This is a genomic window from Cognaticolwellia aestuarii (genome assembly GCF_002000025.1).
GTDB lineage: Bacteria > Pseudomonadota > Gammaproteobacteria > Enterobacterales > Alteromonadaceae > Cognaticolwellia > Cognaticolwellia aestuarii.
This window is the reverse complement of record NZ_MUZV01000006.1, coordinates 173,015-230,685: the sequence shown is the minus strand read 5'-3', so window position 1 is coordinate 230,685 and position 57,671 is coordinate 173,015. Positions and strand designations below refer to the sequence as shown.

Below are 57,671 nucleotides of genomic sequence, written 5' to 3'. Positions count from 1 at the left end.
TTAACAGGTTGGGCAGCACATGTGATGGAACAACGACAAAATAATCGTATTATCCGTCCTTCAGCTGACTATACAGGTGCGGAGCCGCGTAAGGTTGTTGCTATCTCAGAAAGATAAAAAGACGAGCAGTTACCGCTATTTTCATACTTGTAAATAACGGTAAATATTGTCGTCTAGAATCAATGATGTTTATAAAGGCGAATTTAATTATTGAAATTCGCCTTTATCGTATAACAGAGAAAGTGGAATAAATTATGAATTATGATTACCGCAAACCTTTACCAGGTTATAAAATAAATGGTGTAGGAATTGATTTTTTTGATACTCGCGAAGCGGTAGAGGCGATTAAGCCCGGTGCTTATAAAACCTTACCTTATACGTCTCGTGTACTTGCTGAACAATTAGTTCGTCGTTGTGAGCCAGCTACATTGACAGACTCTCTCAAACAAATCATTGAAGCAAAGCAAGACCTAGATTTTCCTTGGTATCCTGCCCGGGTGGTTTGTCATGACATTCTTGGCCAAACGGCTTTGGTAGATTTAGCGGGTCTTCGTGATGCGATTGCCGAGCAAGGTGGTGATCCGGCTAAGGTGAATCCAGTTGTACCGACTCAACTAATTGTTGACCATTCATTAGCGGTTGAAGCGCCTGGTTTTGATCCAGAAGCATTCGATAAAAACCGTTCGATTGAAGATCGTCGTAATGAACAGCGTTTTCATTTTATCGAATGGACTAAGACAGCTTTTAAAAATGTTGATGTTATTCCTGCTGGTAACGGCATTATGCATCAAATTAACCTTGAGAAAATGTCGCCGGTTATACAAGCACGTGATGGTGTAGCATTTCCTGATACTTGTGTTGGTACTGATAGCCATACTCCACATATTGATGCCTTAGGTGTTATTGCGATTGGTGTGGGTGGTTTAGAAGCTGAAACCGTTATGCTAGGCCGTCCATCAATGATGCGTTTGCCTAACATTATTGGCGTTAAGTTAACGGGTAAACGTAAACCAGGTATCACAGCCACTGATATGGTTTTAGCGATCACTGAATTTTTGCGTAATGAAAAAGTTGTTTCAAGTTATTTGGAGTTCTTTGGCGAAGGCACTGAGAGTTTAACTATTGGTGACCGCGCAACTATTTCAAATATGACACCAGAATATGGTGCTTCGGCAGGCATGTTTTATATCGACCAACAAACTATCGACTACTTGAAAATCACCGGACGTGAACCCGAACAGGTCGCTTTAGTTGAAGCTTATGCTAAGCAAACGGGTTTATGGGCGGACGATTTAGTTGACGCACAGTATCAGCGTGTACTTGAGTTCGATTTATCAACTGTTGAGCGCAACTTAGCCGGTCCATCTAATCCACATCGCCGTTTAGCGACAGCTGATCTGGCATCAAAAGATATTGCGAAAAATCTAACGGCCTGTAAGACACAAGAAGCGAATGGTGAAATGCCTGATGGCGCTGTTATTATTGCGGCTATTACTTCATGTACCAACACCTCTAATCCACGTAATGTTGTTGCGGCAGGACTCATTGCCAAACGTGCAAATGAGTTAGGTTTAGTACGCAAACCTTGGGTTAAATCATCATTTGCACCAGGCTCAAAAGTCGCCAAGCTTTATTTAGAAGAAGCAGGGCTGTTACCTGAAATGGAAAAATTAGGTTTTGGTATCGTCGGGTACGCTTGTACGACGTGTAATGGTATGTCTGGTGCCTTGGATCCTAAAATTCAGCAAGAAATCATTGATCGTGATTTATACTCAACAGCCGTGTTATCAGGTAACCGAAATTTTGATGGACGTATTCATCCGCACGCTAAGCAGGCATTTTTAGCTTCACCGCCACTCGTGGTCGCTTATGCTATTGCCGGTACAATACGTTTTGATATTGAAAAAGACATTTTAGGGCAAGATCAAAATGGTAATGACATTACTTTAAAAGATATTTGGCCAAGTGATGAAGAAATTGATCGTATTGTTGCCACTTGTGTTAAGCCTGAGCAATTCAAAAAAATCTATACGCCAATGTTTGATTTAGGTGCTTTTGAGCCAGCTGAAAGTCCGTTATATGCTTGGGATGAAACCAGTACTTATATCCGTCGCCCACCTTATTGGGAAGGTGCATTGGCCGGTGTTCGAACCATGAAAGGCATGCGTCCTCTAGCGGTATTAGGTGATAACATTACAACCGATCATTTATCGCCTTCTAATGCGATTCAACTTAATAGTGCTGCCGGTGCATACTTGCATAAAATGGGCTTACCTGAAGCTGATTTTAACTCTTATGCAACGCATCGAGGTGATCACTTAACCGCGCAACGCGCAACCTTTGCTAACCCGAAATTGTTCAATGAAATGTGTCGCGATGAAAATGGTGAAGTTAAACAAGGTTCGCTTGCACGTATAGAGCCAGAAGGCACACAATCACGCATGTGGGAAGCCATAGAAACCTATATGGAACGTAAGCAACCCCTTATTATTATTGCGGGTGCTGATTATGGCCAGGGATCTTCACGTGACTGGGCTGCTAAAGGTGTTCGTTTAGCGGGTGTCGAAGTGATTGTTTCTGAAGGGTTTGAACGTATCCATCGGACAAACTTAGTCGGCATGGGCGTTTTACCGCTAGAGTTTATTAAAGGTGAAACTCGCCATACTTACACTATTGACGGTACTGAAACTTTTGATGTTGAAGGTACAACATCACCAGGGGCAGCAATGTCTGTCGTCATGACGCGTAAGTCCGGTGAAGTTGTTACTATTCCAGTTAAGTGTCGTTTAGATACCGCCGAAGAGGTCTCTGTTTACAGCGCCGGAGGGGTATTACAGAAGTTTGCTAATGATTTCTTGGAGTCTAATTTATAATTGCTAGTTAGCGTTTTATCGACGTTGGAACTGTTTACCTAGATGCTAATATCAGTAACTAGATTTGTACTTTCGCCTTGAACAAACGCTAACGCTCTACTTATGAAAAACACTCAGATTTTATGTCTATAAAGTAACGGCAGCAGAGCGCTATATTTTGCTGCCTTCTAAATCAAGGATGATTTACTCCCAACTGGCCACGGCAGGCTTTATTGCTGTTTATTCAGCTAACTAATTTAAGGAGTGAATGATGTCTATTGTTCCTCAAGCACACTTACCTCAAGTGAAAATTCCTGCAACATATATGCGCGGTGGTACATCTAAAGGCGTTTTTTTTAATTTAACTGAATTGCCAGCACAATGTCAGATTGCTGGTGATGCTCGTGACAATATGCTACTTCGGGTTATTGGTAGCCCAGATCCTTACGGTAAACAAACCGATGGAATGGGAGGAGCAACCTCAAGCACAAGCAAAACGGTTATTCTTGCTAAATCCACACAAGTAGATCACGATGTTGATTATTTATTTGGCCAAGTTGCAATTGATAAAGCTTTTGTCGATTGGAGTGGCAATTGCGGTAACCTGACCGCTGCAGTTGGCTCTTTTGCAATTAGCTCTGGATTGGTGAGTGCTGACAGAATTCCGGAAAATGGTATTTGCGAAGTACGTATTTGGCAAAAAAATATTAGTAAAACTATTATTGCTCATGTGCCTATTAGCCAACGGCAAGTTCAAGAAACCGGTGACTTTGAGCTTGATGGTGTCACTTTTCCCGCCGCTGAGGTGCAAGTCGACTTTATTGCGCCCGTTGACCCAAGTGAAGCGATGTTTCCGACGGGAAACTTGATTGATGAGCTGATTGTGCCAGAAGTAGGCACTTTTAGCGTTACAATGATCAGCGCAGGTATTCCTACAATTTTCTTAAATGCCGATGACATCGGCTACAAGGGCACTGAGCTACAAGAAGCGATTAATGGTGATGAACAAGCCTTGGCGAGGTTTGAAAAAATACGCGCCTATGGTGCTGTCAAAATGGGCTTAATTAATGATATTTCAGAAGCGGTATCACGCCAGCATACACCTAAAGTCGCATTTGTTGCACCAGCACAGGCATATACAACTTCTAGCGGAAAAGATATTGCTGAAAGTGATATTGATTTACACGTTCGTGCGCTTTCTATGGGCAAGTTACACCATGCAATGATGGGGACTGCTGCTGTAGCGATCGGTACGGCAGCAGCAATACCCGGTACTTTGGTCAATATAGCCGCGGGCTCGGGTGAAAGCAGTACAGTAACTTTTGGTCACCCTTCTGGTACATTAAAGGTTGGCGCAGAGGCTGAGTGCATTGATGGTAACTGGACGGTAAGAAAAGTTAGCATGAGTCGCAGCGCACGTGTTTTAATGGAAGGCTGGGTTAGGATACCTGGGAATTCATTTTAACAAGTTATAAAATGCTAGGAAAATATCAGCCCAAACTATAATACTCTGTAAAAACGCGGTTGGAGATCTCTATCTCCAACCGCGTTTTAATCAGTGTAATAGCTACTGTTTAGCGTTATTTATAAAGACCAAAAGATCCCGCAGGCCCAGGGAAAACTACTGGACTTTCAAAGCCATCTTTAGCAACACTGCTAACGCCGAAGAAATAGTTGTCGATGACAATGTTTTTTAGTTCAAACTCGGTAACGTCACCGACATATTGACTATGTGTCCATGTTGGCTCAGTGGTTAATCGCCAATGAATACGGTAACCCGCTAAGTTCTCGGCCATTTTACCTTGTGGGCGTTGCCACTTTAAGGTGGTTGATGGTTTTACTGCACCAGAAATTTCTGTCTTTGCTGGTGGTGGTGGCGCCCATGCCATAGCTGCCATGGTGACAGCATTTAATGAAGTTAATTTCGCGGTAAAATCAAAGTCGACTCCAGATAGTACATCACCAAATACTCGGCCATTCTCAGTGCGTAAGTCTTGGTGCTGACGATCGTAATGCTCGTTAGTTTCCATAATACGTACAGCAGGATAACCAACAGCATTAAAGGGTCGATGATGTCCGCCTCTGCCAAATCTATCTAACCTATAAACCATCATTACGTCGAGATTAGGAATATATTGATCAGCAATTTTATCGATATATCGAGCAACGTTTCGTGAAGCAGAATCGACTTCACCGCCGGTAAAACGACGCTTTTGTGCCTCTTCTGCTGTTTCAACAAATCTTATACCTTCAGAAAATACCCTTGCAGTCGTATTATTGATCACGCCATTAATGCCAGAAATGTTGCCGATCATGTCATTATTAATCACAGCCTCAACGCGCCATCCTTCTTTTTTAGCAATACCGGCCATGATTTTTCCGCCAAATAGACCTTGTTCTTCTCCCGATAATGCTGCATAAACAATCGTGCCAGCAAACTGGTGCTGTGACAGTACTCTAGCAGTCTCAATAACGCCTGCAACACCCGATGCATTATCATTTGCCCCTGGAGATGTGCTGGTATAATCAAGTGGGTCCGAAACGCGTGAGTCGATATCACCCGACATAACAATATAGCGATTTGGGTCAAGTTGACCACGTTGTATAGCAATAACATTAACGACTTCTGTTGGCTCAGGAATGCGCTTTTGTCCGGAAAATGTTTGTTGTTGATAGATGACTTCTAAACAGCCACCACATTGTGCAGAAATTTTATCAAATTCTGCTTTGATCCAGCGTCGAGCCGCGCCTATTCCTTGAGTATCAGATTTAGTATCTGACAGGGTGTGTCGTGTGCCGAATCCAACTAAGGTTGTAATATCTTTTTCGAGTCTTGTCGCGCTAACTTGCTGTTGAACCTCACGTAATACTAATTGTTCATTAGGGGGCACAATAACGTTAGCAGCGTATGCTGGTATCAATGTACTTAATGCCCATAGTAAGGTGAGACTCTTACCAGTGGTAGGGTTAAATGACGGAGTAAGCGAAAGTCGCTTTAAGGGAGCAAATGGAATAAACATGAACATAGGCCTGCTGTCAGTTGTTCTTATAATAGTTTAAAAGATTATCACAATTGTTAAGATTAACGAGTACATCCATCTTATTAATGTTTCAGTTCAACTCACCTTGGGATGTTTAAGGCAGCAAAGGTGAGTTGCACTAAAAGGTTAGCTTAATTGCAAATTTAAGGGAAAATAAAAGTGTTAAAGGTGCTTTAAGGTTAATATTTACCATTAAAGCGCAATAAATTTGCAGATAATTGCCAATTGCGACTGATAGCGCTTTAATTTAATCTGCTATCAGGGTATGTTATGCGTTTTATTGTAGGCACGTGTATTAATGACTAAAAATACCTTTTATCGAGACTTATATATTCAAGTTGAAGCATTGATTAATGAGGAAGCTGATGTTATTGCTAATATGGCAAACGTTAGTGCTTTATTGTTTGAGCAATTAACTGAGGTTAATTGGGTTGGATTTTACCGTAGGGTGAACGACGAACTTGTACTGGGTCCATTTCAAGGTAAAGTTGCTTGTATTCGTATTCCTTTAGGTCGTGGTGTTTGTGGTACTGCTGCTATTGAGAATAGCGTGCAACGTGTTGCAGATGTACATGAGTTTGACGGTCATATTGCCTGCGATGCTAGTACTAATTCTGAAATAGTACTACCGTTAACATTAAACGGTAAGGTCATAGCAGTATTAGATATTGATAGTATGGCCTTTAACCGCTTTGATAGTGATGATCAAACAGGGTTAGAAAAAATAATTAGTTTATTTGAAAATGTCATGATCAAGCATGGCGTGGTAAACTAATGAAAGAATTTATTGTTATTCATGATTATTTAGTCTCAGAGGCCGTAGTAGGTGACTGGGATGGTCAGGAAGAGATAATTGCTGAGCGTATTAATGAGATTTATCATACCGTTTATGACTTAGCAGAAGAAGATATTGCACCAGAGGTATTAGAGCACTTGCTTTCTTTGGTGTGGGATACGTGGATAGGGCAAGATGCCTTAGCTGAAATTGAAAGTGAAGATATTTACGATTGGTGCCGACACCTGTTGGAAAATCGTGAACAATATCTTGCAGAGCAAAATTAGAATTTTTAAAAGTTGTATTTATGGAAAATAAAACAGAAAGTGAAGTAAAAGTGGTAGCAGAGACTGCAGTAGAAACAACATCGAATGTTGAAGCTGAAGTTAAGCGTGTCAGCACCAAAGAAATTATTGCCTATTTGGCCGAAAAATTTCCTGCATGCTTTTCTATTGAAGGCCATGCTAAGCCACTAAAGATTGGTATTTTCCAAGATTTAGCTGAAAAATTAGCGGGTGATGAAACGGTAAGCAAAACACGTTTACGTCAAGCGCTTAGACACTACACGAGTAGTTGGCGCTATTTGAAAGCGATTAAAGTGGGCAGCTTTCGTATAGATATTGACGGTAATGACTCTGCAGAAATTGATCAAGAGCAAGCTGATTATGCTAGTAAAACGTTAAAAGAAAGCCAAGAAAAATTTGGTAACAAAAACGTTAAAGACAAAGCAGCAAAAAAACCTTATAAAGGTAATGCTAATAAATCAGCTAAGCCAGCTAATAAAGATGCTGTTGATACTAGCCGAAAAGAAAAATTCAATTCGGTTAAATCAAGCAAGCGTGCACCAGCTAAAGTTGCCGCAAAACTTAAACCCGTTGAAACAAGTAATGTTGTTGTTGGCAAAAATATCAAGGTACAGTTAGGGCAATCGTCTATGGATGCTGTTATCACTGAAGTTTCTGGTAAAGATGTTAGTGTTCAGTTGAATTCAGGTATGGTTGTTAAAACACAAGTTAAAAATATTTTTACAGAATAAATTTGGAGTATGTGCATGCATAAATTTTGTCGTATAGCTGTTGCAGTAGCATTATCAATTGCCAGTATCTCGGTATTAGCTCAAGAGAAAGAGGTTGATAAAGATTTACCAGTATTAGCTCCTGAAAGCCAACATGCTACTTCCACGAAGCGAATTACGGCGCAGTTTACACGTGCACATTACAAAAAAATAAAAATTGACGACTCGCTTTCTGAACAAATTTTTGATCGTTATATTAAGCAATTAGATTATGCTCGAAATGTTTTTCTTGCCTCTGATGTTGAAAGTTTTGCTCAATATCGTGATGATTTCGATACAGTTATAGCTCGTGGTAAACTTGATATTGCTTATCAGATTTATAATTTAAATTTGCAACGTCGATTAGAGCGCTACGAATATGCTATTAGCTTGTTAGAAAATGAGCAGCCGTTTAACTTCGAACTTGATGAATCCTATAATTTTGATCGTGAAGACGCACAAAGGCCAACTTCTGTTGCTGAGCTAAATGAATTATGGCGCAAAAAGGTTAAATACGATGCGCTTAATTTAACACTGGCTGGTAAAGAGTGGGGAAAAATTCAAGAAGTTTTAGGTAAACGGTATCGTTATGCAATTAAACGCTTAAAGCAGAGTGAAAGTGAAGATGTTTTTCAAATTGTAATGAACAGCTTTGCCCGTGTTGTAGAGCCACATACGTCTTACTTATCACCACGTAACGCCGAACGTTTTCAAATGGAGATGAATTTATCACTTGAAGGCATTGGGGCGGTACTGCGTGCGGAAGAAGATTACACCGTTATTCAAAGTGTGGTTTCTGGTGGTCCAGCAGATAAGTCGAAAGAATTAAAACCTAAAGACCGAATTGTTGGTGTCTCACAAGATGACAAAGACTTTGTCGATGTTATTGGTTGGCGCTTAGATGATGTAGTTGAGTTAATCAAAGGCCCGAAGGGCAGCAAAGTAAGACTACAAATTTTAGGTGCAGAATCAGAAGACGATAGTAGTATTAAAGTTGTTTCAATTGTACGAGATACTATCAAACTTGAAGACCGTGCAGCAAAGTCAGAAGTTTATTATGAAAAAGAAGGTGATGAAAATACCACTAAGCTTGGTGTTATCACTATTCCAAGCTTCTATAACCACCTTTCTCGTGATGTTAAGCTTGAAATTGCAAAATTAAAAGAACAAAACGTTGCGGGTATTATTGTTGATTTGCGTGGTAATGGTGGTGGTTCATTAACTGAAGCAACCTTGTTGACCGGCTTATTTATTGACAAAGGTCCGGTAGTACAAGTCCGTGACGGCGCTAATCGGGTTAATGTGAACAGTGATAAAGATGGCATTAGTTTTTATGATGGACCATTAACGGTTATGGTTGATCGTTATAGTGCTTCAGCGTCAGAAATATTCTCGGCGGCAATTCAAGATTATGGTCGTGGCGTTATTGTTGGTGAACATACCTTTGGTAAAGGCACTGTTCAACAGCACAGGGGCTTAGGGCGAGTATATGACTTGTATGAAAAACCGTTTGGTAGCATTCAATTTACCATCGCTAAATTTTACCGCATCAATGGCGGAAGTACTCAACATCGTGGCGTGTTGCCTGATATCGAGTTCCCTTCAGCGATAGACCCTGCAGATTGGGGTGAAAGTAAAGAAGAGAACGCACTACCTTGGGATCAAATCCCTAAAGCTCGCTACAATAAACTTAATGACATTAGCCAAGACGTTGCTTATTTAAGTTCACTGCATAACTCTCGAATTTTGGAAAACAAAGAGTTTAATTACTTGTTATCAGATATTGAAGAGTACAAAGCAGAAAAAGACGATAAAACCATCTCGCTAAATTTAGCTAAACGTAAAGCAAAAAGAGAAGCTCGAAAAGCTAAACAGTTAGAACGTGCTAATGAACGCCTTGCTCTTATGGGTAAAGCGAAAGTAACAAGCTTAGATGATTTGCCAGAAGATTTAGATGAACTTGACCCGTTTTTGGATGAAACTGCTAAAATCACCTTTGATTTAGTTTCGTTGGGAAAAATCGCGAAAAAGTAAATATTTCTATGGTCGCATATTAACAGCCACCTTAGGGTGGCTTTTTAATGTCTAATTACCCTGTTAATGTCACCGGGAACGATACCGCGCCATTAAATAGTGACTAGCAGAGCACAGTTTGTATGAATTACTATAGCTGCATAGTTATTCTGCAAAACCGTATAAACAAAGGGCTTGTTAGTTGAGATTTGTCAAAAAAAACTTGCACAATCTGTTAACAGTCGGCATGTTAGCTATCACAAATAATTAATCACTATAATAACTAAGATAATAAGGTGTAAATTTATCTATGTCTGATCCTCAATCGCTTCGACAACCTTCAATGCTGGACGCAATAATCCCAATTATTGTCCTGATTTGTTTATTAATTGCTGCCGTTACTTTTTTTGGTGATGGTTCATCATCAGGACCTAATCAAATAGCATTGCTTTTGGCTACCGGGGTTGCTGCTGTTATAGGGCTTAAAAATGGTCACACTTGGCACGCGATGGAAAAAGCAATTATTCACGGTATATCTATCTCGCTAGGTGCGGTTTTAATTCTGTTAGCAGTAGGATCTCTGATTGGCACTTGGTTGTTATCCGGTACCGTGCCCACGATGGTTTATTATGGCCTTCAAATTATTGATCCTAGTTGGTTTTATGCCGCAACTTGTTTAGTTTGTGGGGTGGTTGCCATGAGTATTGGTAGTTCATGGACAACAGCAGCAACAGTGGGGGTAGCATTTATCGGTATTGCCGGAGGTTTTGAACTATCAACTTCTGTTACCGCTGGTGCAGTAATATCAGGGGCTTATTTTGGTGATAAACTATCACCGCTTTCAGAAACAACTAATTTGGCCCCAGCCGTAGCAGGCAGTGAGCTATTTGAACATATCCGCTATATGTTATGGACAACAATCCCTTCAATCACTATTGCGCTGATTCTATTCCTTATAATTGGCTTTAATCATTCTTCATCTGAGATAGGTAATACAGACAGTATTGTGTCTTTGACCAATACCTTAGAAAACACTTACAACATCTCAGCATTGAATTTAATACCATTATTTATTTTATTAGCATTAGCTTGTAAAAAAATGCCAGCATTTCCAGCTGTTGCTATTGGCGCGATTATCGGTGCTATTTGGGCGTTAATTTTTCAACAAGAATTAATTTTAGCAATGGCAGAAGAAGGAGTGGAATCAACAAGAGCGATTATCATGGTGGTATGGACTGCTTTCTTTGATGGTGTGGTGGTTGAAACTGGCAATATAGAGATTGACGAACTGTTGAGCCGTGGTGGTATGGCCGGGATGTTAAATACAATTTGGTTAGTAGTTACAGCCTTAAGCTTTGGTGCTATTCTCGAGCATTTAGGTATGCTGAAAAAGTTTGTTGAATCAATTTTAGCAACGGCAAAATCAACCGGTAGTTTAATTGCCAGCACTGTTGCTACCTGTATAGGTACTAATTTGATCACTGCTGATCAATATATGGCAATTGTGATGCCAGGTAGAATGTATAAAGAAGAGTACGAAAAAAGAGGCTTACATCCGGTATTATTGAGTCGAACTTTGGAAGATTCAGGTACCATAACTTCGCCATTAATACCATGGAATACATGTGGTGCCTTTATGTTTGGTGCATTAGCTCTGACATCTTACGATTATATATTCTATTGTTTTTTCAATTTGATTAATCCTATTTTAGCGATTGCCTATGGTTACTTAGGTTTTAAAATAAAAAAAATAGTGACAAATCCCTAAATTATTTTAACAATTAATAAATATGCATAAAGCCTGTCTCGTACAGGCTTTTTTTATTTCACAGACAAACGTTATAATGGGCACATAAGTGCCAACCAAATAAAGTTTTTTATTAAGGATTTACATGAGTGATTTTACCCCACGTTATTTAGCTGATTATTGTGAAGCAAATTTTTCTATTGCGACTGTCGAGCTAACTTTTGCACTCGATGAATATAAAACTCGGGTAACTAACCGAATGAAATTAACTCGAGTCAAAGACGACAATCAACCCTTAGTGTTAGATGGTGAACACTTAACTTTAGTTGCTGTTTTAATTGATGACCAAGCGCTTAATGTTGATGATTATCAAGTCAGTGATAGCTGTTTAACTATTTCGACTGATCGCAAAGAATTCATGCTAGAAATTATTACTGAAATCAACCCTGTTGAAAATACGGCACTTGAAGGTTTATTTAAGTCAGGTGATGCTTATTGTACTCAGTGTGAGGCTGAAGGCTTTAGACGCATTAGTTATTATCTTGACCGCCCAGATGTAATGGCAACTTTTACCACTAAAGTTATAGCTGATAAAGTAAAGTTTCCTTACTTGTTATCTAATGGTAATAAGGTTGCGGAAGGTGATTTAGCTGATGGTCAACATTTTGTGCAATGGCATGACCCTTTTCCGAAACCTTGTTATTTATTTGCGTTGGTCGCTGGAGATTTTGATGTTCTATCAGATAATTATCGTACGGGATCTGGCCGTGACGTTGCATTAGAAATATTTGTAGATAAAGGTAACCTTCATAAGGCCGATCATGCAATGGCATCGTTAAAGCACTCAATGAAGTGGGATGAAGAAACCTTTGGACTTGAATATGATCTCGATATTTATATGATAGTCGCGGTCGATTTTTTCAATATGGGGGCGATGGAAAATAAAGGCCTAAATGTTTTTAACAGTAAATTTGTTTTAGCGGACGAAACAAGCGCTACTGATGTTGATTACTTTAACGTTGAAGCTGTTATTGCACACGAATATTTTCACAACTGGACCGGTAATCGCGTGACTTGTCGCGATTGGTTTCAATTAAGTTTAAAAGAAGGCTTAACGGTCTTTCGCGATCAACAATTTAGTGCTGATATGCACTCAGCAGCAGTAACCCGTATTCAAAACGTGAGAGTGTTACGCTCAATGCAGTTTGCTGAAGACGCTGGTCCAATGGCTCACCCAATTCGCCCAGAAAAAGTTATTGAAATGAATAACTTCTATACTCTAACGGTTTATGAGAAGGGCGCTGAAGTTATTCGCATGATCCATACTCTGTTAGGGGCTGAAAAATTTAGGCAAGGTATCGATTTATATTTTGCACGATTCGATGGTATGGCAGTGACTTGTGATGACTTTATTGATGCGATGGCGGATGCTTCAAGTGTTGATTTAAACCAGTTTAAGCGCTGGTATCAGCAAGCGGGCACTCCACAATTACAGGTGAGTGAACATTATGATGCTGTCAATAGTCAGTATCAATTAACACTTGAGCAAAGTAATGGTAAAAATCTACCTTTACATATTCCTGTTGGTATAGAGTTAATTTCAGGTGCTGAGCAGACTAATCATTCTCAATTATTACAACTTACAAAGCAAAAGCAAACCTGGACTTTTAGTGATTACCAACAAAAACCGGTATTAGCATTATTAACAGGTTTTTCTGCACCAGTGAGAACACAATTCTCACAACCTGATCAGGATTTACAATTAATCATGACCCGTGCTGCAGACACATTCTGTCGTTGGGATGCTGGGCAAAAACTACTAACTACTTATATTGTGCAGGCGATGGAACAACCAGCACTAAATTTGCCTGATAACCTATTTCAAGTATTTGAAGAAATATTAACGTCAGATATGTCAGCTGCTTTTAAAGCTGAACAATTAACATTACCTAATTTTAGTGAATTAGCCGACACTATTGAAGAAGTTGATCCGATTGCTTTACTTAATGCTATTGATAGTGTGAAACAGCGTATAGCAGAAGTGCTAGCACCATTATTTTTGGAGCAATATCAAAAAAACAGCGCAACGGTGTATGCTAATGATGGTGATGCCATTGGTAAACGAGCATTGAAAAATATTTGTTTGTCTTATTTAGCAACGTTAAGCGAACATCAGCATGTGTTGGCTGAACAATATCAACATGCAAATAATATGACTGATACATTAGCTACGTTGAACTTGGCTGCTAGTCAACATCATAAAGGCTTTGCCGACATGATGAATGATTTTGAGCATAAGTGGACTGATACACCGCTAGTAATGGATAAATGGTTTGCAATTCAGGCGAGCGTAAATAGTGACTCCATTTACGATAGGTTGTCAGCTTTAACTTCTCATCCGCTATTTAGTTTAAAAAATCCTAACCGTGCGCGTGCGCTCATTGGCGCCTTTAGCCAAAATAACCCTCGCTACTTCCATTGTGCTAGTGGTCGTGGTTATGAGTTTCTTATTGAGCAATTACGCTTACTCAATGATATTAACCCGCAAGTTGCTTCTCGATTAATTACTCCCCTCATTCAATTTAAATCGCTTGATAAGGGAAGACAAACATTGATCAAAACTAAACTTGAACTGTTCATGCAGCAAGTAGATTTGTCGAAAGATTTGCAAGAAAAGCTTGATGCCGCGCTAGCGTCCTAAGATAAACTTTATGACTTATTATTTTAGTTTAAACTTAAGTAGCCAAGACTACTTACTCTATTATCAAGGAGTAATTCATACGATTGTGGTGACAACAGATGAAGGTCTTCGGCTTGAATTTCCGGCCATGCATTTGCGAAAATTTACTACAGCAACGGGTATAAAAGGGCGATTTTGTCTACAAACACAGGACAATAAATTTTTGTCTTTGAATAAAGTATCTTAATTAGAGCCTTTGCTTTAAACAGTGGTCAGACCATCAAAAGCAAAATGTGACTAAATGTTGACAGGATTAAGGAGGTTATTACTGTTCACTCTTTGCAGATAAATGCCTGTGAAAAACACAAGTTTAAAACAGATGTTTAAAACGGGGTTTTGCTCTTGATATGCAACTTGTTTTAAGTCTTTAATATAAAGGGCTTTAACTAAAGTTTTAGCGCTTGCCACTTGGTCAAAATGATGTAATTATTGATTCATACCATGTAAGTGGACTTATAAAAATAAAATGCAAAATCGCATCAGGGGAGAGAAGCAATGAAACAAAACCTTCGCAACGGTTTTCACAAGAAGCCACTGGCTCTAAGTATCGCTGCCGCTATGATGACATTAGCAACTGCTAATGTGCAGGCAAAGAACTTTGAGTTAGGGGATTTTGAGATCAGTTTTGATTCTACCTTTTCAGCTGGCACTAGCTGGCGAGTAGAAGATCGTAACTGGAATGATAATGTTGGTAAGTCAAATAATATTAATAATGGCTTTAACTTTAACCAATATCACCCCATTTTAAACGTTAACCCAGACGCTGGCACAGTATGGAATGGTGCGGGGAGTTACTCTACTAATGGTGATAATGGCAACCTAAATTATGATGCCGGTGATAGCTTTTCGAAACTTATTAAAGGCTCACATGAATTAGATGTTCGCTACGAAAACTTAGGTTTTTTCGCGCGTGGCATGTACTTTTATGACTTTGAAATGATGGATGGCGATCGTGCTTGGACTAATCCAAGCTCTGGCGAGGTAAATGACCCTTGTCGTGATGATGACGCGCGTGATCAAGTATGCCGTGACATCCGTCTGCTAGATGCTTTTATTTATGGTGATTTTGATATTGGTGAAATGCCATTCTCTGTACGCGTTGGTCAACAAGTGATTAGCTGGGGAGAAAGTACCTTAATATCGCATGGTATTAGTGAACTTAACCCAATTGACGTTGCACGTTTAAAAGCGCCTGGTTCAGAGTTGAAAGAAGCCTTTATTCCTTTTGGTGCTGTATGGGCATCATTAGGTGTTTCAGAAAATTTTAATATTGAAATGTTTTACCAATACAGTTGGGAAAAATCAATATTGCCAGCACCAGGCAGTTACTTTTCAACCAATGACTTTGCTGGTGATGGTGGCCAGTTTAATAACGTACAGTTAAACTTTGCCAGCAACCCAGATATGGACTTAGATTCGTTAATTAGCAATTTAAATGTCCTAAGAGCTAAGATTTTAGATGGCACTGTGGCTATGGCTGATGCTGGTGGTGCATATGTTGGTGGTTTTCCAACTAAGTTAACGTTACGCCAAGCTGATGCAGAAAATGATCCTGAAAATGGTGGCCAATACGGTTTAAAATTATCATGGTTTTTACCTGAGTTGAATGATACCGAAATTGGCTTTTATCACATGAATTATCACAGTCGTCGTCCGGTTTTTTCAGGCGTAACGGCTAATTTTACTGGTGAAGCTTTAGCGCATGATGTTGGCATGTTAGCCACTACTGAAATCACATACGACAACTACACAAATTTAAAAGCTTTCTCGCGAGTTGAGCTTGACTACATTGAAGATATTAAGCTTTATGCCTTAAGTTTTAACACGGCTATTGGTACAACATCGGTTGCCGGTGAAATGACCTATCGCCAAGACGAACCACTACAAATAGATGATGTAGAGCTTTTATTTGCGGCTATGCCACAGCAATTAGCCAACGATTTAAATCGACCTGAACTAGACGGTATTTCACAAATGCCAGTTTTTCAAGGCGGAGAGCGTGCTAATGGCTACATTTTATCTGATACTTTACAAGCGCAAGTGACGTTTACTCATTTATGGGGACCTTCACTAGGTGCTAGCCAATTTACAACGTTACTTGAAGTCGGTGGTATTGATATTCGTGATATGCCTGATCAAGATGTATTGCGTTTAAATGGCCCTGGAACTGGACGTAATGGTGGTGTTGCGGGTAAAGAAGGTTTAGAGCTTGCTTTACAAGATGGTGTTGAAACTAACCCATTTCCAAGTGCTTTTGCTTGGGGTTACCGTTTTGTTGGTAAGTTAGATTATAACGATGTTTTTGCCGGTATTAATGTATCACCAAAAATTGTCTTTTCACATGATGTTAACGGTATTACACCTGACCCATTATTCTTGTTCGTTGAAGACCGAAAGTCAGTGGCATTCGGTTTAAACTTCGATTATCAGAGCCGTTGGTCTGCCGATATAAACTACAATACTTTTTTTGGCGGTGTAGGTACAACTAACCAAATGGAAGATCGCGATTACGTGTCTTTTAACATCAAGTATTCAATTTAAGACCGTATGAGGACTATTTTAATGAGAAATATTTTAAAAAATACATTTAAAAAATCAACGCTAGTATCAATAGCGGTGACGGTAGCGCTAGCTTCAACAACGGCAAGTGCTAAAATTAGTGAGCAAGAAGCGGCTAAATTACAAAAAGAATTAACGCCTTTTGGTGCTGTTCGTGCAGCCAATGCCGATGGCTCTATTCCCGAATGGACGGGTGGTATTACTTCTGCACCAGCGGGATATAAAGTTGGCGATCATCACATTGATCCCTTTGCTGAAGACAAAGCACTTTATACAATTACTAGCAAAAATCTTGCGCAATACAAAGACTTGCTAACACCAGGTCAAGTCAAGTTATTTGAAACTTATCCTGACACTTATAAAATGAGCGTTTACCAATCACGTCGTTCTGCGTCATACCCTGAGCATGTTTATCAGGCAACATTTGACAATGCAACCAAAGCAGAACTTGTTGAAGGTGGTAATGGTATTGTACAAGCTGCGATTGGTATTCCATTTCCAGTACCTAAAGATGGTTTAGAAGCTATTTGGAATCATATATTACGTTATCGTGGTGAAAAAATCATTCGTGAAGGTGGCCAAGCGGCACCAACCGCATCAGGTGACTATACCTATATGGGTTTTGATGATCAGTTATTGATCCCATACGGTGTGAAAGGTGTTAAAGCAGAAGAACTTCAGCAGACCAACATTTTATTTAAGTTTAAACAAAAAGTGACTGAGCCAGCGCGCCTAGCGGGAACTGCTTTATTAGTTCATGAAACTATGGACCAAATAAAAACACCACGCCAAGCTTGGACTTATAACACCGGCCAACGACGTGTTCGTCGTGCGCCAAATGTTGCTTATGATGCACCTGGTACAGCGTCAGACGGTTTAAGAACGACTGATGATTTTGATATGTTTAATGGCGCACCTAATCGCTATAACTGGACGCTGAAAGGGAAACAAGAATTACTGATCCCTTATAACGATTACCGTTTACATAGTGATAATTTAAAGTATGACCAAATTTTACAACCCGGTCATATTAACCCTGAACTGGTACGTTATGAAAAGCATCGTGTATGGGTCGTTGAAGCTAACTTAAAGTCTGATACTCGCCATACTTATAAAAAACGTGTTTTCTATATCGATGAAGATAGCTGGCAAGTAGCGGTGACTGATATATATGACAACCGTGATGAGTTGTATCGTGTTGGTGTTGCTCATGGTATTAACTATTATGAAGTACCGACACAATGGTCAACACTTGAAGTGTTTCATGATTTACAATCTCGTCGCTACATTGCAATGGGCTTAGATAATGAAGCCAACATGTATGATTTTTCTGCCGAATTGAAGGATGTTGACTTTACTTCGTCAGCACTTCGTCGAGAAGGTCGAAGATAAACAAATTCTTTGATAAAACGGCTGGCCGATGCTAGCCGTTTTTGTTTCAAAGTTTTGAACGGTTATTTTTAGCCACTGTATTTATGTTAATTCCTCTGCTTTTTAGCTAAGCTCAAAGTGGAGGGTAGTATGGTATCGATGTGCATTTCATGCTCAAGCTCTCTTCAACATCGTTATCTAATATGAGGTTTCAGCCTCTATTGTTTAAATAAATGGAGTTAATATAGTAATTATGCGTCTTCTCGTTATTTTACTCAGTTTTCTTACTATCCCTATTATCAACGCGCAACCGCTAGACGCGAGACTTGCTCCACTAGCGAGTAAATCACTTTTACTCGATATTATTGAAGTTAATCAATCAAAGCTCGTTGCCGTTGGTGAGCGCGGTCATATTCTTCTTTCAAGTGATGGTGCTGATTGGCAACAAGCACAAGTACCGGTACAAGTAACATTAACCGCGGTTTATTTCATTGATGAAATGCATGGTTGGGCAGTAGGTCATGATGCAACTATTTTATCATCAAGTGATGGGGGAGTGTCTTGGCAAATACAACAACACTTACCTGAAATGGAAAAACCATTATTAGACGTGTTATTTTTTGATAAAAATACCGGTGTAGCCGTTGGAGCTTACGGCTTATTTTACCGTACTAATGACGGTGGGCAACATTGGAGTATTGAATATCATAACGAATTTCTTTATCCCGAAGACCAAGCATACTTAGCCGAGTTAAAGCGAGAAGATGAAGTCGCTTATCTGGACGAGCAAAGTAGTATTTTACCTCACTTTAACCGTGTAGTTGCTGATGAAGGAACTTTATACCTAGCCGGAGAATTAGGCTTAATTGCAAAAAGTAATGATTTGGGTGTCAGTTGGCAAAGACTTGATGAGATATATCCAGGCTCATTTTATGATATCAAGCGAACACAAGCAGACAATTTAGTTGTTATTGGTTTACGTGGCCATGTATTTCGTAGTTTAGAGAATGGCTCATCATGGCAAGCAAGTGATAGCCATGTTACTGCTTTGTTAAGCAGTATTGTGCTAAGTGATGATCAACGTGTTTTTATCTTAGGTAATAATGGCGTGTTATTAGAAAGCCGAGATGATGGTGTAAGTTTTACTAAACATCTACAAAAGGATGGTAAAGCACTCATTGCAGGGGTTTGGTATAAAAATAAAATAATCGCTGTCTCTGATGTTGGCATCAAAACTATTAACATAACGAAGTAACTGTCATGAAATTTAATTTTATTATCAATGTTGTAGAAGCAACACTATTCCGCCGTCGCTTAGCTGTATTGGTGTTTTTTATCCTGACGAGTATTTTTTTGTTGTTTCAAGCAACACAAATTAAACTCGATGCCGCCTTTACTAAGCATATTCCGTTAAATCACAGTTACATGAAAACGTATCTTAAACATCAAGAAAACTTTGGTGGTGCCAATAATGTATTAATTTCAGTGTGTGACAGTAGTGGCGACATTTTTAATCCTGAATTTTTTACTGCGCTAAAAGGCGTACATGATAAGTTGTTTTTTATCCCTGGAGTTGATCGAATTCAAGTTAAATCACTATTTTCACCTAGCACACGCTTTGTTGAAATAGTCGAAGATGGCTTTGCCGGTGGCCCCGTTATTCCTGCAAACTTTCAACCCAATGAGGCGGGTTTAGCTATTGTTAAAGGCAATATCGAAAAAGCGGGTATTGTAGGCAGTATCGTCGCTGACGATTATAGCTGTTCAATGGTAAAAACTTCGTTGATGGAAATTGACCCAAATACCGGTGAAAAACTCGACAGTATTGTTCTTGCTGAACAATTAGAGAATGAAATTCGCGGTGAGTTTGAGCATAACAATATCTCAGTGCACATTATCGGTTTTACTAAAATGGTTGGTGATGTTGCTAAAGGGGCAAAAGGGGTTGTTACTTTCTTTGCAATCGCCATCGCTATTACAACATTAATGGTATTTTGGTTTTGCCGTTCACTTGCCTTAACAATCCTTCCTATCTCTTGTTCTCTCATTGCGGTTGTTTGGCAATTAGGCATGTTATCTACGCTCGGTTTTGGTTTAGATCCGATGTCAATATTGGTACCATTTTTAGTCTTTGCTATTGGTGTCAGTCATGGTGTGCAGATGATTAACTCTGTCTCTAAAATGGTCAATAACGGTAAAACCAGTAAACAAGCTGCTCAATTAAGTTTCCGTGTGTTGTTAGTACCAGGCGGCATAGCGCTTCTTTCAGATACTGTTGGTTTCATGACGTTGTTGTCAATAGATATTGGTATTATCCGTGAACTTGCTATTACAGCTTCATTGGGTGTTGCCATGATCATCTTAACTAACTTAGTGCTATTGCCATTGTTAGTTTCCTATATTCATGTGCCTAGAAATAAAGCTCAAAACAACGACAAAAAAACATCTTCATCAGATGGTGTGTGGCACTTTATGTCAGCTTTTGCTACACGTAAAGTAGCTATTTTTATTTTGGCTATTACCGCAGTGCTTTATATTATTGGTTACCAAAATGCCCAAAATATGAAAATAGGTGAGTTACATGCAGGTGCACCTTCATTACATGAAGCATCACGCTATAACCAAGATACATTTTTAATCACCGATAAGTATGCTATTAGTGTTGATTATATGTCTGTAATTGTAGAAACCACGGCAGATGCTTGTACCTATTATGAACATATGGATGTGATTGATAGATTCCAATGGCGCATGGAGAATGTTGCAGGTGTGCAGTCTGCTGTTAGTTTAGCCTCTATCGCTAAAATTGTTAACTCAGGTTATAACGAAGGTAATCCTAAATGGCGTTCACTATCACGCAATCAACAAACTCTAGTTCAATCAATTGCCCGTGTGCCGTCATCGAGTGGTTTACTGAACAGTGATTGTAGCGTTATGCCTGTGATTTTGTTTTTAGAAGATCATAAAGCAGAAACCATTAATCGCGTTGTTGATGAAGCAAAATTAGTTGCAAGTGAATTAGCTACTGATGATATAGCGTTTAAACTTGCATCTGGGCCTGTCGGTGTTATGGCTGCAACCAATGAAGCAGTAGAAGCGGCTCAAATACCTATGATGCTATACGTCTATGGCGCAGTTATCATCTTATGTTTATTAAGTTTTAGAAGCTTAAGAGCGACCATAGCTGTTGTTGTGCCACTTTATGTCGTCTCAACATTAGCGCAGTGGCTAATGACTGAACTTAACATTGGCTTAACGGTTTCTACCTTACCTGTTATTGCTTTGGGTGTTGGCATTGGTGTTGATTATGGTATTTATATTTTATCAACCATGAGTGTTAAGCTTCGAAACGGTGCGACAGTGCAAAGGGCTTATTTTGATGCCTTGAAAGAACGCGGAAGTGCAGTATTAATTACAGGTGTCACTTTAGCTATTGGTGTTTCTACTTGGTTTTTCTCTGATTTAAAATTCCAAGTCGATATGGGCATATTATTAACCTTTATGTTTTTAGTTAATATGATTGCCGCTATACTGGTACTACCAGCAATAGCAGCATTTTTATGGCCGCAACGAAAATAAATGCTAATTAAATCAAAAAATAATAGTGCATAAATAAACAAGAAAATGACCGAAAGGTCATTTTCTATTTATAACTAATGAATAAATAAAAAATGTCCTCTCGTAAGTTACATAAATGCACAATTTTTAAAGTAATATATCTAAAATAGTGCTCGCAATCCCTTAAGATAGTTAATATGATCGCCCCCATAGTCTATTCTTAACAAAAAGAAGCAAAAGACTAAAAAAGATAATAATCATTTCAAGCGTTTTATCCAAAAAGGAAAAAGGCATGGCGTTAGTAGACGGTTTACCCTCTGTGATACTTTCGAACGTAGCACAGTTAATACAACAAAAAGTTCCTGCGGCAACAGCTCCTCTTGTGAAACAATTTGCCGAGCTGCTTTATAAGAATATTTCAACCTTAGATTTAGATCATAGAAATGACAGTGACATGTACGGTGCCACACTAAGTCTTTGGAACACATTAAACGATCATCAAGATGATAAACCTGTGATCAAAGTATTTAATCCACAGGTATCTAAAAATGGTTGGAAATCAAGCCATACTATTATTGAAATAATAGTAAGAGACATGCCATTTTTAGTTGATTCTGTGCGCATTGCGTTAAGTCGACTAAATCTTACGCCACACTTAATGCTGAATTCTCCAATAAAAATTATTCGTGATCGTAGTAAAAATATCAAGCAGCTATCTGCTGCGGCTGATCAATCATTCAAATCAACTTCAGTTGAAACAGTTTTCTTCATTGAAATTGACCGCCAAAATGACGCGAATGTACTCACGAATATTACCAAAGAGCTGCATTCAGTGGTCAGTGATATTGCCGTGACAGTTAATGACTGGCAACCAATGCAAGCACGCCTACGCAGTGTTATTAAAGAAGTTAAGCAAGCGAAATCACTACCTTGTTCAAAAGAAGAGCATGAAGACAGCATAAGCTTCTTGGAATGGATGTTAGCAGATAATTTTACTTTACTGGGCTATCGCTCATACCATATCAAAACTTTGGAAGGCGATATGGCCTTGTCAACTGATGTTGAATCGAGTTTAGGCTTAATGAATCAGTACGACGGTAGCAAAGAACGTCTTATTTCTAGTTTAAGTGAGTCAGCGCGCAAAATTGCGCTAGGTAGTAATTTACTTATACTGACAAAAACTAACGCTAAATCACGTGTTCATCGTCCTGCACATCTTGATTATATCGGTGTTAAGCGTTTTGATGATAAAGGTAATGTAATTGGTGAAGAACGTTTTGTTGGTTTGTTTGGTTCGGCTTATTACACCAATAGTGCGCTAGATTTACCATTAATAAAATCCAAAGTTGTTGGTGTTTGTAACGACTCAGGATTTGCGAAAGGCACACACGCTTATAAAGCGCTAATCAATATTCTTGAAACTTACCCAAGAGATGAAATTTTACAAAGTTCACCGGCAGAACTTTTGAAAAATGTTATGGGTATTTTTCAAATGCAAGAACGAGATTATTCTGGCTTGTTTATGCGCAGAGATGCTTTTGATCGCTTTTACTCTTGTATGGTTTATGTGCCACGTGAGCGCTACAACACAGCATTACGTATTAACACTCAAAAGTTATTACAAGAAGCGTTAGGTAGTGAAGAAGAAGTAGAGTTTACTACTTACTTTTCAGAATCAGCACAAGCACGTACCCACTATATCGTTAGAGTTAACTCGACAAAAGCAGACATTAATGTGAAAGAAATAGAAAAAAACTTAAATCATGCAGCGCGCAGTTGGGATGATAATCTGGCTGACGCCTTAAATTCGCATAAAGGTGAAGCGAAAGGCAAGGCATTAAGCCGTAAATACGCTAGCTTTCCACAAGCTTACAAAGATGAAGTACTGCCAGGTACTGCCATTGTAGATATTGAAAAATTTGAAGCTTTATCTGCAGATAATCAATTAGAAATGTTGTTTTATCAGCCACAAGAAGAAGATGCTGATAGCCGCTTTGTAAAATTAAAGCTATTTCACTCAGGTGAGCCATTACATTTATCAGACGTTTTGCCTATGTTGGAAAACTTCGGTTTACGTGTTATTGGTGAAAGTCCTTACGCGGTTAAAACTGAAAATGGTGAAGTATATTGGATTTTAGACTTCTCGATGTTACTAACTGGTAAAGGTAAGTTTAACTTAGAGATTGTTCAAAGCTTATTTCAAGATGCTTTTGCAAAAGTATGGTCAGGACAGTTAGAGGATGATGGCTTCAACCGTTTAATTTTAGGTGCAGAGCTTGGTGGTCGTGAAGTATCAATAGTACGTGCTTATGCTAAGTATGAACGCCAAATTGGTGGTACTTTTAGCCAAAACTACATTGAAGATACGTTTGCACGATACCCTAGTATTGCAAAATTATTAATTAAGTTATTTAACTTACGCTTCTCGCCTGGGAAAAAGTTAAATGAAAAAGCAATAGAGAAAGTACTTACCAGTATTGAATCTTCACTTGATAGTGTTGCCAACTTGGATGACGATCGTATTATTCGTCGCTTTGTTGAGATGATCAACGCAACTATTCGTACAAACTACTTCCAACCGCATCCTGAAACCGGCGAGAAGTCTTATATTTCATTCAAAATTTTACCAGCGCAAATTACGGATGTACCTTTACCGTTGCCTAAATTTGAAATATTTGTTTATTCACCACAAGTTGAAGGTGTTCATTTACGTGGTGGTAAAGTTGCTCGTGGTGGTTTACGTTGGTCTGATCGCCGTGAAGATTTCCGTACCGAAGTCTTAGGTCTCGTTAAAGCACAACAAGTGAAAAATACCGTTATTGTACCTGTAGGTGCTAAAGGTGGTTTTGTTTGTAAGCAGTTGCCTAATGGCGATAGAAATGCAATCTTCGAAGCCGGTAAAGAATGTTACCGCACCTTTATACGTGGCTTATTAGATATTACGGATAATATTGTTGCTGGTGAAATTGTACCGCCAGTAAATGTTGTGCGTCATGATGAAGATGACCCGTACCTAGTTGTCGCCGCAGATAAAGGCACAGCAACTTTCTCTGATATCGCCAATGGTATTTCAGACGAGTTTAACTTTTGGTTAGGTGATGCTTTCGCTTCAGGCGGTAGTGTCGGCTATGACCATAAAGGCATGGGGATTACTGCTAAAGGTGCTTGGGAATCCGTTAAACGCCATTTCCGTGAAATGGACATTGATTGCCAAACGACCGACTTTACTGTAGTTGGTGTCGGTGACATGGCGGGCGATGTTTTTGGTAACGGTATGTTGTTATCAAAACATATTCGCTTACAAGCGGCGTTTAACCATTTACATATCTTTATAGATCCTACGCCAGATGCCGCATCAACTTATGTTGAGCGTGAACGTTTATTTAATCTGCCAGGTTGTTCTTGGGAAGATTTTGACATGTCACTAGTGTCAGAAGGTGGTGGCTTATTTAATCGCTCTGCTAAGTCAATTAAGTTGACGCCGCAAATTAAGAAAATGATCGGCACGCAAAAACAAACGATGGCGCCTAACGACCTAATTCAAGCTCTATTGAAGATGAAGGTTGATTTATTGTGGAATGGTGGCATAGGTACTTATGTTAAAGGCTCTAAAGAGTCTCACCTAGAAGTAGGTGATCGTGCTAATGATTCACTGCGCATTAATGGTGTAGAGTTACAAGCTAAAGTCGTTGGCGAAGGTGGTAATTTAGGTCTAACACATTTAGGTCGTATTGAATTTGCTGCCAAAGGTGGTCGAATCAACGCTGATTTCGTAGATAATGCGGGTGGCGTAGATTGTTCTGATAACGAAGTAAATATTAAAATTTTACTAAACGGTTTAGTACAAAATGGTGACTTAACGGTTAAGCAACGTAATAAAATTCTTTATGATATGACTGATGAAGTGGGTGATATTGTTATTGAAGATTGTTACCGCCAAACGCATTCACTTTCAATCACAGAATTACGTGGTGGTAGTGCATTAAAAGAGCAAGCACAATTTATTACTGAATTAGAACGCTCAGGTAAATTAGACAGAGCATTAGAATTTATTCCAAGTGACGAAGAAATTGCTGAACGTTTAGCGTTGGGTAAAGGTTTAACGCGCCCAGAGCTTTCAGTGTTACTTGCTTATAGTAAAATGGTTTTAAAAGAAGAGCTTGTTTGTCCTGAAATTACTGATAATGAATTTCATCAAAGTTTGTTAATTGAAGCGTTTCCAAAACAGCTACAAGATAACTACAGCGCACAAATGCAAGATCATCCGCTAAAAGCTGAAATTATTGCCACTAAATTAGCCAATAACATTGGTAATGATATGGGCTTTAATTTTGTTAATCGCATGAGAGAAGAAACGGGTGCAACAACGTTTGAAATTGCTAACTGTTATTCAATGGCAAGTGCAGTATTTGAATTATCAGATATTTGGAAACAAATCAGTGATTTAGATAATAAAATATCGACTGCAATTCAAACAGAAATGTTATTTCAATTACGCAGAACGGTACGTCGTGCAACGCGTTGGTTCTTGCGTCATCGCAATAAGTCGTTAAACATTGCACAGTCAATTGAATTTTACCATGCAACTTTTGCTGAGCTTTCAAACAATATTACTAGCTATATGGTTGAAGATGAAGCAGCGCAAATTAAACGCGTTGAAGATGACTTGATTAAGGCGGGTGCTCCTAAAGCAGTGGCATTAAGAATCTCATTACTGAGTACTTTATTCTCAGTAATGGATTTAGCTGAGATTAAAAAATCTGAAGATGTGTCAACTGAGCTTGCAACAGACCTTTACTTCAAATTAGGGGCAAGGTTGGACTTACATTGGTTCTTAGATCAAATAACTTCACAACCTGTTGCTAACCATTGGCAAGCATTGGCAAGGGCATCGTTCCGAGAAGAGCTTGATTGGCAACAACGCTCATTAACCTCAGTGATATTACGTGGTAATAAAGGTTCTACCGACGTAGATGAGATGTTAGAAACTTGGTTTGTTGATAGTGCTCAACCACTTGAACGTTGGCAACATATTTTAGCTGACTTTAGAATTGGGCAAACGCATGAGTTTGCTAAATTTTCGGTTGCGCTACGAGAATTAATGTTATTAAGTTTACACTGCGACCCAGTGAATTAAGTGTTAAGATCCCCGCCATGAGCGGGGATTTTTTTGTCATCAAGTTTATGCTGAGAAATTTATATCTTAGCAATTAGTCATAAATTAAAGAGGTATTATGTTTTACTCAGCTATTCGTAAAGTGTTTTTTAAATTCGATCCAGAAGCAATTCACGAGTTGTCGATTAAAGGCTTTAAAGCAACCGGTGCAACAGCACTTAACATGCTTTATAAGCAAACAGTACCGAATAAGCCGGTTGAGGTTATGGGGATTAAATTTCCTAACCCTGTTGGCCTAGCTGCCGGTTTAGATAAAAATGGCGAGTGTATTAAGGCCTTTGAAGCTTTAGGCTTTGGTTTTATTGAAATCGGCACTGTAACGCCAAGACCACAACCCGGCAATGATAAACCTAGAATTTTCAGGCTACCCGAAGCGAATGCCATCATTAACCGTATGGGCTTTAACAATAAAGGTGTTGATTATCTCGTTGATCAAGTTATTAAAGCAAAATACCAAGGTGTTTTAGGTATAAACATCGGTAAAAATAAAGATACGCCAGATGAGAATGCTAAAGATGACTATATACACTGCATGCGTAAGGTTTATGATTTTGCGAGTTATATTACGGTGAACATTTCGTCACCTAACACCCCAGGTTTACGTTCATTACAATATGGTGAGGCGTTAAATGAATTATTATCGGCATTAAAAGCGGAACAAACCTCATTAGCTAAAAAATTTGGTAAGTACATTCCTGTTGCAGTTAAAATTGCACCAGATTTAAATGCTGACGAAGTTACTTCAATTGCTGAGTGCTTAATTGCCAATAATATTGATGGGGTTATTGCCACCAATACAACTTTAGCTCGAGATAAAGTTGCTCATTTACCTTTTGGTAATGAACAGGGCGGTTTAAGTGGTGCACCGGTAAAAGATAAAAGTACTGAAGTGATAAAACTTCTTGCAAAAGCATTGGATAATAAACTACCTATTATTGGTGTTGGCGGTATAGCTTCGGGTGCTGATGCCCAAGAAAAGATAGCTGCTGGTGCAAAACTAGTGCAAGTGTATACAGGCTTTATATATCAAGGGCCCAAATTAATTAAAGACATAGTGCAAACCTTAAAGTAATGTTATGCGATTGACTCGATGCCATAAGATAATAAATTATTTCTGATACTTGTTGATGAGCAGGAGATAAAAAAGGTCATGCTATGTTGCATGACCTTTTTTAGTTTGTTGGTATTTTACTTAAATCTAAATCTAAACCAAATATAGTTTACCTATCTTGATTGTTAACGATTTACTTAATTAAAGCTTACGGACTGGATGGTGAAGTTTTTTGCTGAGAAATTTTAGCTTCAATACGCTCAATACGTTCAATCAGTAAGCGTAAACTGGTATCAAACTCGTTAATACTCGTTGCCGTAAACATTTGTTGCTTGTCACGACTTTTAGCATCAGCATCAAGAGTGTTAAGTGCAGTTGATAGCTTCTTTATCTCATCTTTTAAGGTATTTGCTGCAATCATTTGTTCAGTGACCGCGTTAATTGAAAACTCTGTTGCGGTTACTTTATCAGCTAAAACATTAATGTCGTTACTTTGCTGATTCACCGATGCCGTATTTTTAGTTTGTTGCTGTACTAATTTTTGGCTCTGAGCATTTAGCGCTTTAATTTCAGTTTGATTTCTACGCCATGCTGAAGCCCATAACTTATCCATTTCAGTTAGTAATAACTCGGTTTTTTCGCTAATGGTTTCTAGCTTCACTTTTAATGCAACTGTTGATTCACCTATTTCTTCACCCGTAGCTGACAATTGATTTTCAAGTTGTTGAATTCTTTCGATACTTTGTGTCAGTGCTTGACTGGTGCTCTGCTGATGCTGATAAAAATACCAGCCGGTGCCAGCTAGCGCAACGTAAGGCATGAGAAATAAAAGTGAGCGTAATAGGGAAGAGGGCTTTGCTTGATTATCGCCTGCTTGAGTTGCTACTTTTTTTTGTATTTGCGTCGAAGGGTCTCGAGTTGTTTTAACTTGATCTCGATCTAGCGTAATGTTTGGAATTTCAGGTTCTACACGGTTTGACAAAAGAGCGTCCTACTAACAATGGTGAATACATATTTTGTTATCTGATAAAGTAAATATGCACAAAATTAAATTATCAGTAACTGTATAATATTTAGTAAAAATTGTACAAAAAAACCGACATATTTGTCGGTTTTTATATATCTTACTGGCAAGTTCTTCTGATGGCTATTAATAACTCTCGTTATGAACACTCAGTACTGCTCGTCCAGAAGGATCAGCATTATTTTGAAAGCTCTCATCCCACGCTAACGCTTCTTGCGTGCTACAGGCAACAGACTTTCCACCGATAACACAATCAGCCGCAGAGGCTAACGGGAATTTTTCTTCAAAAACACATCGATAAAAATAAGCTTCTTTACTGTCAGGTGTATTCACAGGGAACTTAAATTTAGCACTGGCAAGTTGTTGATCACTGACCTGTGATTCTACATAGCTTTTTAAGCCATCGATCCACGAATAACCTACACCATCAGAGAACTGCTCTTTTTGACGCCATAAAATTTCTTTAGGTAAGTAGCCTTCAAATGATTCACGTAAAATGGCTTTTTCCATTTTACCATTACCACACATTTTATCTTCAGGATTAATACGCATAGCTACATCCATAAAGTTTTTATCTAAAAACGGTACTCGTGCTTCGATACCCCAAGCTGACATTGACTTGTTAGCGCGAAGACAATCAAACTTATGTAAACGTTCAAGTTTGCGTAATAACTCTTCATGAAATTCTTGAGCATTTGGCGCTTTATGAAAGTATAAATAGCCACCAAATATTTCATCAGCGCCTTCACCAGAAAGCACCATTTTAATCCCCATCGCTTTGATTTTTCTCGCCATTAAGTACATAGGTGTTGATGCGCGAATGGTAGTTACATCGTAAGTCTCTAAGTGGTAGATTACTTCTTTAAGCGCGTCAATGCCTTCTTGCTCGGTGAATACAACGCTGTGATGTATGGTGCCTATGCTATCAGCAACCGTTTGCGCTGCAACTAAGTCAGGTGAACCCGCTAAACCACAAGCGAAAGAGTGCACTTTCGGCCACCATGCTTCAGACAAATCATTTGCTTCGATACGTCGTGCGGCAAATTTTTGCGTAATGGCTGAAATAAGTGATGAATCTAAACCACCTGAAAGTAGCACACCATAAGGTACGTCAGTCATTAAATGACTTTTAACCGAATCTTCTAGTGCTTCACGTAATTTTTCTTTACTTGTGTTGTTATCTTTAATTGCTGAATATTTTTGCCAGTTACGCTGATAGTACTTTTCAAGTTTGCCAACTCGGCTGTCAAGTACATGTCCAGGAGGAAATTCTGCTACTGTTTTACAGATCGGCATTAAGGCTTTCATTTCTGAGGCAACATAGAAATTACCTTCATCATCATAACCGGTATAAAGCGGGATAATTCCCATGTGGTCACGAGCGATTAAGTAACTGTTATCACGCTCATTATATAAACAAAAAGCAAACATACCTTGAAGTTTATCAACAAAGTCACTGCCAAATTTTTCATACATTGGAATGATAATTTCGCAATCTGACGCTGTTTGAAAGTTATAATCACTGGTGTATTGGCTAGCCAATGCTTTATGGTTATAAATTTCGCCATTAACCGCCAAAACTAGCGTTTTATCAGCGTTATATAGTGGTTGAGCACCATGTTCAGTGTCGACAATGGATAGGCGTTCATGGACTAAAATTGCATTGTCATTATTGTAAATACCAGACCAATCTGGGCCACGATGACGAAGAAGACGAGAATACTCTAAAGCTTTTGGACGCAGTGCATCAGCACCAGTTTTAATATCTAATATACAAAAAATCGAACACATTGAAGTGCTACCCCTTTATATTTAAAAATGACAAATTGTGTGGTTATTACCTTAGGTGATTTACCTATCAGTAATAGACGCTTATTTCGAAGAAATTTGCTTTCTTGAAGTTATCGCTCAGCAAAATTACTGTCTAGACACTGTGACAGCATTTGACAAAAAATCAATAGTATTTTTACTCTAAATTTAAGTTAAATTAATTATATACACTTAATAGTTGAATCTATTACTAAATATTTTATTACTTACACTATGTAGACGCTAGATATCACGAAAAAACTAACCAATTTATTTTGTTAGATGTTTCTTTTATGCGCGTTTTTATCATGCAGGCACAGCACGGTAACTTAGTAGGCTGTTATGGCACTTCAATATTTTGACCAAATTGCGACCAGAACCACTTTAAGTGCGATATATCGCGCTAGTTTTAAAAAACGTATTACATTAATATAAAACTATCTGTGTTTGAATGAACCTGTTCAATAGCTAAAAGTTATTTCCATTCACTAGGTAAAGTTACATTTATCCATATAACGGCAACGAGTACCTTGAAAAGAGTCAATCATGTTAACGTCTTTAAAAACTAAAAAAATTACTACCCTTGCAGCTGCCTTATCATTAAGCATGAGCTTTGTTTCTCATGCGAAAACCGAACCGCTATCAGCATTAACCGTTGAAGAACAGCGGATTGAGAAGGCACTTGAATCAATCCCTAACGTGAGTGCAAGATTAAAGCCTCGAGTAGATACTTTTACTGAACAGTTAATTAAAGCGAGCAACTATACGGCTTTAACGCAGTTAACTACTCGTCATGGCTCAGGGTTATGGCGTGATGCAAAACAAGCCTTTAATCAACTGAATGATTATGACGACCGGCCATTATATTGGGCACGTTTACAAATGAGTAAAGCATTACGCTCATCAAAGGCATTTGTTAACTTACTGGCTAGCCAACAACAAAAGCTGCTTTGGACACTCGAATTACAATCTCGTGGTCAAGCCGATATTGCCTTTGATAAGAAAACAGACAAAAAGATATTACTGACCGGTTTTGACCCGTTCTTTCTCGACCGCCATATAGATCAAAGTAATCCTTCGGGCGTTGTCGCATTATCTTTAGATGATTTAGTGCTTAGTATTGATGGTAAAACTGCCGAAATCGAAGTATTAATTGTTCCGGTACGTTTTCGTGACTTTGATCAAGGCATGATAGAAGAACTACTTACCCCATATATTCAAGATCAATCGGTTGATATGGTGTTAACGGTTAGCATGGGCAGAGAAAATTTTGATTTGGAGCGCTATCCTGCGTTAAGGCGTAGCGCCAAGGCACCGGATAACCTTAATGTCCTAACGGGTGCGACAAAAACTAATCCGTTAGTACCAAAGTTAAAATCATCAATATTACTTGGGCCAGAATTTGTTGAATTTAGCTTACCAATAACAGCAATGCAAAAGGGCGAGGGCAACTACCTTGTTAATGATAATCGTAAAGTGTCGACTTTGTCTGGTGGGGAATTTAATGCTCAAGCACTGGCAAATATTGTCAAGCAAACCTCGGTAAGTGGCTCTGGCGGTGGTTATCTGTCGAATGAAATTAGCTATAGAAGTATAGTGTTAAGAAATAAGTTTAATCCTACTTTACCTGTTGGCCATATTCATACGCCAAGAATTAAAGCCTTTGATAAAAAAGTATTAATAGATATTGTTACTCAAAGCAAAAGTATTATAACTCAAGGTGTTGCAGAACTATAAGGCTATAGTTCACGATATTGTCGATATAAAAAAAGCGCTAATTGCATTAGCGCTTTTCAATTATTACTGCTAGTAACCTTATGAAGTATTATAACTTATTAGATATTATTCGTTACATCGACAGAAAGTTTTAACATTTGTCCAGGTTGTAAATACTTTTTACGGTTAAGACTATTCCAGCGCTCAATATCGGTAATGGATACATTAAATTTATCAGCGATACGGGCAAAAGAATCACCTTTGCGAACTCGATAATTAATATTGCGCATTATCGCTTGTTCGCTGGGGCGTTGACTGTTAGAAGCAAGTTTTTTTACGCTTGCTTTTTGCCAAATAACCAATTTTTGTCCGGGCTTAATGGTATCTCTTGGCGCCATACCATTCCATTTTGCGATACTACGTGTTGATACTTTATAGGCACGGCTAATGTCCCATAATGTGTCACCTGACTTAACAATATGAACGCGCTTTTCACCGGCCAGCACTTTATTTTGTGTTTTAGCTAAACGTTGATCTTGCGATAACAAATAGCTATCTAAAGAGGCTGTTGCTACTGGAATTAATAAAAATTTTCCCGCTCTAATTTGATTGCCTTTAACATTATTAACTTGTTGAATTAACGCTATTTCGGTATTAAATTTTTGCGCTATTTTTCCTAAACTATCACCATTTTTAATTTTGTAGCGTTGCCAAGCTAAGCGATCTTTCTTCGCTAATTTTGCTAGGCCCTCTTGAAATGGCGCGACTTTATGATTAGGCAATAATAAGTAATGCGGACCATCAGGATCTGTCGCCCAACGGTTGAAACCTGGGTTCAAGCGTTGTAACTCAGTTAATGATAGCTGTGCTAATTGCGCAGCTTTTGCTAAATCGAGCTGTGAGCCAATATCGACCTGACTGATAACCGCGCTATTATCAATTTTATGCAGTTTTATTTTGAATTCATCACTACGCTTGACGATATCAGCTAAGGCTAATAATTTCGGGACATAGGCACGAGTTTCTTTTGGTAAGTCTAATGACCAAAAATCAGTAGGGCGATTTTTCTTTTTGTTACTTCTAACAGCGCGCTGTACGCGACCTTCTCCGGAATTGTAGGCTGCTAGTGCAAGCATCCAATCACCGTCGAAAAATTTATGTAAATACTTTAAATACTTAATCGCACCTTGGGTAGAAGCGACAACATCACGTCGTCCGTCATACCACCAGTTTTGTTTCATACCAAAACGTTTGCCTGTGCCTGGAACAAATTGCCACATACCAGATGCTCTACCATGTGAGTAGGCAAAGGGATCAAAAGCACTTTCAACAATGGGCAGTAAGGCAATTTCAACCGGAATATCATTAGCTTCTAATGCTTCTACTATATAAAACAAAAAAGGCTCTGCACGTTTTGCAACACGATTTAAATAACTTGGGTGCTTAATGAACCAAGCGCGTTGGCTGGCAACGCGCGAGTTTTCAGGTATGGTAAGCTCAAGTTTGCTTCTAATACGTTGCCAAACATCATTAGATAGATAGCTTTCTTGAACATCGTTGCCTAGGTCAATATTACCATCCGCGATCGGGTGAATAACATCTATGGCTTCATCCATCAATAAGGCCTGATTGATTTCTGCTGCTGAAGCTACATCGATTAATGCTTGATTTTCGGCATTAGTTTCAGGGGTATTGGACTCGGTTTGATTTAAAATAGATTGGCAACCGGACAACAATAGAACGGTTGCGATAGATAATGTTAGGTACTTCATGCAGTGTCTTTTCTAATTTACTTGCCGCCAGTGTCACTTATTTAGTCAGCATATTCAACAATTGCACGCTAAAAAGCATTAGAAATTATCCTTCCATGCCCGAATAATGCTAAAGGTTTTCAATTTATCATCCACCTCATCACCGCTAAATTCACTGGCACTAGTCATTAAACTTGCTTTATGACAACGTAAAAATGGATTAATTTTTTTCTCTAGCATGATTGAGCTTGGGATTGTGGCAATATCTTGTTCACGCTTTTGTATTACTTGATTATAATAATGCACTAATTCGCTATTACTTGGTTCGACACTCAGTGCAAAATTTAAGTTAGCTAGGGTATATTCATGTGCGCAATAAACATGGGTGCGCTCTGGTAGGGCAGATAGCTTTTCTAAAGAGCTTAACATTTGGCTGGGCGTTCCTTCAAAAAGGCGACCACAACCTCCTGAAAACAAAGTGTCGCCACAGAATAAATTATCCTGTGATAAATAGGCAATATGACCACTGGTGTGCCCAGGCAGATCGAAAACTGTAAACTCAAGCGCTAACTCAGCTAAATTTACTTTATGGCTTTCGTTAAGTGCGATATCACAGTGTGGGATGTTTTCACTTTCTGGACCATACACGGTCAATGGCCATTGCTTACTCTGGCAATAAGCCACTAATTTATTAATACCACCAACATGATCTGCGTGGTGATGAGTGATCAAAATTGTAGATAGCTGCATGCTTTGTTGTTCAATATACTCGATACAAACATCAGCATCGCCTGGATCAACTAAAGCAAGTTTATTGCCTGAATTTGATGAAATAGCCCAAATATAATTATCTGAAAAGGCCTTTATCATGGAAACTTTCATATTAGTGGTGCTTTGACTTTGCAGCATGTGCGGCTCCTGAGTATACTGAAGCTATGATTATACTCATTTTTTCCGATGTTTAACATAATGAAGCCTGCACTTGCTTTTCGACATCCATCGTACCCTAAGTCATGGCAACATTTGCCTAATGGTGAATTGATTGTTGCTAATATAAACCAAACCTTAGCACCGTGGTGGCCAAAGTTTTTTGGATATCATATGCTAAAAATTGGTGCGTTAAGTGGTGGTGTTGATAGTGGTAAAAGCCTGATTAAACATCAATTAACCTTGAGTAATCAGCTTGAAAATTGTGATATTGTTGCTGAAATTGATGACTTACCCTTGCAAGAGCATAGTGTCGACGTTTGCGTGTTGGCGCATGCCTTAGAGTTTTCATTAGATCCACACCATGTAGTGCGTGAAGCGAACCGGGTATTGATCCCAAATGGTTATTTGGTGATCACGGGCTTTAATCCTTTTAGTCTGGCGGGGGTAAACAAGTTTATCCCTTATAGACGAAAACAAACTCCTTGGAATGAAAGATTATTCTCACCAATGCGAGTGAAAGATTGGTTACATTTAATGGGCTTTGAAATCCAACTCGATCGACGGGTTTTACATTCTTCACTCTCAGGGCAAATGAAGTCCGGATTGTTCAGTGAGTACTGGCGTAAATTAGCCGATCGCTATTTTCCAAGCTTAGGCTCTGTTTATATCATCGTTGCTAAAAAACGCGTGTTACCTTTAACGCCTATTAAAGCGAAATGGCAGTTAAGACCACGTTTTGAACCGGTAAAAGTACCAACGATGAACTCATCAAGAAAAATAAAAAAATTGACTAAGTAATGCTCATATAGTCGCATTACTCAATAATAACATGTAATTAAAGGTTAAAATTAAGCCATGCATCTTCATGAATTCGAAAAATATTTGAACACTTTATTAAAGCCAGAACAGATCAAAGACTTCTGTCCAAATGGCTTACAAATTCAAGGGCGTGAAAAAATAGCAAAAGTTATTACTGGCGTAACAGCAACACAAGCGTTAATTGAACAAGCTATTGTACAACAAGCTGATGCGTTGGTTGTGCATCACGGTTTCTTTTGGAAAAATGAAAGCTATGTTATTCGTGGCATGAAACATAAGCGTATCAAAGCCTTGTTAGACCATGATATTAATTTATTTGCTTATCATTTGCCGCTGGATATTCACCCAACGTTGGGTAATAACGCGCAATTAGCTAAATTGTTTGGTATCGATAATGTTAAACCACTTGAAGCTGGTAACGATTTGAGTGTATCGGTACGTGGTGATTTTGCACAAGCAATTACGCCTCAAGCCTTGGAGCAACGTATTAATACGCAGCTTAATCGTGTTTGCCTTCATATTGCCCCTCCATCAAACAAAATCATAAAAACGGTTGCTTGGTGTAGCGGTGGTGGACAAAATTTTATTGAATTAGCGGCTGAGCAGGGTATTGATGCTTTTATCAGTGGCGAAGTGTCGGAGCAAACAACGCATATTGCCCGCGAAATGGACATTCACTTTTATTGTGCTGGGCATCATGCTACCGAGCGTTACGGTGCAAAAGCATTGGCAGATTACTTTAATCAACATCTGCCAGTAGACGCTACATTTATCGATATTGACAATCCTGCATAGAAGGCTATCGGTGATTTAGTACCCGTTATGTAAAATTGGTACTCTCATTTTAGTTAGCTTTTAAGCCATTGTACGATCCGACCAAGTGCTTCATACCATGCGCCAGTAGTTTGTTGTAATTTTGTCACATGAGGCAGATAGTAAGACCAAGATTTTTGTCCATTGTCTTTTACAGAAGGGCTTGCCGGCGCTGGTATGGCATTAACGCCATACTTTTTAAAATAAGCCATAGCACGGGGCAAGTGACTAGCGCTAGTCACTAACACAACATTTCTATTTAATACCCTAGGAGCAATGAGCTGTGCTTCCTCTTCAGTATCTTGTGGAAAATTCTCTGTCAGTATTTTATGTTTTGGTATCCCCAATATAATGGCAGCCTGTTTAACTTTTTCGGCATTTGAACTTTCGTCATCACTGGCATAGCCAGAGGTTATTATTTGTGCTTCGGGATGTAAGTGATAAATACGAACTGCTTCAACTAACCTTGCCAGTGAGCTGGATTTTAATTGGCTTGTTGCAGGTAAACCTTTAGCTGATCGGTGAGCGCCACCTAATATAATAATATAATCAATGGGCTTCTCGCTTTTGGTAAAAGCAGGATAATTATTTTCCAACGGAGTCATTAAGGTATCTGATAAAGGCGCAAAGCTACTGAAAAATAATAACGTCGTTGCAAGCAGTAATGATGAGAAACTGAGTTTGGGTTTTAACCGATAAAAAAGCATAGCGATAAATAAAAGTAATAAAATAATGCTCAAAGGCATCAGCATAAAGCTGATTATTTTTTTCAGTAAAAATAAATCCATGTTATTCATTCCAAAGCAATAATTAATTTTAAATTCTCTGCTAGTCAAGCATAGCAATTATATGAAGGAGTATCAGTAGCTAAATTTTTAATTTTTTGGACGTCTAAAAGTCTGTTGATATTTTAATTTAAATGAGGTTTAATAGCGCTGTTGAAAATTAGAATTTTTACTCAACTATTTTATAACTATATTATAAATCTAGTGTTTATGAGTAATTATACAAATTTTCACACCAGAAGAGGTGCAATTGCCAGGTAAGTAATACGAGGACCCCATCCTATGACTGTTACTGAGGGGGACAATTGCCGAGAATGTTAATATGGGGGCATATTGCATTCGGTCACTAAGGCTGAATCCTTAGGGCTGTCACCACTAGAAAACAATGGTTTTCTAGATTTGGGTGGAGAGCTTCTGGCTGAATAGTACCGCCTGAATTTCCGGTTGTTTTAACCTTATTCGCTCTACACTCAGTCATGCTCTTCCTGTTTATTTTTAGCTTTTTATAGTTGATTTATTTTACAAATATCAAGTATTAGCTCGCTATTAGGGAGAATTTTTATGTTAACATCTCATCTTACAAGCCGCATTGTTCGGTCTTTAGTGGTTTATCTATCTAGCCAGATACTTTGGACTAATTTTCGTTATTCAAATGTTCAATCGCATGGAGAACTTGCATGTCAGTAATCGTTAGTAAAGCAAGGGCTGATGAAATAACCGTCGCAAAATTTGGTGGCACCAGTGTTGCTGACTATCAAGCCATGATGCGTTGTGCTCATATTATTAAAAACGATAGCTGTAATCGCGTTGTTGTGGTTTCAGCAAGTGCAGGTGTAACCAATAACTTAGTTCGGTTAAGCCAAGAAAATGTCCCGGCAAGTGAGCAAAAAGATATCATTTCGGCTATTGCTAACATTCAGTTTGCAATTACACAGCATTTAACTTGTCAAGCAAGTTTAGATTTAGAAATCACTGGACTTTTAGAGGCGTTAGCTATTTGTGCAGAAAAACAAGCAGCAAACTTTAGCGTGCAAAATAGTGATCAAATCCTGAGCTTTGGTGAACAATTAAGTTCGCGAATTTTCGCACATGTATTACAAAGCCTCGGAGTTAATGGCCATTACTTTGATGTTCGCCAAATCATGAAAACCGATGATCTTTATGGCAAAGCACAAGTGGATTTAGCGCAGCTAGCCATTAATGCACAGGCGTTGCTTTTACCCAAATTGGCCGATCAAGTTATCGTCACCCAGGGCTTTATTGGTAGCGACCAACAAGGCAACACGACGACACTCGGTCGAGGCGGCTCTGATTATAGTGCAGCACTGTTAGCTGAAGCACTACAAGCTAGCAATTTAAGTATTTGGACCGATGTAGTCGGTATTTTTACCACTGACCCACGCATAACAGAACAAGCGCGTTCAATTAACGAGATAAGTTTTGGTGAAGCTGCTGAAATGGCCACATTTGGCGCTAAAATCCTTCATCCCGCCACGCTTATTCCTGCTATGCGTCAAGATATTCCGGTGTTTGTTGGTTCGAGTAAAGAGCCTGATGCCGGCGGAACACGTATTCAGCGTCACGTAGAATCTAACCCGACATATCGTTCAATCGCGCTACGACGTGAACAAACACTTGTGACGGTAAAAAGCCCACAAATGCTACACGCTAGCGGCTTTTTAGCAAAAGTTTTTACTGTTTTGGCCAAACATCAACTCAGTGTCGACTTGATTACTACCAGCGAAATCAGTGTTGCGTTAACTTTTGATAATCCACATGGTTCAACACAATCTTTGTTAACTCAAGCCGTTGTGGAAGAGTTAGAGCAACTTTGTGAAGTCAGTGTTGAACATGGCTTAAGCTTAATTGCGGTGATCGGGAATAAAATTCATGGTACAAAAGGTGTCGGTAGTAGCATTTTCGATAAAGTAAATGACTTTAATATCCGTATGATATGCCACGGGGCAAGCAATCATAACTTATGCTTTCTTGTGCCAGAGGCAGATGCTAACCAAGTTGTTGAACGCTTGCATGAGACACTTTTCACTCAATAGCGGTAATGTAGTTAGATAAATAAAGCAAAGCAAAAAGGGACACTTTCATGTCCCTTTTTATTGCTCATAGCTTACCAGTAATACTATTTCAGTTGTTTAATCTATGGCTTAGTATTGTTGAAAAGTTTATTCATAAGCTAAAGGGTCGCTAGCATTATTATCAGCGAAGGCTTCTAAACGCTCTTGGCAAGCACCGCATTTACCACAAGCTTTTTCACGTCCATTATAACAAGTCCAAGTGTTTTCATAACTCAGTCCCATTTTTAAGCCGTCCGTTAATATGTCAGATTTAGTGTCGTTTAAATACGGACTGAAAATTTCAACCGCTTCATAGTTAGCAATTTGGCAAACATCGTTCATTTTCATCACGAACTCAGGTCGACAATCAGGGTAAATAGCATGATCGCCTGAGTGAGCGCCATAATAAACTTGTGATGCTTTTACTGAAACCGCATAACCAACCGCTAATGACAATAAAATCATATTGCGATTAGGCACAACAGTTGATTTCATATTATCAGCTTCGTAATGTCCTTCAGGGATTTCAATATCATCAGTTAATGACGAACCAGCCAGTAACTGGTTAATCGCTGAAATGTCGATAACCTTGTGAGTTACCCCCAATTGCTCGCATACTTTACTTGCACAGGCAATTTCTTTCACATGCTTTTGACCATAATCAAAGGTTAAAGCATAGACTTCTTTTCCGTCTTTTAAAGCACGGTTGAGAACCGTGAATGAATCCATGCCACCGGAAAAAATTACTACGACTTTATTACTCATATTTACAGGTCTCTTGAGGTATAATAAAAACTTGCGCATTCTACTCGAAATTAACTAAGCATTAAAGTAATGACCACACGTTATAAAATAAATGAATTGTTTGAAACTCTGCAAGGCGAGGGCTCTTATACTGGTCAACCGTCAATCTTTCTACGTTTACAAGGCTGTCCCGTTGCTTGTTCATGGTGTGACACCAAACATACTTGGGATATACATCCTGAATTAGAAATTAACAGTGAGCAGTTATTAAGTAAGTCGCAAGAGACTGAACAATGGTCTAATTTATCACTTGATGATATCGCTGCAATATTTGCTCAGCAAGGATATAACGCTAAACATATTGTTATTACTGGCGGTGAACCTTGTATGGTGGACCTAACCGAGCTGTGCTTGTATTTTGAAGCTAGAGGTTATAGCTGCCAAGTTGAAACTTCTGGTACGTTTGAAATAAAAGTTTCCCCGCAATGTTGGGTTACAGTATCACCTAAAGTGAATATGCGTGGCGGTTATAAAATTTTAGCCAGTGCTATGCAACGAGCAAATGAAATTAAGCATCCGGTCGGTACTGAGCAGCACATTGATGATTTGAAAGCACTCTTGGCAAAGCATCAAGTAGAAAATAAGCAAATATATTTACAACCCATCAGCCAAAAGCAACGTGCAACTGAACTTGCCATTGCCACCTGTATTGAAAATAACTGGCGCTTATCTGTGCAAGTACATAAATATATCGGCATTGAATAGACTGCGATGATTTCGCTGATGTTACCATTATACATCGGCGAATTTTGACCTTTAGTCATAGCCATCAATAGGCTAATTTTAGTTAACAATTATATGTATTAGCGGTTCTTTTTATTAACGGTTATTAGTATTAGTGATTATCTGTATAAACATCATAATAAAAAACTGTCTTGTTTTGCATAGCTTTACTTGATTTTACTTAGTTTTGCTTGGTTTCGCACGTTGAATGATCTAACACTAACCTGACAAGTTAAGCATGATCATTGTTTGCTAATAAACCAACCGCGAAATAAATTTTAGCCAACGTTGGCTAACAAGCACTAGGTAAAGCAAAGTGCAATAGGCTTTTAGGATTTATAAAGCTATATAAAAGTTATATAAAAGCTACATAAAAGCTATATAAAGTCATTGTAGAAACTCATGTTGAGGGAAAGTTGGTGATCGAAGTTGTTATTTTAGCGATAGCATTAAGTATGGATGCCTTTGCTGTTTCGATAGGTTTGGGCGCAAAACACAATAAAAAAACACTGTCGTTAGGTTTTATGTCTGCTGCTTACTTTGGTATCTTTCAGGGTGTCATGCCATTATTAGGTTACCTTGGCGGGCGCGGTGTTTTAGGCTGGATTGATTCTTATGCGCCATTAATCGCCTTCGTATTACTGTTATTGATTGGCATAAAAATGATTTATGAAGCTTTTCAAGAAGGTATTGAGGACGACATTAATAAAGTCACTCATCGCGTTATGTTAATGTTAGCGATAGCAACAAGCATAGATGCAATGGCTGCAGGCTTCAGCTTAACAGTGTTAAATGTTAATCCCTTTATTGCGAGTTTTATGATTGGCTGTGTCACTTTTCTGTTTAGTTGGCTTGGAGTCGTTATAGGTGCTAGAAGTGGTAGTTATTTGGAAAGTAAAGCTGAACTGCTCGGTGGGGTTATACTCATTTTAATTGGAATTAAAGTACTATTTAACCTGAACTCTGGATAAGTAGCGCTCATTATCCACAGTTCAGGTTATTTAGTAAAGCTGCTTAGCTGAAAGGCTTAAAGTACTGTTATTCAGGTAAAGATTCAGCAAGTTCAGATAACACTTGCTTGAAAGTTGCTTGAGGTTGAGCCCCCGTAAGTGCGCTGGTTTGATTGAATACCACAGTTGGCACGCCACTTACACCCATTTGTTGCCACTGTGCTATTCGCGCTTTAATTCGACTTTTGTTTTCCTCATCAGCGAATGCGATTTGTGACTGTTGCGCACTAATACCTAGCGTTTCGGCTTCTTGAATAAGTATGTTTCGATCGGATACATCTTTATTTTCGGTAAAGAATGCTGAAAAAAGACGTAACTTAAGCGCTGTTTGCAAACCCAATTGATGAGCATAATCCAATAAAATATGGGCATCTAGAGTATTAACTATTTTCATGCCGTCGACATAATTGAACTTAAAACCATATTGCGCACCTGCTTGGGTAATATTTGCTCTTGCGCGATCACTATCGGCCTTTGTTGAGCCATACTTTCTTGCTACATGGGCACGAAGCTCTTCTCCTTCAGGTGGCATATCTGGATTTAGCTCAAATGGTTGCCACTCAATTTCCACTTTATCTTGCAAACCTAATTCTTCAATTGCTGCCGATAAATGGTTATAACCGACAATACACCAAGGGCAAACAACATCTGAAATGATGTCTAATTTAATTTTATTTCTCATAAGTTTTCTCTTAATTATTTTATTGATAAACTGTTTTTAACCGCAGACATTAGCGCAGCTTCGCTAGCGCGTAATCTATAATCTGCTGATTGATCAATCCAAATTATGTTTCCTGTCTCGTCAATAAGCAAAGATGTTGGAATAGCCATAGGTCGATATTTCATTTTCCAAGGCAAAGGCATTGCAATACCCAATATATACCCAAACCACTTGAAAATGCAGGATTCAGCAAGTCGAAAAAGGGTTAGCACCAAGGCATTGATTGAAAGTAATGGTTGTTCCATTGTTAAAATCAATAACGCCGGAGATGACCCTTTATCGACTTGCCCTACGGGCGCTAAGCTAGAAAACCAGTGCAGCGTTGCATACATGGATGTATGTACTTAGCTTTTGTCTGGAGCAAAAAAGCTGTGCAGCACTTGATAAGGGAATAACCATTATCTGCGTACTGTGCCTTGCGCTGATTTCCTAGCTTAACGCTGAAACTGCATTTTCAAGTGGCTTGGGTATATTCATAGTGTCATCAGCTGTGGCAGCTAGTGCTTTATGATGTTCAACGCCATATTGACGAATAACCGCTAAATTTTCATCGGATATTAAGGTATGTGAAATATTATCTCGCAACCGATGGATTTTCTGCTGTGCTGGACTGTCATTTGAGATAGCAAAAATTTCAATATTATACTCAGTGAGTTTAGGTTTTAGTTGTTCAAACATGATTAATTCTGTTGAACAATAAGGACACCATGATCCGCGATAAAATTTCAATAATATACGTTTTCCCTTCAAGGATGCAGAATCAAAATTAGTTGTTGTAAAGGGTAAAAATTGTTCCCCTACTGAAACCTTTATTTCACCAATTGGCGTTGCTTTGGTTGTGAGGAAAAAGCTAAAAATTGCCGATGTAGACCATGTCAACAAAGCTAAAATAACCACGACGATGAGGTTTAAGTTTGATACCGGTTCGGTAAATGCTGTTGTTATTGCCGATAATGACAATAAAGAACCGATAAGCATCGCAAATATAAGAAAAACAGCTTTCTTTGGAGTTTTACTCTTCTTTAGCATGTAAAAGTAATGGGCTAAAGCGATATTCAACAGCATAAAACCAAGCAGTGAAATCATCATGATGTTGTTACCTTGTGCGCATTATTTGTGGGGGCAATAAACTTGCCCTAGTCGTTTTATATTACTTTGTCCAAACAAATTCTTTGAACATTGAGTCAACAGGCGTATCTGCTACATGATTGACATAGTTACTGATCACTTTTTGAGATAAGCCTAGAATAACTTCCAATACTTGTTTTTGACCATAGCCGGCGTTAAAAAATGCCTTCATTTGTTCTTGTGAAACAGCACCACGGTGACGTACCATCGCCAAAGTAAAGTCATGAAGTGCTTGTAACTTAGCGGTTGGCATTGGTGTTTGGTTTCGCAATGCTTCGGTTATTGCTGGATCAACTTTCATTGCATGTGCAATGCCGGTATGTGCCGGAACACAATAATGACATGCATGTTCAACATTAATGGTTTGCCACACAACGGTCAGCTCTTCAGCATTGAAAGAAGTTGCCGTGAATAATTGGTGTAACTCCTGATAAGCTTTTAATATTTCTGGAGATTCAGCCATTACAGCATACAAGCCTGGAATAACGCCCATTTGTTTTACCGCGCCTGCTAGCATTGCTTTACTTTTTTCAGGTGCAGATTCTACGGTATGTAATTTAAATTCTTTCATTTTATTACTCCAATCAATAATCTCATTTTATTTAGCTAAGGTTACTTTTTATGTTTATGCCAAGTAGGTCATTACGTGACTAGAGTGTCTACTATAAAGGTGATTGAATGATCGTTCAATCTGTATTTGAGCAACTGTTCAGGTTGGCCCTGAAGTTTTTACCTATCTTACTGATTTAAAGATAGAATGTAGGATATAAAGTGTTATAAGTATTTAGATAGCGTTAATTATTGCAAGCAATTTGGCTAAATTATTGAAAGTAAACACATTACCTACGCTTCGCTTTAACAATGTCGAAACTAGCATATTGTACAGATTAAACTGAAATCAATAATGCTGAGTTTACATTGGCTGAATTTATTGAGTTAAAACCTATTTACTCAAGGGGAGTTTGATTATCACATCGACACCTTGTTGAGTTAGCTTGTTTACTGCTTTTATTGTTCCGCCATGGAACTGGCAAATTAGGCGCGCAATATATAAGCCTAATCCAAGGTGGGGTTGCTCGTTATTATGTTTTTGTCTGATTGATACCATAGAATCAAAAAGTTGCTCATTCATTTGTTCGGGTAATAGCTCGCCATTGTTACTGATCGTTAATATAAGCTGGTGACTGTCACAAGTGAAATTAATTGCCACGCCATTATCATCAGAAAACTCTATCGCATTGGCGACAACTTTATCTAATAATTGCGCGATGTGTTCAGGTGAACCATGTACATAATGCTTTTTGAGCGTTATGTCATTATAGGTAAAGTTAATCTGGGGATAAATTAGATGATAGCCTTGCATACAACCATTGATCACTAAGCCAATATCAAAGGTACTTTTATCTGTGTTTTGTAGTATTTGTTCAATACGAGTGGCTTCATTCATATTAGTTAAAATCAAGCTTAAGCGTTCGATGCCCTGTTGAGCACGCGACAAATAAGGGTTTTCATTCGCTATTTCTTGAGGGGGCATCGATGTATCATTGCCGTCATTAGAGGGTGATTTGTTGCTACTTTGTTGTTGCATAGCGAGTGTTTCTAGTGATGTTCGTACTACAGCAATTGGAGTGCGCAATTCATGTGATAAGCGCGATGACATATTCTCTAAGTAATGATTATACTGACCAAGGCGGTTAACTGCAGTGGAAAAGCTTCGTGATAAATCGCCTATTTCATCATTGGTGTTCGATGTGTCGACATTACCATTAATACGACCATGTTCGTCAATGGCCATTTCAGCCTGATTACTTAAGGTTCTGATGCGGTTTGAAATGCGAGAAGCAAATAAGAAAAATGCTAATGCACCTAAAAGCATGATGGCCAAAATGGAACTGAATAGCTTTTCTAATGCTTGGTTTCTTAAGGTGCGAATACCATTGGTTGTTTCTTCAACAATCACTGCACCCTTAACGTGTTCATCAATAAAAATTGGGTAAGCCGCTGATAATACAACGGCTTGTTGATCGGTACTTAAACGCCATTGTGACATCGGCTTGCCTGTTAAAGCACTTTCGATATGTTTGCCAGTAAGGTTTTCTGAGTCATAAAGTTGATCGATAAAGTTACTTGGAGGTTGGCTGATAATTCGATCATAAAGCGGTTTAAGCACATGACTTTCAACAATATGCCAAGCATTGATAATAACATTATCATCATCGTTTTCACTGTGCTCATTGTTAAGGTTAACTCGTTTATCCCAAACACCGTTGGCCTGTTTTATATTACCTGTTGTCGCGAGAACACGATGGTGCTGATCGACAACCCAAATACTAGAATTGGTATAGCTCATGCCTTTAACAATACGCTCTATTTCGGGGGAGGGTACTAATATTGTACCTAAGGTTTCAGCGGAACTTGGATCTGCTGAGCCAATAGAGGCTTGGATAGCACCTAGAGGACTGTCAACATCATGGACAGCAAAGGCGATATTATCGTTAAATTCTGTCAGTGGCACCCTTACTTCTACATTGTAGCCCTGTGTTGTATCTCGCCAATGACCTTGTATTTGGCGGGCGGGTACCGGAATATTATTTTCAATGTTGGTAATACGGTAAGCATCAATCCAGCCAGTTGTTTTATTACTGATAATAAAGCGACTGAAAACACCGTTAGGGTTAATAAATGCTAATTCTAAATGGTCGTTATTGGTAATGCTACGGGCATTGTTATCGCGATAAATCACCTTGTCATCAATTATTGCGAAATATAAATATAAATATTTTCCATAAGTACCTACCGCAGCAGTAAAGTTTATTGATAATTCATCAGGTGCTAACGTTTGATAGAGTTGGTTGTTTTGCTGATAAAAGTGGGCTTTATTGGCAAAGTCTGGCCAATCATTATTCAAACCATCGAGCTGAATAGGGGCAGATAAACCATAACTGTATAAGTCTTTGCCTTTTTCGACACTAGGTAAAAAGCTTGCTTGGTTATTGAATAAGTTTGCACGCTCATGCATGGCGGTGGCGAGAGCCCTAGCAGTGCCAATGATGGTTTGTTCTTGACCATACCTGAGATATTTTTCCATTTCCCAGACATACTGATAGCCAAACCATGGAATAGTAAAAAGAAAGCCTGATAATAAAAACAGCTTACTTCTTAAGCCAAAACGCCACTTCATTTTCATGCGTATTTAAAGCCCTTATGTGATTGCAGTTGGGGTTTGATTCCAGCGATAGCCCATGCCATAGACTGTTTCGATACAATTAAATTCGTTATCGATATGAGCGAACTTTTTTCGTATTCGTTTGATATGCGAGGTAATGGTTGAGTCATCAACATAGATTTTCGAATCTTGCATTAATTGACTACGGTTTTTTACATGGCCAGGATGTTTAGCCAGAGCGTATAACATCCAAAACTCTGTAATGGTCAAATCGACACTTTGACCCTGCCACTCGATACTCATACGCTGACTGTCAACGGTTAATGGTCCGATAGTGAGCATATGATCAGCTTGTTGGGGTTTACCGAGTGCATCTTGGCGTCGAAAAAGGGCAGCAATACGAGCAGCAAGGTGCGGTAAGCTAATATCTTTGGTGAGATAGTCATCGGCACCAATGCGTAAGCCAGAAACGGTATCAACTTCACTATCTCGGGCGGTTAAAAATATAATTGGCAGCGTGGTCGACATGGTACGTAGCCATTGGCATAGTTCAAAACCAGCGTCGTATTCGTGTTCTAAACCAATATCTAAAATCGCTAAATTAGGCAGACGCAAGCTAAAAGCTTGCATAGCAGAAGATTTATCTGCGTAAGTTTGTACTTGATAGCCTTGTAAACGTAGCACATCGGCATAGTTTTCTCTGATTGCGGCATCATCTTCGACGATTGCGATGCGTTTTAACATGATGATTGCTGATCCTTTTCGGTTATTTGAGCCTGATAATATCGAATAAATCCCATCTAAGCTGCTAATTATTGCAATTGCCATAATGTTGCCACATTTGCGCAGTGAATTGTCATTTTTGCGGCCTTAAGTCGTCGTTTTCTTAAGGTTTAATAGCATCATCAAAACAAACAAGCTAATTAAGAAATTAGTTAGTAAGCATACATCACTCACATTATTAACTAGAGGTACTCAGATGATGACTCATTCAATGACAGTAGATAACAACACTCAAAAGACAAAATCAATGTGTTCTTTTGCGCAAAAAGTTACGAAAAACACCTTAATCGGTGCGGCATTAATTTCGAGCTTAGCTATAAGCCCTGTGTTCGCTAATAACTATGAAAACGCAGAAAAATTAAAAAGCCAACAAGAAGATGCAGCACAGTTAAAAGAAGAAATAGGACTAGGAGCTGGTATGGTCATTGGAGCCATATTTGGCGGTCCGATTGGTGCATTTGTTACTGGCGTAGCGGGTAATCTCATTGCTAAAAATATCAATGCAGAAGATGAAATAGAAAATGTATCAAGCGCTTATTTATTGGAAAAACAAAGTAATGCAATGGCTTTGGCACGATATAAAGAAGAAATTGCCGCATCAGAGCAACGCTATCAAAGGGAGCTGCTTGCGTTAGAGCAAAATTATCAGGCAGCAAGTCTGTTACAAGCGCAAAACTTATTAATGAGTTTGCAGTTTTCAACCGGCTCGAGTGAAATAAAAGCGCATTACCAAGAACAAATTGCTAGTTTAGCGCGAATTGTTAAACAATCGCCGCATTTAACGTTAGATCTTTCAGGCTATACCGACAAACAAGGCAGTGAGGAGTTAAACCAAGCGCTTTCATTAGCACGTATTAATGCCGTTAAAAATGCCCTGATTGATCAAGGCGTAATGGCAGAGCAAATTAATCTATTTGCTTATGGTGAACAACAGCCGGTTGTTGCTTCGGCAGATAAAGAAATCAGTTTTTATGATCGTCGTGTGGTTATTAAATTAAAAAATACGGCGATAGCAAACAAAAATCCTGAACAAGAAAATGCTCAAACGGCGCAAAACTATTAACTGCTAACCGGGTCTAGTGACTTAGCTCGACAAAATTTACTTGTTATCTGGAACTGTGATTGACTTATTTATCCAGAGTTCAGGTTATTTAACAAACTTTACAAAGCCAGGAGGTGAAATAACTAGCGGCTGGCGCTGAACGCTATTGCTTGCTACTAAATAAAAAACGTTGATAAATAAGCTTAATAAAGCCAAGGTTTCCCGTCTTGGCTTTTCTTATGTTAATGCAAAGTTTTCGCTTGTCATTGTTTGATTTCGTGCAGGTAATATCGTTTATTTACCTCAATCATACTTTTAATGCCGCAAATGCTGTTGGTTGTGCTAATAATAAAGGACAAGAAAGTAATGCAAACGGGAGTCACTTTGAACAAATTAGTCCATATTATTATCGCAATTATATTACCTCCGCTGGCGGTGTTTTTAAAGTCGGGTATGGGGAAAGATTTAGTGATAAATATTATTTTATCCTTGTTGTTTTTTATTCCTGGGGTATTACATGCCCTATGGTTAATCACCAAATAGCAATACTTGAATGGTGGCTTTAAGCTGGTGATGTGAGTGCAGTTGACAGTGAAACATGAAAATACTGCCTTAATACAATCATAAACACAGCATTTAGTTACGGCGCCATACTAAGGATACCATCATGAAATTAGGTTGTTTTTCAGTAAGTTTAGCTGTAAAAAATCTAGAAAAATCACGAGACTTTTATCAAAACCTTGGTTTTACTGTTTTTGCTGGTGAATTATCACATCATTATTTAATTATGAAAAATGGTGAAACTAATATTGGTCTTTTTCAAGGGATGTTCGAAGCCAATATGCTGACTTTTAATCCCGGGTGGGATCAAGATGCGCAAGCGCTTGATGATTTTAACGATGTTAGAGAATTAATGTCTGAGCTTGAACAGCAAGGTATTGAGGTGACACATAAAAATATGTCGGACAAGCGCGGACCGGCGAGTTTTTCATTTTTAGACCCTGACGGCAATGTTATTCTGATTGATCAACATCGTTAGTCTTTATCAATAGCACACTTTAAGATTTTTTATTCAGTAGCGTTATTAAGCAAATAGCTAACAAAGCTAATTGCTTATCTCTATCGTATTATAAATGGTAAATTATTCAATGACGCGTTTAAATGGAGGTAGAGAGTTTAATAAGTCTTTACCGTAACGTTTATTAACGACACGTCGGTCCATTAAGGTGATAACACCATAATCTTTTTCATTTCTCAATAAACGCCCGGTGGCTTGAATGAGTTTTTTTGACGTTTCAGGCACTGAAATTGACATAAACGGATTACCACCTTTTGCGGTAATATATTCAGCTTGTGCTTCTTCTACAGGCGAAGATGGAACTGAAAAAGGCAGCTTAGTAATAATCACGTTGGTGAGATACTCACCCGGTAAATCCAAACCTTCTGAAAAACTTTGCGTACCAAAAATAATGCTATCTTGTTTTTTGTCACAGAGGCCTTTGTGAGTTTCAATAATTTTTTGTCGTGATTGTTCACCTTGCACTAAAATACTGAGCTTTGTTTTTTCTCTCAAGGCAGTAACCACTTTATCCATTTGCCAATAGGAGGAAAAAAGCACTAAGGTGGCTTTACCACGGTTAATTTGTGCTGGCAGTTTGGCAATCAATTCATCAGTAAACTGATCAGCACTGGGTTCATATTGCATTTTTGGTACAAGTAGTTGAGCATTATTTTGGTAATCAAAAGGAGAATCTACTTTTTGATATTGACTGCCGTCATCGTTTCTCAAACCTGCTTGACGGCGAAAGTGATCAAAGGAGTTTAGCGCTAAAATGGTGGCAGAGCATAACACGGCTCCTTCGCATTTTGACCACAACATATCTTCTAAAGTAAAGCCGACTTCGATAGGCGAGCCGCTAATGAGGTAGTCGCTTCTTTTACCTTCAATTTGTTCTAGCCAACGTGCCATAGGCGCGCCTTTTTCACTATCAGTTTTCGCGTACATCTGCCATAAGGCATTAAAGTTTTCTAAACGTTGGATCATAAAACCCGATTCAGCCAATAATGGCTCAGCTAAATACATTTGGGTATCGCCATCTTTAACCGACTCCATCAACAAATTATAAAGTTTGTTTAAATGCGCTAAACACTTCTTGGAACTGTCGGTTAAGTCCTGCGCTAAATTTTTCAATGTTTGGGGAATAATGCCATTTTCAAAACGGTATTGTAGGGTCTGGTTTTGTGCTTGGAATTGACTATTGCTATTAGCTGATTGATTGAAATACAGACTGCGATTATTGTCGATTAAGCTCAATACTTTTTGCATATCGCGCAATATATCTTGGCAATCATCGGCAAGTTTTACCGATGGTGAAATTGCACTGTTAGATTTAACGAGTTTTGCTATTTTATCACCGGTTTCTTGTAACTTTCCAAGCCAGTCAATGGCTCCCTTGATGGTCAAGTTAGCACTGGAGTGGTCACGCGTTACCTTTGGTAGGTGATGAGCTTCATCAATGATGTAAAAAGTATCTTCTGGAGGAGGCAAAATTTTCCCGCCGCCAAGCTCTAAGTCAGCCAGTAATAAACTGTGGTTTACCACTAAAACGTCAGCGGCTTCCATGGTCTCTCTTGCCTTATGAAAAGGGCAATGACTATGGTCTGACAGATGCTTTAAGCAGCTATGTTTATCGGCTTGTATTTGTTGCCAAATATGATGGTTTACCGGCTCAGGCCAAGCATCAATATCACCAGGCCAAGTGTTATCATTGAGTGCTTTGTGCATATTATTTAAGGTGCGAATATCACTGGCTTGGGGTTTTTCTGCAAAAGTAAAACCGGCTTGTGGGCTATCGTCGTTGGCAACAGCGAGCGCGAGCTTTTGTCGACAAACATAACGTTGTCGACCTTTTGCTAAGGTAAAGTTAAAATCTAAACCACTGTGTTTTTTCAAAAAGGGTAGATCTTTATCAACTAATTGCTCTTGCAGTGCTACGGTTGCTGTCGCTATACAGACTTTTTTGTGACGACTTAACGCTAACGGAATAGAGCCCAGAGAATAAGCTAATGACTTACCTGTGCCGGTGCCGGCTTCAATGGTAATTATTTTACGGACTTTGTCGTAATCACCGGCAAGGGTTTTAGCAATTTCAGCAATTAAAAATGTTTGTTGCTTACGCGGGTTGAAGTTGGTTAGGTTTTCACCTATGGCCTTATAGGAGCTTCTAATAACTTGTTTAATTTTATCGCTTAACATTGGCGCTGTAGTTTCCTATCGACAATAGATGATTTACACTGCTGTATATATTAACAGTTTACCGTCAACAATTAGAACCATTAATGCAAATTTCTCCAGAACAATTCATTGAATCTAGACAATTACCCGCTGCTATGCGGGGCTTTTTGCTGACCCGAAGTGCGAGAGACCGCAATAACCATATTGAAATTTGCTTGTGGTTAAAAACCCCAACAGGGCCAGCACAACTTATTGTTAGTAATGAACGCGCGGTTTTTTTTGTTGAACAAACATCAGCGCAACAAGCCGAAAGTATTTTAACTCAACACGCTATTCACCTTGATGAAATTAAGCCGCTGGCATTAAAGGCTTTTAATCAAGCGAATGTAGTTGCCCTTTACTTTTTAACGTTACGTGAGTTTTACCAAGCGCGAGAGCTTTTAAAACAACTGGGTATTAAGTGCTATGAGGATGATATTAGGCCTGACGATCGTTTTTTAATGGAGCGTTTTATTACCGCTGATATTACTTTTGCCGGCAAACAAGCCAGTTTATCATTAACGGATAATCATTATTATCGCCGTTTTGAACAGGTAAAATGTAAACGGGTAGATAAATCCCTACAAAAAGATATTGTTTTAACAACGGTATCGCTTGATATCGAATGCTCAATGTCAGGAGAGTTGTATTCTATCGGCTTATATAGCGAGCATTGTCAACAAGTATTGATGATTGCGGATCAACAAGAAATTGCTTGTGAACAAGCAAAAACTACTGATGTCGACATTGTTTGGCAAGCAGATGAAAAACAATTATTAAACAGTTTATTACTTTGGTTCAGTGACCATGACCCCGATATTATTATCGGTTGGAATGTTATTAACTTTGACTTTGATTTATTACAAAAACGCTATGACTTACATGGTGTTAAGTTTACGGTTGGTCGTGACAGTAGCACACCTTATTGGCGAAGAAATAAAACCAGTGAACAACAGTTTGTTGAAATAGCGGGCCGTGTGGTGCTTGATGGTATCGATTTGCTTAAAACCGCTACTTACAATTTCCCGAGCTTCTCACTCGATAATGTTGCTAATACCTTATTAGGTATCGGAAAAAAAGTTACTGATGTTGATAATCGAGTGCAAGAAATTACCAATAATTTTCATCATGATAAAACTGCGTTGGCAAGGTATAACCTAGAAGATTGCCGTTTAGTGTTATTAATTTTTCAGCACACGCAATTATTAGAGTTTGCCATGCTGCGCGCGCAATTAACCGGTTTAGCTATAGATCGCGTTGGTGGCTCAGTGGCAGCCTTTACTAATTTATATCTGCCAAAGCTTCATAGAAGTGGTTATGTTGCACCAAACATGGGAGATGGCGATCAAGGTTTTGAGTCACCCGGCGGTTTTGTGATGGATTCTACACCGGGGCTTTATCAAAATGTATTGGTGCTAGATTTTAAAAGTCTATACCCGAGTATTATTCGTAGTTTTAATATTGACCCTATGGGATTGATAGAAGGGCTAAAGTCGCCAGAAACAGCGATTGAGGGCTTTGATGGTGCTTATTTCTCTCGAGAACAGCACTTTCTGCCGGATATTATCAATGGCTTGTGGAAAGAACGCGATATCGCCAAGCAAGATAAAAACGCCGCTTTATCACAAGCAATAAAGATTATTATGAACTCATTTTATGGTGTCTTAGGTTCAACCGGTTGCCGCTTCTTTGATCCGCGTTTATCTGGGTCAATCACCAAAAGAAGCCATAGCATATTAAAAATGACTAAAGCGTGGATAGAAGCAAAAGGCTATCAAGTGATTTATGGCGATACAGATTCGATATTTGTTCATGTGGGTAATGATGAAAGTGATGTAAATAGTAGGGCGCTTGGTAAAAGTTTACAAGATGATATTAATCGCAAGTGGCAACAAAGGTTGAAGGAAGAATTCGCCATAACAAGTGAGCTTGAAATTGAATTTGAAACTCATTTTAGTCAATTCTTAATGCCAACCATTCGTGGCCAAGATGTCGGCACGAAGAAACGCTATGCCGGCTTAGTGCAAAAGGGTGATGAACAACAGTTGATATTTAAAGGCTTAGAGAGTGTTCGTACCGACTGGACTGAACTTGCGAAACAATTTCAACGTGCATTGTATTTAAAAGTGTTTAATCGTCAGCCTGTTGCTGAATATATTAAACAAATGGTGGCTGATACGTTAGCGGGCAAGCACGATGATCTACTGTATTATCGTAAACGCTTACGCAGAAAGCTCGAGCATTATGTTAAAAATGTACCGCCACATGTGAGAGCAGCAAGACTTGCTGATGAAATATATCAGCGCCAGGGTAAGCCACTTAAATACCAAAATAAAGGCTGGATCGAATATGTGATGACGGTTAATGGCCCACAAGCTAGGGGATGTCAGAGCGCGCCGCTAGATTATCAACTGTATATCGATCGACAGTTAATGGCAGTAGCCGATGCCATACTACCATTTATCAATACTAGTTTTGATGAAATCACCAATAGCCAAATGAGTTTATTTGAACGTTAAAGTCTAAAGTAAACGACAGTTACCCCCTTATTGTTTTTTTACCGATTAATAAATTACATTACTTAGTGCTGTTGCTTTTTCGTGATTGTAGTTTATTGCAGATAAAAGCATGTTAGTCGCGACGAGTTGTGCATAACCTAGTCATTCTAAGCAAACACTACACAACAAGTCATACAGCGCTTTTAGCCTGATCTTTCGTGCAAGGTTTGTTTATTTTTTTACTGTGCTATCGCCTTTTTAGGTGAAATAGCCCCCAGAAAAGGCTCTGTCTTGTATAGGTAGACAAAAAATAGCTACAAAAACAAATTCGAAAGATCAACTGTCTCTAAGATATGTCAAAATAAATCGTGCTTCTGTCAGTAATTCACGTTATAAATATTATAGATGGCTAGATAGCTATAATTTAATATTGACTGTGGGATGTAAACTAGAGATGAAAAAAGAAACCAAACTCATTAATGCCGGTCGTAAAAGTCAATGGACACGCGGTGTTGTTAATCCGCCAGTAGAGCGTGCCTCGACAGTGGTATTTAACTCTGTTAAAGAAATGAAGCATGCCACAGCAAATAAAACCAATCAGGTGTTGTTTTATGGTCGAAGAGGTACGTCAACGTCATTTGCCTTTAGCGATGCGATGACCGAGCTTGAAGGCGGTGCGGGTTGTGCACTCTATCCATCAGGTACCGCTGCAATAACTAATGCTATTTTAGCGTTCGTTAAAACAGGCGACCACATTTTAATGGTCGATACCGCCTATGAACCTACCCGTGATTATTGCGATAAAGTACTGGCTAAACTGGGTATTGAAACGACTTATTACGATCCTCTTATGGGGAGAAATATTGAAGCACTTATTAAGCCAAACACACGATTAGTTTTTTTAGAGTCACCAGGCTCTATTACCATGGAAGTTCAAGACGTACCGGCGATTGCTGAAGTCGCTCATCGTCATGATTGCATCGTGATGTTAGATAATACTTGGTCAGCAGGGGTGAATTTTCAGCCCTTCGATTATGGCGTAGATGTTTCAATACAAGCAGCGACTAAATATATAGTTGGCCATTCAGATGTTATGCTGGGTACTGCAACGGCAACAGCTGAGCATTGGCCACAATTGCGCGAAAGTAGCTATACCATGGGACAATGCACCTCACCAGATGATTTGTATTTAGCAATGCGCGGTATTAGAACCTTGAATGTGCGCTTGCAGCAACATCAAACCAGTGCCTTGAAAATTGCGAATTGGTTATCTACGCGACCAGAAGTTGAAACTATTTTGCATCCGGCTTTACCGTCTTGCCCGGGACATGAGATTTTTCAACGTGACTTTACTGGCTCGAACGGTTTATTCTCATTTGTACTCAACAAGGGGAACCAAGCCGCGTTAACGGCCTTTTTAGATGGTATGAAACATTTTAAAATGGGTTATTCATGGGGCGGTTTTGAAAGTCTTATTTTAGGTATTTCCAGCGTTAATAACATGCGAACCGCAACCACTTGGCCTTATCAATTTCCATTAATTCGTTTACATGTTGGCTTAGAAAATGTTGATGACTTAATTGATGATTTAACGATAGCCTTTGATCGTTTTAATGCTGAGTTAAACGCATAGTGAAGATACGAATAACGTCATTAAACGGGAAATATCCTTAAGTTAAATCAATTATAGTACTGAGCAAAGTAATAAAATACTTGCGTGCTTAATTGATAGCTTAATTGGCGAAAATAACTAAAAATGCCGAGTAAGATTTAACTTACTCGGCATTTTTTGATAACGGTGCACTATAGTACGGTCTATTTTTGAACTAATTTTTGCCGAGCAGAAGAAAAATCTTCTTGGCAATATCAGTGTTATCACTTAAGCCTTGAAAAAGTTCTTTTTGCTTGCCCATAGCAAAAACAGGGACATCAACACCGGTATGACCAAACGTTGTCCAACCTGTGATAGTGCGTTGATCAATAAGGTGGTTAATGCTTAAGTGCATTGCTTTTGCTAATGATGGCTTACGTGCTTGTTTTTTATCGGCTGTGCTTAACGCACTGTATTCAGCCATTGCTTGCTCGCCAGCTTGTTTATCTGCATTTAGTTGCGCAAATTCAGCATCGGTGATGTTAAAGTTAAGCATTTTACTGATCTGAGCCTTGATGAGTACTTCTTTTGCTAAAGCTTTGCCAATAGCTGACGGTGACATGATCATATTGCGTAACACATCTGGTTGCCATAAGTAGTCGCCATCTTTACCAATTGTGAAACCACCAGTACTGTGATCTGCGGTCAGAACCACTAACGTGTTCGGGTTTTGCTCAACGTAGCCTTCTAAATACTCAAGGGTTTTGGCTAAATCGTCCATTTCAGACATGGCCGCAGCAATGTCATTACTGTGTCCGCCCCAGTCGATTTGGCTTGCTTCAACCAGCATAAAAAAACCTTGCTCATTTTCTAACTGTGAGATCGCTGTTTTTGTCATGGCCGATAAACGATGGGAATTAGTATCATCAAGTGCCCAAGGTAAGCCTTTATCAGCAAATAACCCTAATGCCTTTTCGCCGCTTTTCAGGCTGGCAAGTTGATTATAACTGTCAATATAATTAAAGCCTTTTGCTTTAAAGCCATTGACGAGGTTGACGTCCTCACGGATAAAGTACTGCCAACCGCCACCAAAAATAACATCAATATTGTCAGCAGCTTGTAAGAAACTATCAGCTATTTGGTTGTAATTATTTCGACTTTCGTTATGTGCTAAATAAGACGCTGGTGTTGCATGGTTGATTTGTGAGGTCACTACCATACCGGTTTTTTTACCTTGCTTTTTAGCCCAAACAAGTACGGATTCAACAGGTTTTT

Annotated in this window: 42 protein-coding genes and 1 riboswitch (2 of these 43 running past the window's edge); of the genes, 27 read left to right on the top strand and 15 right to left on the bottom strand. The window is 38.8% G+C overall.

The window, feature by feature from the left end; translation table 11 throughout:
- The 3 genes from prpC to prpF all read left to right on the top strand — a co-directional run.
- Positions 1 to 117 carry the end of a bifunctional 2-methylcitrate synthase/citrate synthase gene (gene prpC, locus B0169_RS11135; RefSeq protein ID WP_077286044.1) on the top strand. It extends 1,008 nt beyond the left edge of the window, so only the last 117 of its 1,125 coding nucleotides appear in the window; its start codon lies off the left edge, out of view; it ends in the stop codon at positions 115 to 117.
- Positions 118 to 254: 137 nt separating this feature from the next.
- A complete protein-coding gene (acnD, locus tag B0169_RS11130) occupies positions 255 to 2,873 on the top strand; it encodes a Fe/S-dependent 2-methylisocitrate dehydratase AcnD (protein ID WP_077286043.1) in 2,619 nt (872 codons plus the stop codon).
- Between the two features lie 250 nt (positions 2,874 to 3,123).
- The gene (prpF, locus tag B0169_RS11125; RefSeq protein WP_077286042.1) at positions 3,124 to 4,317 is read left to right on the top strand and encodes a 2-methylaconitate cis-trans isomerase PrpF; all 1,194 of its coding nucleotides are present in this window, start codon (positions 3,124 to 3,126) and stop codon (positions 4,315 to 4,317) included.
- 115 nt (positions 4,318 to 4,432) lie between these two features.
- Here the strand turns inward: prpF and B0169_RS11120 are convergent, their stop codons facing one another.
- Complete coding sequence (locus B0169_RS11120) at positions 4,433 to 5,872, bottom strand: M28 family peptidase (RefSeq protein WP_077286041.1); 1,440 nt, start codon at positions 5,870 to 5,872, stop codon at positions 4,433 to 4,435.
- A gap of 319 nt (positions 5,873 to 6,191) precedes the next feature.
- Here B0169_RS11120 and B0169_RS11115 point away from each other — a divergent pair, with 319 nt between their 5' ends.
- The 13 genes from B0169_RS11115 to pyrD all read left to right on the top strand — a co-directional run bounded on the left by B0169_RS11115 (position 6,192) and on the right by pyrD (position 27,958).
- Positions 6,192 to 6,668 carry a GAF domain-containing protein gene (locus B0169_RS11115; RefSeq protein WP_077286040.1) on the top strand — a complete coding sequence of 159 codons (477 nt, stop codon included), beginning with the start codon at positions 6,192 to 6,194 and terminating at the stop codon, positions 6,666 to 6,668.
- A complete protein-coding gene (locus B0169_RS11110) occupies positions 6,668 to 6,955 on the top strand; it encodes a hypothetical protein (protein ID WP_077286039.1) in 288 nt (95 codons plus the stop codon). The genes B0169_RS11115 and B0169_RS11110 overlap by 1 nt, the downstream gene beginning before the upstream one ends.
- A gap of 20 nt (positions 6,956 to 6,975) precedes the next feature.
- On the top strand, positions 6,976 to 7,704 hold the full coding sequence (gene proQ / locus B0169_RS11105; RefSeq protein ID WP_077286038.1) for an RNA chaperone ProQ: 729 nt from the start codon (positions 6,976 to 6,978) through the stop codon (positions 7,702 to 7,704).
- A 15-nt stretch (positions 7,705 to 7,719) separates the two neighbouring features.
- Entirely contained in the window at positions 7,720 to 9,756 is a 2,037-nt protein-coding gene (prc, locus tag B0169_RS11100; protein ID WP_077286037.1) for a carboxy terminal-processing peptidase, read from the top strand.
- A 289-nt stretch (positions 9,757 to 10,045) separates the two neighbouring features.
- Positions 10,046 to 11,503, top strand: coding sequence for a Na+/H+ antiporter NhaC (nhaC, locus tag B0169_RS11095; protein ID WP_077286036.1), 1,458 nt, complete (start codon positions 10,046 to 10,048; stop codon positions 11,501 to 11,503).
- Positions 11,504 to 11,627: 124 nt separating this feature from the next.
- Entirely contained in the window at positions 11,628 to 14,183 is a 2,556-nt protein-coding gene (gene pepN, locus B0169_RS11090; protein WP_077286035.1) for an aminopeptidase N, read from the top strand.
- 10 nt (positions 14,184 to 14,193) lie between these two features.
- Positions 14,194 to 14,409, top strand: a complete 216-nt coding sequence (locus B0169_RS11085) for a DUF2835 domain-containing protein (protein ID WP_077286034.1) — start codon at positions 14,194 to 14,196, stop codon at positions 14,407 to 14,409.
- Positions 14,410 to 14,717: 308 nt separating this feature from the next.
- A complete protein-coding gene (locus tag B0169_RS11080; protein WP_077286033.1) occupies positions 14,718 to 16,763 on the top strand; it encodes a DUF1302 domain-containing protein in 2,046 nt (681 codons plus the stop codon).
- 21 nt (positions 16,764 to 16,784) lie between these two features.
- Entirely contained in the window at positions 16,785 to 18,173 is a 1,389-nt protein-coding gene (locus B0169_RS11075) for a DUF1329 domain-containing protein (RefSeq protein ID WP_077286032.1), read from the top strand.
- Between the two features lie 232 nt (positions 18,174 to 18,405).
- The gene (locus B0169_RS11070) at positions 18,406 to 19,407 is read left to right on the top strand and encodes a WD40/YVTN/BNR-like repeat-containing protein (protein WP_077286031.1); all 1,002 of its coding nucleotides are present in this window, start codon (positions 18,406 to 18,408) and stop codon (positions 19,405 to 19,407) included.
- A gap of 5 nt (positions 19,408 to 19,412) precedes the next feature.
- The gene (locus tag B0169_RS11065; RefSeq protein ID WP_077286030.1) at positions 19,413 to 21,731 is read left to right on the top strand and encodes an efflux RND transporter permease subunit; all 2,319 of its coding nucleotides are present in this window, start codon (positions 19,413 to 19,415) and stop codon (positions 21,729 to 21,731) included.
- A gap of 271 nt (positions 21,732 to 22,002) precedes the next feature.
- Positions 22,003 to 26,847: an NAD-glutamate dehydrogenase gene (locus B0169_RS11060; protein WP_077286029.1), complete on the top strand. Its 4,845-nt coding sequence runs from the start codon at positions 22,003 to 22,005 to the stop codon at positions 26,845 to 26,847.
- A gap of 97 nt (positions 26,848 to 26,944) precedes the next feature.
- A complete protein-coding gene (pyrD, locus tag B0169_RS11055; RefSeq protein WP_077286028.1) occupies positions 26,945 to 27,958 on the top strand; it encodes a quinone-dependent dihydroorotate dehydrogenase in 1,014 nt (337 codons plus the stop codon).
- A gap of 187 nt (positions 27,959 to 28,145) precedes the next feature.
- On the opposite strand, the gene B0169_RS19445 is transcribed toward pyrD, so the two are convergent.
- Together B0169_RS19445 and asnB are read right to left on the bottom strand one after the other, a co-directional pair.
- Positions 28,146 to 28,919: a hypothetical protein gene (locus tag B0169_RS19445; RefSeq protein WP_077286027.1), complete on the bottom strand. Its 774-nt coding sequence runs from the start codon at positions 28,917 to 28,919 to the stop codon at positions 28,146 to 28,148.
- Between the two features lie 168 nt (positions 28,920 to 29,087).
- Complete coding sequence (asnB, locus tag B0169_RS11045; protein WP_077286026.1) at positions 29,088 to 30,752, bottom strand: asparagine synthase B; 1,665 nt, start codon at positions 30,750 to 30,752, stop codon at positions 29,088 to 29,090.
- Positions 30,753 to 31,316: 564 nt separating this feature from the next.
- Here asnB and B0169_RS11040 point away from each other — a divergent pair.
- The gene (locus B0169_RS11040; RefSeq protein ID WP_235838547.1) at positions 31,317 to 32,507 is read left to right on the top strand and encodes a hypothetical protein; all 1,191 of its coding nucleotides are present in this window, start codon (positions 31,317 to 31,319) and stop codon (positions 32,505 to 32,507) included.
- A gap of 98 nt (positions 32,508 to 32,605) precedes the next feature.
- On the opposite strand, the gene B0169_RS11035 is transcribed toward B0169_RS11040, so the two are convergent.
- Complete coding sequence (locus B0169_RS11035) at positions 32,606 to 34,258, bottom strand: LysM peptidoglycan-binding domain-containing protein (RefSeq protein WP_077286025.1); 1,653 nt, start codon at positions 34,256 to 34,258, stop codon at positions 32,606 to 32,608.
- A gap of 78 nt (positions 34,259 to 34,336) precedes the next feature.
- Positions 34,337 to 35,146 (bottom strand): hydroxyacylglutathione hydrolase, encoded by an 810-nt coding sequence (gene gloB, locus B0169_RS11030; protein WP_235838546.1) that lies wholly within the window; start codon positions 35,144 to 35,146, stop codon positions 34,337 to 34,339.
- 60 nt (positions 35,147 to 35,206) lie between these two features.
- On the opposite strand from gloB, the gene B0169_RS11025 reads away from it, so the two are divergent.
- Together B0169_RS11025 and B0169_RS11020 are read left to right on the top strand one after the other, a co-directional pair.
- Positions 35,207 to 35,965 carry a class I SAM-dependent methyltransferase gene (locus B0169_RS11025; protein ID WP_077286024.1) on the top strand — a complete coding sequence of 253 codons (759 nt, stop codon included), beginning with the start codon at positions 35,207 to 35,209 and terminating at the stop codon, positions 35,963 to 35,965.
- Between the two features lie 57 nt (positions 35,966 to 36,022).
- On the top strand, positions 36,023 to 36,781 hold the full coding sequence (locus B0169_RS11020; RefSeq protein ID WP_077286023.1) for a Nif3-like dinuclear metal center hexameric protein: 759 nt from the start codon (positions 36,023 to 36,025) through the stop codon (positions 36,779 to 36,781).
- 53 nt (positions 36,782 to 36,834) lie between these two features.
- On the opposite strand, the gene B0169_RS11015 is transcribed toward B0169_RS11020, so the two are convergent.
- The gene (locus B0169_RS11015; RefSeq protein WP_077286022.1) at positions 36,835 to 37,587 is read right to left on the bottom strand and encodes an ElyC/SanA/YdcF family protein; all 753 of its coding nucleotides are present in this window, start codon (positions 37,585 to 37,587) and stop codon (positions 36,835 to 36,837) included.
- 228 nt (positions 37,588 to 37,815) lie between these two features.
- Positions 37,816 to 38,006, top strand: a riboswitch (Lysine riboswitch).
- A 255-nt stretch (positions 38,007 to 38,261) separates the two neighbouring features.
- On the opposite strand from B0169_RS11015, the gene lysC reads away from it, so the two are divergent.
- Positions 38,262 to 39,638, top strand: coding sequence for a lysine-sensitive aspartokinase 3 (gene lysC / locus B0169_RS11010; RefSeq protein ID WP_077286021.1), 1,377 nt, complete (start codon positions 38,262 to 38,264; stop codon positions 39,636 to 39,638).
- 126 nt (positions 39,639 to 39,764) lie between these two features.
- Here lysC and queC read toward each other — a convergent pair whose 3' ends face one another.
- Positions 39,765 to 40,421, bottom strand: a complete 657-nt coding sequence (queC, locus tag B0169_RS11005) for a 7-cyano-7-deazaguanine synthase QueC (protein WP_077286020.1) — start codon at positions 40,419 to 40,421, stop codon at positions 39,765 to 39,767.
- A gap of 69 nt (positions 40,422 to 40,490) precedes the next feature.
- Here queC and queE point away from each other — a divergent pair, with 69 nt between their 5' ends.
- Entirely contained in the window at positions 40,491 to 41,165 is a 675-nt protein-coding gene (gene queE / locus B0169_RS11000; protein ID WP_077286019.1) for a 7-carboxy-7-deazaguanine synthase QueE, read from the top strand.
- Positions 41,166 to 41,602: 437 nt separating this feature from the next.
- Complete coding sequence (locus tag B0169_RS10995; protein ID WP_077286018.1) at positions 41,603 to 42,154, top strand: manganese efflux pump MntP; 552 nt, start codon at positions 41,603 to 41,605, stop codon at positions 42,152 to 42,154.
- 67 nt (positions 42,155 to 42,221) lie between these two features.
- Here B0169_RS10995 and B0169_RS10990 read toward each other — a convergent pair whose 3' ends face one another.
- From B0169_RS10990 to pdsR, 6 genes are all read right to left on the bottom strand, one after another.
- Complete coding sequence (locus B0169_RS10990) at positions 42,222 to 42,875, bottom strand: DsbA family oxidoreductase (RefSeq protein WP_077286017.1); 654 nt, start codon at positions 42,873 to 42,875, stop codon at positions 42,222 to 42,224.
- A 14-nt stretch (positions 42,876 to 42,889) separates the two neighbouring features.
- The gene (locus B0169_RS10985; protein WP_077286016.1) at positions 42,890 to 43,246 is read right to left on the bottom strand and encodes a hypothetical protein; all 357 of its coding nucleotides are present in this window, start codon (positions 43,244 to 43,246) and stop codon (positions 42,890 to 42,892) included.
- A gap of 97 nt (positions 43,247 to 43,343) precedes the next feature.
- Entirely contained in the window at positions 43,344 to 44,003 is a 660-nt protein-coding gene (locus B0169_RS10980; protein WP_077286015.1) for a peroxiredoxin family protein, read from the bottom strand.
- 61 nt (positions 44,004 to 44,064) lie between these two features.
- Positions 44,065 to 44,613 (bottom strand): carboxymuconolactone decarboxylase family protein, encoded by a 549-nt coding sequence (locus B0169_RS10975; protein ID WP_077286014.1) that lies wholly within the window; start codon positions 44,611 to 44,613, stop codon positions 44,065 to 44,067.
- A gap of 372 nt (positions 44,614 to 44,985) precedes the next feature.
- Entirely contained in the window at positions 44,986 to 47,229 is a 2,244-nt protein-coding gene (gene pdsS, locus B0169_RS10970) for a proteobacterial dedicated sortase system histidine kinase (protein ID WP_143323514.1), read from the bottom strand.
- Positions 47,230 to 47,244: 15 nt separating this feature from the next.
- Positions 47,245 to 47,952 (bottom strand): proteobacterial dedicated sortase system response regulator, encoded by a 708-nt coding sequence (pdsR, locus tag B0169_RS10965; protein ID WP_077286144.1) that lies wholly within the window; start codon positions 47,950 to 47,952, stop codon positions 47,245 to 47,247.
- 235 nt (positions 47,953 to 48,187) lie between these two features.
- Here pdsR and pdsO point away from each other — a divergent pair, with 235 nt between their 5' ends.
- The 3 genes from pdsO (at position 48,188) to B0169_RS10950 (ending at position 50,072) form a co-directional block, all read left to right on the top strand.
- Positions 48,188 to 49,054 (top strand): sortase-associated OmpA-like protein PdsO, encoded by an 867-nt coding sequence (gene pdsO, locus B0169_RS10960; RefSeq protein WP_077286013.1) that lies wholly within the window; start codon positions 48,188 to 48,190, stop codon positions 49,052 to 49,054.
- Between the two features lie 363 nt (positions 49,055 to 49,417).
- The gene (locus B0169_RS10955; RefSeq protein ID WP_273205687.1) at positions 49,418 to 49,576 is read left to right on the top strand and encodes a YqaE/Pmp3 family membrane protein; all 159 of its coding nucleotides are present in this window, start codon (positions 49,418 to 49,420) and stop codon (positions 49,574 to 49,576) included.
- 124 nt (positions 49,577 to 49,700) lie between these two features.
- Positions 49,701 to 50,072, top strand: coding sequence for a VOC family protein (locus B0169_RS10950; RefSeq protein ID WP_077286012.1), 372 nt, complete (start codon positions 49,701 to 49,703; stop codon positions 50,070 to 50,072).
- A 102-nt stretch (positions 50,073 to 50,174) separates the two neighbouring features.
- On the opposite strand, the gene dinG is transcribed toward B0169_RS10950, so the two are convergent.
- Positions 50,175 to 52,289, bottom strand: coding sequence for an ATP-dependent DNA helicase DinG (gene dinG / locus B0169_RS10945; RefSeq protein ID WP_077286011.1), 2,115 nt, complete (start codon positions 52,287 to 52,289; stop codon positions 50,175 to 50,177).
- A gap of 83 nt (positions 52,290 to 52,372) precedes the next feature.
- On the opposite strand from dinG, the gene B0169_RS10940 reads away from it, so the two are divergent.
- A complete protein-coding gene (locus tag B0169_RS10940; RefSeq protein ID WP_202971824.1) occupies positions 52,373 to 54,826 on the top strand; it encodes a DNA polymerase II in 2,454 nt (817 codons plus the stop codon).
- 433 nt (positions 54,827 to 55,259) lie between these two features.
- Positions 55,260 to 56,438 (top strand): cystathionine beta-lyase, encoded by a 1,179-nt coding sequence (locus B0169_RS10935; protein WP_077286010.1) that lies wholly within the window; start codon positions 55,260 to 55,262, stop codon positions 56,436 to 56,438.
- A 193-nt stretch (positions 56,439 to 56,631) separates the two neighbouring features.
- Here B0169_RS10935 and B0169_RS10930 read toward each other — a convergent pair whose 3' ends face one another.
- A protein-coding gene (locus tag B0169_RS10930) for an alkaline phosphatase (protein WP_077286009.1) crosses the window boundary here: on the bottom strand, positions 56,632 to 57,671 show its 3' portion. Its footprint extends 367 nt past the window's final position; the window shows 1,040 of its 1,407 coding nt (coding positions 368–1,407); its start codon lies beyond the right edge, outside the window; the stop codon is at positions 56,632 to 56,634.

Excerpts from the sequence above, each read along its gene's own strand:
- acnD (WP_077286043.1), top strand. The coding sequence starts at position 255 with ATGAATTATGATTACCGCAAACCTTTACCAGGTTATAAAATAAATGGT.
- prpF (WP_077286042.1), top strand. The coding sequence starts at position 3,124 with ATGTCTATTGTTCCTCAAGCACACTTACCTCAAGTGAAAATTCCTGCA.
- B0169_RS11120 (WP_077286041.1), bottom strand. The coding sequence starts at position 5,872 with ATGTTTATTCCATTTGCTCCCTTAAAGCGACTTTCGCTTACTCCGTCA.
- B0169_RS11115 (WP_077286040.1), top strand. The coding sequence starts at position 6,192 with ATGACTAAAAATACCTTTTATCGAGACTTATATATTCAAGTTGAAGCA.
- B0169_RS11110 (WP_077286039.1), top strand. The coding sequence starts at position 6,668 with ATGAAAGAATTTATTGTTATTCATGATTATTTAGTCTCAGAGGCCGTA.
- proQ (WP_077286038.1), top strand. The coding sequence starts at position 6,976 with ATGGAAAATAAAACAGAAAGTGAAGTAAAAGTGGTAGCAGAGACTGCA.
- prc (WP_077286037.1), top strand. The coding sequence starts at position 7,720 with ATGCATAAATTTTGTCGTATAGCTGTTGCAGTAGCATTATCAATTGCC.
- nhaC (WP_077286036.1), top strand. The coding sequence starts at position 10,046 with ATGTCTGATCCTCAATCGCTTCGACAACCTTCAATGCTGGACGCAATA.
- pepN (WP_077286035.1), top strand. The coding sequence starts at position 11,628 with ATGAGTGATTTTACCCCACGTTATTTAGCTGATTATTGTGAAGCAAAT.
- B0169_RS11085 (WP_077286034.1), top strand. The coding sequence starts at position 14,194 with ATGACTTATTATTTTAGTTTAAACTTAAGTAGCCAAGACTACTTACTC.
- B0169_RS11080 (WP_077286033.1), top strand. The coding sequence starts at position 14,718 with ATGAAACAAAACCTTCGCAACGGTTTTCACAAGAAGCCACTGGCTCTA.
- B0169_RS11075 (WP_077286032.1), top strand. The coding sequence starts at position 16,785 with ATGAGAAATATTTTAAAAAATACATTTAAAAAATCAACGCTAGTATCA.
- B0169_RS11070 (WP_077286031.1), top strand. The coding sequence starts at position 18,406 with ATGCGTCTTCTCGTTATTTTACTCAGTTTTCTTACTATCCCTATTATC.
- B0169_RS11065 (WP_077286030.1), top strand. The coding sequence starts at position 19,413 with ATGAAATTTAATTTTATTATCAATGTTGTAGAAGCAACACTATTCCGC.
- B0169_RS11060 (WP_077286029.1), top strand. The coding sequence starts at position 22,003 with ATGGCGTTAGTAGACGGTTTACCCTCTGTGATACTTTCGAACGTAGCA.
- pyrD (WP_077286028.1), top strand. The coding sequence starts at position 26,945 with ATGTTTTACTCAGCTATTCGTAAAGTGTTTTTTAAATTCGATCCAGAA.
- asnB (WP_077286026.1), bottom strand. The coding sequence starts at position 30,752 with ATGTGTTCGATTTTTTGTATATTAGATATTAAAACTGGTGCTGATGCA.
- B0169_RS11040 (WP_235838547.1), top strand. The coding sequence starts at position 31,317 with ATGTTAACGTCTTTAAAAACTAAAAAAATTACTACCCTTGCAGCTGCC.
- B0169_RS11035 (WP_077286025.1), bottom strand. The coding sequence starts at position 34,258 with ATGAAGTACCTAACATTATCTATCGCAACCGTTCTATTGTTGTCCGGT.
- gloB (WP_235838546.1), bottom strand. The coding sequence starts at position 35,146 with ATGCTGCAAAGTCAAAGCACCACTAATATGAAAGTTTCCATGATAAAG.
- B0169_RS11025 (WP_077286024.1), top strand. The coding sequence starts at position 35,207 with ATGAAGCCTGCACTTGCTTTTCGACATCCATCGTACCCTAAGTCATGG.
- B0169_RS11020 (WP_077286023.1), top strand. The coding sequence starts at position 36,023 with ATGCATCTTCATGAATTCGAAAAATATTTGAACACTTTATTAAAGCCA.
- B0169_RS11015 (WP_077286022.1), bottom strand. The coding sequence starts at position 37,587 with ATGGATTTATTTTTACTGAAAAAAATAATCAGCTTTATGCTGATGCCT.
- lysC (WP_077286021.1), top strand. The coding sequence starts at position 38,262 with ATGTCAGTAATCGTTAGTAAAGCAAGGGCTGATGAAATAACCGTCGCA.
- queC (WP_077286020.1), bottom strand. The coding sequence starts at position 40,421 with ATGAGTAATAAAGTCGTAGTAATTTTTTCCGGTGGCATGGATTCATTC.
- queE (WP_077286019.1), top strand. The coding sequence starts at position 40,491 with ATGACCACACGTTATAAAATAAATGAATTGTTTGAAACTCTGCAAGGC.
- B0169_RS10990 (WP_077286017.1), bottom strand. The coding sequence starts at position 42,875 with ATGAGAAATAAAATTAAATTAGACATCATTTCAGATGTTGTTTGCCCT.
- B0169_RS10985 (WP_077286016.1), bottom strand. The coding sequence starts at position 43,246 with ATGTATGCAACGCTGCACTGGTTTTCTAGCTTAGCGCCCGTAGGGCAA.
- B0169_RS10980 (WP_077286015.1), bottom strand. The coding sequence starts at position 44,003 with ATGATGATTTCACTGCTTGGTTTTATGCTGTTGAATATCGCTTTAGCC.
- B0169_RS10975 (WP_077286014.1), bottom strand. The coding sequence starts at position 44,613 with ATGAAAGAATTTAAATTACATACCGTAGAATCTGCACCTGAAAAAAGT.
- pdsS (WP_143323514.1), bottom strand. The coding sequence starts at position 47,229 with ATGAAAATGAAGTGGCGTTTTGGCTTAAGAAGTAAGCTGTTTTTATTA.
- pdsR (WP_077286144.1), bottom strand. The coding sequence starts at position 47,952 with ATGTTAAAACGCATCGCAATCGTCGAAGATGATGCCGCAATCAGAGAA.
- pdsO (WP_077286013.1), top strand. The coding sequence starts at position 48,188 with ATGATGACTCATTCAATGACAGTAGATAACAACACTCAAAAGACAAAA.
- B0169_RS10950 (WP_077286012.1), top strand. The coding sequence starts at position 49,701 with ATGAAATTAGGTTGTTTTTCAGTAAGTTTAGCTGTAAAAAATCTAGAA.
- dinG (WP_077286011.1), bottom strand. The coding sequence starts at position 52,289 with ATGTTAAGCGATAAAATTAAACAAGTTATTAGAAGCTCCTATAAGGCC.
- B0169_RS10940 (WP_202971824.1), top strand. The coding sequence starts at position 52,373 with ATGCAAATTTCTCCAGAACAATTCATTGAATCTAGACAATTACCCGCT.
- B0169_RS10935 (WP_077286010.1), top strand. The coding sequence starts at position 55,260 with ATGAAAAAAGAAACCAAACTCATTAATGCCGGTCGTAAAAGTCAATGG.